The sequence below is a fragment of the Commensalibacter sp. M0355 genome, from assembly GCF_016101365.1.
Lineage (GTDB): Bacteria > Pseudomonadota > Alphaproteobacteria > Acetobacterales > Acetobacteraceae > Commensalibacter > Commensalibacter melissae.
Genome location: NZ_JACFQQ010000001.1, coordinates 57,672 through 115,342 on the forward strand (window position 1 = coordinate 57,672; position 57,671 = coordinate 115,342).

Sequence of the window (57,671 nt, forward strand, 5' to 3'; positions counted from 1 at the left end):
GGGTGTACAGTCTGTTGTTAACGCAAGACCTAAATGATGACCATCAACCTTTACCACCGCTGCATCACCTTGTCCTGGACGATAGACTGTCTGACCGCCAATCGTGCTGTCATATTGATCCCATATCCAGGAACGGGATGCCAAATCAGCACAACCCAGCAATTTTATGACGGATTTTTCAATATCGATAGTAATATTTAAAGGCGCGATAGGTTGTGGTGCAGGATAATTGGAGGATGGTCGTTTATAAAGTGGTGCCTCATCAGCCAAGGGTGCAAGGGGAATATCAGCTTCTGTCTGGTTATGATGTTTGATAACAATACGTCCCGTATCCGTCAGATGTCCAATAATAGCAAAATCCAACTCCCATTTTTCGAAAATTTGCTTGGCAATCTCCGTTCGATCTGCACGCAAGACCATCAGCATTCTTTCCTGACTTTCGGAAAGCATCATTTCATATGCTGTCATCTGGTCTTCACGTTGCGGAACGTGATCCAAATTCAGCTCAATACCGACACCACCTTTTCCGGCCATTTCCACAGCCGATGAGGTCAGACCAGCAGCGCCCATATCTTGGATGGCAACAATGGCATCCGTTGCCATTAATTCTAGACAGGCCTCAATCAGCAATTTTTCAACAAATGGATCTCCAACCTGGACGGTAGGCCGCTTTGATGCTGAATCCTCATCAAATTCCGCAGAAGCCATTGTTGCCCCATGAATGCCATCACGACCCGTTTTGGAACCAACATAAATTACAGGGTTACCTACCCCAGCTGCAGCTGATAAAAATATACGGTCTTTTCTTGCAATTCCAACCGTCATTGCATTGACAAGCGGATTGCCGTTATAACTTTCATGAAAATTGGCTTCTCCACCGACTGTAGGAACACCTACACAATTTCCATATCCTCCGATACCCCGAACCACTCCATCCACAATATGACGAGTCTGGGGATTATCGGGGCTACCAAATCGTAAAGCGTTCAGGTTGGCAATCGGTCGTGCACCCATGGTAAACACATCACGCAAGATACCGCCAACACCTGTTGCCGCACCTTGATAAGGTTCAATAAAAGAGGGATGATTATGGCTTTCCATTTTAAAAACCGCCGCCAAACCCTCGCCAATATCGACAACACCAGCATTCTCACCTGGACCGTGAATAACCCATGGAGCTTTTGTCGGAAGATTTCTTAACCATGCACGGGAAGATTTATAAGAGCAATGTTCTGACCACATGACCGAAAAAATACCCAATTCGGTCAGGCTGGGTGTACGCCCCATGATAGACAGGACTTTCTGATATTCATCAGCAGATAAACCGAACTGTTTTGCCAAAGCTTCATTTACAACCAATTTTTGTATCTTACTCATCAAGCCAAGGTCTCCATAATACCCTGGAATAAAGGTTTTCCATCTTCACTTCCCATTAAGGGATTCACCATATCTTCAGGGTGAGGCATCATTCCACAGATTCTTCCATTCAAACTTACAATACCAGCTATGGCATTAATGCTGCCATTTGGGTTTAACTGTCTATCTTCCGGATTTACAATTCCATTTGCTGAGCTATATCTGAAGGCAATCTGTCCCTCTCCTTCAAGCTGTGTTAAGGTTTCTGAATCACAAAAATAATTTCCATCTCCATGCGCAGTTGCTGTCTTGAAAACATCACCTTTATTCCACCCGCATGTAAAAGCGGTATCATTTCGTTCAATCTTTAAATGACAATCACGAGATAAAAATCTCAGGCTTGCATTCGGTAGCAAAGCACCGGGAAGTAATTTGGCCTCGGTCAAAATCTGAAAACCATTACAAATTCCAAGAATATATCCCCCTTTATTCGCAAAATCACAGATTTCTCTCATTATTGGTGAATGTGCCGCCATTGCACCACAACGCAAATAATCCCCATAACTAAATCCACCAGGCAAAACGATCATATCCAAAGAAGGTAAAGTTGTTTCACGATGCCAAACGATAACGGGAGTTACACCCGTTACCTGTTCAAAGGCAATCACAACATCTCGCTCACGATTGGTACCTGGAAAAACAACGATACCTATTTTCATTACCTTACCCCAACAGATGCGTTTTTACATGGATAAGATTCATGCAAAGCACTAAAGACAGTCGCTCCTGCTGGCTGGTTCAATTGATCTGGATGTGCCTTCATATAATCAATAACTTTTTGACGCATTTCATTGCCAGATACGGAGGGATCAATGCAAAAACCGGCCGGTGCCTTGGGATCGCCTTCATTTTTGGCATAGACTTTTGAAAATGCGACAGAATCAGCAATACCGCTAATATAAATATTACATGCCCTAACCGTCTGTGATTTTTGACATAATTGCAGAAAATCGGCAGCTTTAACTTTACTCACTCTTTGCGCCTGCACTGTTGTATTTGCGCAAGCCATTAACAAAGCGATACCGGATACAGTAAATAATATTTTCTTACCTATACTCATGATAAAACCTCGACTTCAAAATCTTCGATAACATTATTGGCCAATAAATTTTGAGCCATTTCTATTGCCTTTTTTTTGGCTTCACTTACTGACATTTCAGATAATTCAAGATCGACTACACGTCCAACGCGTACATCTTTTACTTCATTAAAAGACAGATTATGCAATGCATGGTTAATCGCCTTACCTTGTGGATCGAGCACACCCTGTTTCAACTGAATAATCAAACGTAATTTCATTCCATATGCTCCGGATTGCTACTTTCTATAACCTCAAAATTTTTTTCAGGAATAATTTTCAATCGCTTGGCGATTTCCTGATAGGCTTCTTCCACTTTACCAAGATCACGACGGAAGCGATCCTTGTCAAGTTTTTCACCACTTGCCATATCCCAAAAACGACAATTATCAGGTGAGATTTCATCTGCCAAAACGATATGAAATTCATCATCTTTCCATAAACGTCCATATTCAAGCTTGAAATCGATCAGCTTGATTCCTATACCCGCGAACAATCCTCTGAGAAAATCATTGATACGTAAAGTATAACTTACGATTTCATCCATTTCCTGCAAGGTCGCCCAATTGAATGTTGTAATATGATCTTCCAGAACCAGTGGGTCATTCAGTTCATCATTTTTCAAATAATATTCGACAATGGGACGGGGAAGTTTTTTCCCCTCATCCAATCCCAGACGTTTGACAATACTACCCGCCGCAACATTTCTGACCACAATTTCCAAGGGAATGATCTCAACAGATTTCACCAGTTGTTCCCGCATATTCAAACGACGGATAAAATGGGTAGGTATATTAATTTCAGCAAGCTGCAACATCAAATATTCGCTTATGCGATTATTCAATACACCCTTCCCCGTGATTGTACCCTTTTTTGCACCGTTACCAGCCGTTGCATCATCTTTAAAATATTGAACAATTGTTCCAGGTTCAGGTCCTTCGTAAAGAATTTTTGCCTTACCTTCATAAATTTTTCGCCGACGGGTCATTATGTCCCTTAATTTTACAATGTGATTAAAATAAATTGAAATAATAAGTACTTGAAATACAAGCAAATATTATATGAACTTAAATCTATAATATTGCGAGAATTACTGGATTTACAAGCTCTTTTATTCAATAATGTTTATTCTGGTACAGGCCCGGTTTCACCAAAAACATTCGCATAAATATAATCAAGATTTTTTGTATGCATACTGCCATCCATGGCTTTATCCAGAACCTCAGGACTGATTTTCCCCATGATTTCCGGATCATTTTCCAGATTTTCCCTGAATGTTTTTCCATCTGCTGTATTCAATTTTGTCCAGGTAGCCATGGCACACCGTTGAACGATACGATAGGCCGCCTCTCGTGATAAACCTGCCTTGGCCAATACCAGCAATACCTCACCAGAATGAACAACACCTCCAAGACTTTCAAGATTTGCCTTCATTTGGTCAGGATAAACGACCAGTTTTTCCATTACCCCTGCCAATCTATTCAAGGCAAAATCAAGAGTTACGGTTCCATCAGGACAAATCATTCTTTCCACTGAAGAATGACTGATATCTCTTTCATGCCACAATGCTACATTTTCAAGTGCTGGTATAACATGTGATCTTACAATTCTTGCCAATCCTGTTAAATTTTCTGATAAAACGGGATTGCGTTTATGAGGCATTGCGGAAGACCCTTTTTGATCAGGATGGAAATATTCTTCCGCCTCACGCACTTCAGAGCGTTGCAAATGTCTTATCTCGATTGCTAGACGTTCAATAGAACTTGCAATAATAGCCAAGGTTGAAAAAAAGGCAGCATGCCGATCACGAGGAATAACCTGTGTTGACACGAGTTCCTTTTGCAGTCCTAAATGCTCGGCGACATAAGCCTCGATCCGTGGATCAATATGCGCATAGGTACCGACGGCACCAGATATGGCGCAAATGGCAATTTCCTTACGGGCAACGGTCAAACGTTCCTTGTTCCGTTTAAATTCCGCATAATATCCAGCCAATTTCAAACCAAATGTTAGTGGTTCGGCATGTATCCCATGGCTTCGACCAATGGTCATGGTATATTTATGGTCATAAGCCTGCTTCTTTAAAGCTTCAAGAACTCGGTCAAGATCTTTTATCAAAAGATCAGCAGCTTGTGTCAACTGAACAGAGAGACATGTATCCAACACATCCGAAGATGTCATTCCCAAATGAACAAAACGACTATCCTCCCCTATTTTTCCTGCCAACCATGTTAAAAAAGCGATAACATCATGACGAACCTTGGCTTCGATTGCATCAATAGCCTGGACATCCTCTTTATTGAATGTGGCCATTGCGTGATCCCCATTCTGTCGAATTTTTTTTGCTGAATCCGCCGGGATATATCCATAATTCGACATTGCTTCACAAGCCAAAGCTTCAATTTCAAACCAAATACGATAACGATTCTCAGCATCCCATATAGAAGTCATTTCAGGACGGCTATAACGTGGAATCATTCTCTGGTTTCCTTTCTTCTTTCCGATAGCTTAAAAAAAGTTTATATCATAGATTTTATATAATTCGTCCAGCCTTATTTTGAATAAAATTAAGTTAAATCATCATGAAAGTAATTAATTCCCGATGCTTGATTATATCCTTTCCATTTTTATCGGTCTTATTCGGATAATCCTGCTTGATATAACGCTTGCCGCAGATAATGCCATTGCAATCGGTCTGGCGGTGAATGGATTGCCCGAAAGTCAGAAAAAGAAAGCAATATTCTGGGGATTGGGAGCGGCCGCAATTATCCGGATAATGTTTGCTCTTGTTGTACAGTATCTCCTAAAGATCCCGGGACTGAATTTAATCGGTGGTTTCCTTCTTTTATGGGTCTGCTGGGAGATAGTCGATGGAATAAAAAATTCCAATCATGATAAACACAATATCACCCCACCGATTCATAATACTTTAAAAAAATCCATAAGAAGTATCATTATTGCGGATATTTCAATGAGTCTCGATAATGTTTTGGGTGTTGCAGGTGCTGCAGGAAACAATTTATGGTTAATGGCGGGAGGAATTTTCCTGTCCGTTACCTTGATGGGAATGGCTGCTTCCTATATCGCAAAATTATTGAACCGTTATAAATGGCTTGCATGGATCGGTGCATTGGTTATTTTAAGTGTTGCTATCGAACTTATCTATAAAGGTGGTGTGCAGCTATACAATCTATTGGGTTAAATTTTAGACTTATAAGGATAATTTTAATGAGTTTTTTGATTAATAACAAAAGTAAAATACCTTTCATTTCAATTTTAACTTTTATATCCTTATCATCTATTGGCTGCAGCCAGAGTCATTCAGTGCAAACAAGATCCAGTCATGTCTCTCCTTCACAAAAACTGGCCGTTTCTTTATCTCACGAAACCGGCAAAAATCTCAAAATAAACGATAAGCTCAATCTATACTTACAATTACTTCAGACAAATGACTTTTCAGCAACAACCTATGCTGATTTCATAACCAACAATCCGACATGGCCCAATCAAAATGTTCTCTTAGACCTTATGCAAAAGCAACTTTTGAATGAGACAGATAAAAATGCCATTTCAAACATTTGTAAAACTCAACCCATAAAAAAGGCATCTGCTCTTAAATTTTGTGCACAACAAACTGAGGTGAAACCTGAATTAATTCAAAAAGCTCGATCAGCATGGATATTCTCCATCAATTTACCTGCTGATGAACAAGATATTTTACCTGCTTATAAACAATATTTCACCAAACAAGACAATTGGAACCGATTTGATAGGCTGGAAAACGCGGGTTTAGCACTTGCAGCGTCCCGTCAGGTTAAGTATCTTACTTCAGAACAAAGCAATTTGGCTTTGGCACGTCTTGCGTTTAGAAAAAAACAACTAGATGCGGAAAATTACCTGAGTAAACTTTCAAAATCCGATTTAAATGATACAAGTCTAATATACAATCGCCTAAGATGGTTACGGTTACAGAACCGCAAAGAAGAAGCCTTGAAATATTGGCGGTTTACAGGATTAAATGAAGAATTGAAATCAAACCAAAAACGTTTTTGGTTAGAGCGAAACAATCTTATTCGTGATTTTTTGAAAAATAATAATATTAAACAGGCGGCTTCATTAATTACGGATGCCAGTTGCAATCCATCCTCATGTCAACAAGATGAAATATTCTTGGGGGGGTGGATACAATTAAGAAAACTGAATAATGCTTTAAAATCAATAGATTATTTTAAAAAATTAATTCAATCCAATAACATATCAATTAAGTCTCGTGGATATTATTGGCTTGGACGTGCCTATCAAGCAAATAATAATAACGATGAGGCAAATCAGGCATGGAGGGCGGCTTCTAAATATCCTGTTACATTCTATGGACAGCTTTCCATTGCTCAACTACACCATTTGAATGTTCAGAATTTACTATTAAATCCAAATTCTCTACAAAAAATTCTTCAAACATATCTTACCAATATCAAGGAAGCTTCCTCTTCCAATTCTCAATATATTTTTTTTAAAAACAATGAGTTAATACAAGCGGCTCAAATTTTGGTTGAACAGGGTGATTATAATCATGCCCGTCCTTTTTTAGCAGCCTATAACAAATTACATTTTGATATTGCAAATCAGATCATTAATGCAAATTATGCCAATCAGATACATTTACCGGACAATGCTGTAACCATATCTCGTCAAGCTGCAGCAAAGGGTTATATATTTTTGAAAAATGGATGGCCAAGACCTTATGAATCACTTGCAAACGAAGGATTGCCTTCGGGTTTATCCTTGGCAATTATGCGCCAAGAAAGTAGCTTTAATCCAGTTATTGTTAGTCGTGCCCATGCATATGGTCTTATGCAGCTTCTTCCCTCAACCGCTCGTGAATTGTGTCATCAGAAAAAAATACCCCTCAATATGGGTAACCCTAGCAATCTTATTGTTGCTGACAACAATATTCGTTTGGGTACCGCCTATCTAGCAAAATTGATGGAAAGATTTGATAATAATCTCATTTTCACAATCGCGAGTTATAACGCTGGACCCAACCGTGTGAAAAACTGGTTAAATTCATCAGAAAACAATTCAGTACAAACTTATACTGATATGATAGATTGGATTGAAATGATTCCATATACCGAAACAAGAAATTATGTTCAGCATGTAATGGAAAATCTAATGATTTACCAAACCAATATAAATAAATAGAGCCTCTTAGTTTATCAATGAAGGGAATTTGTTTATGAATATGACATTATTGAAAAATAAATGTGATAAGCTTTGTCAGGATATCGCTTTGCTATCACAAAAATTTCCTTTAAAAATTGTCACAGCTGAAAGTTGTACAGCTGGCCTGATTTGTTCTAGTCTCACCAATTTAGCGGGTTCTTCGCACTATATTGAGGGTGGACTGATCACATACTCCAATGAAATGAAAAAAAATATTCTGGACGTTTCAGAAAACAGCCTTAACCAATTTGGTGCAGTCAGCGAACAAGTTGCCAGAGAAATGGTACAGGGGGCACTAAAAAAAACACCCAATGCCAATTGTGCTGTTTCAGTAACGGGTATTGCGGGACCAGATGGTGGTTCTTTTAGTAAACCTGTAGGATTGGTCTGGATAGCGTTTAAACAATCAGGTCATCTGCCTGTTGTGCAAAAAAACAATTTTTACGGTAATCGAAATGAAATTCGATTACAGGCCACCATAAACGCTTTGGTATTAATTAAAAAACATTTTACTTGGGTATAGATTTTTTATTTCTTATATCAGCAGATCATTTTAAAAAGATCTGCTGACAAACCAATTTTATATAAAATTAATTCGCAGGAGGCATATTATTTGGATTGACTGCACCCTGCGCATTCGCGGGTCCAACAGGTGCGCCCATTGCAGGAGGTGCCGAAGCGTTAATTGGTCCATTTACAGAGGGAGAGGACTGCATAGGAGGTTGTCCCACAACAGGTGTTGAGGGTTGTTGACCCGCTGGACTTTGTGGAGCAAGTACACCAGTGTTTGGATCACGATTTACTGATTGTGCAGTCTGCAAGCTACGGGCATTCAAATCACGCGTGGCTTGATTTTGGCTGTCTTTATCTTGATTATAGGCAGAATGATGATGTCTCGATTTATGAGACTTACCATGTCTTACTTTATGATTGGCAATATGAGAAGCACGATGACCATGCGTTGCCGCCATTGTAGTTGCAGGTAAAGCAAAGGCAAAAGCAGCAGCCATTAGAGATAATTTAAATGTAGAATTCATGATTCTATCCTTTAATATATATAATCAACATTTTAATTTTTATTTTTAATTAATAAAAATCAGTTCATGTTTATTTGTGTTATTAGTCACAGTTTCATTATACTTTATTATCGTTTAAATAGCTACAATCAGGAAAGTAAATAATCCCTCATAATGGGCTTAAACTGGCATCCATAATAAAAAATTATTATGCTGTTGCATAGATATCATCGGCGCGCTTGATAAAAGCGGAAACCATTTTTTGGACCGCTTCATGAAAGATCAACCCCATAGCTTTTTGCATTAGCTTTGACTTGAACTCGAAATCGACAAAAAAATCAATTGTGCATCCTTTTTCATCGGGTAGGAAAACCCAATGATTACTTAAATATTTCAAGGGACCCCGATCATAGGTCACTTCAATCTTATCAGGACGATATAACTCAACACGACTACCAAAAACCTCGGTAAAAGGTCCAAAACCGACTTTTAAATCAGCGAGTAAAAGTTCACTATCCTTATATCGAATATACGCTCCGTTACACCAAGGCAAAAATTCTGGGTATAAATCAACCGCGGCAACCAGATCAAACATTTGTTCGGGTGTATGGTTAATTAAACGTTGTTCGGTATGCGTAGGCATCAATCATCACTCCAGAATATTTTATTATAAACACAACAGCTTAATGCAATGCATACCGTTTACGTTTCAATACCGTAAAATCTGCATCGGCATGATAGGATGAACGTGTTAAAGGAGAAGCGCTTACCATTAAGAAACCTTTTGATTTAGCCAATTTTTCCAATTCTTTAAATTCATCAGGATGAACATATTCCACAACAGGCGCATGTTTGGAAGAGGGTTGTAAATATTGACCCAATGTTAAAAAATCTACCTCAGCACATCTTAAATCATCCATAACCTGAATGATTTCTTCCTTTGTTTCTCCCAGACCAAGCATTAACCCCGATTTTGTGAATATGGACGGATTCAGTATTTTTGCCTCATGCAAAATTCTCATTGATTGAAAATAACGAGCGCCTGGACGAATGGATGGATATAAACGTGGAACTGTTTCCATATTATGGTTGAAAACATCGGGTTTGGCTGCGCTGATAACAGCCATCGCCCCATCTTTTCTAAGAAAATCAGGTGTCAGCACTTCAATTGTAACAGTTGAAGAAATATTTCTTATAGCCTTGATAACATTTGCAAAATGGGAGGCCCCACCATCTTTTAAATCATCACGATCAACAGAAGTAATTACAACATGACGCAACTTTAATTTTTGAACCATATCAGCAATTTTTGATGGTTCATCATGATCAATTGGATCAGGTTTTCCCGTTGCAACATTACAGAACTTACATGCTCTTGTGCAAATGCTTCCCAAAATCATTACTGTTGCGTGACCCTCTGACCAGCATTCACCAATATTTGGACAAGCAGCCTCTGCACAAACGGTATTTAGTTTATAATTCTGAAGCAAGGTATCCGTTTCATTAAAACTGGAACTGTGTTTAATCCTTGTTTTAATCCACGCCGGTTTAGGAAGTTTCGCAATATTCTCACCAGATAAAACTGTCTGATGACGAACTACAATACGTTTTACAGTCATTTTATATCATATTCCCGATTGTAAAAAACAGATACGCAAAACAACATAAAACAATTTTATTTAATTCCTAATAGATTTCTGGCCGCTGCCCCTGCATTTTTTTGTGATAATAGGCTTTCACCCACCAATACTGCACCAGCCCCAACTTTCTGGACAGCCTGAATATCCTCAAACGTTTTTAATCCACTTTCTGAAACAATAATACGGTCAGGAGGAACCAATGGAGCAAGATGTTGAGTTATGGATATATCCGTTTTCAGGGTTTTCAAATTTCTATTATTGATGCCAATAAGAGAAACATCCAATGCCAGCGCCCTGTTCAATTCTTCCCTGTCATGTACTTCTACAAGCACATCCAGCTCCAAACATGTAGCCAATTCCAGTAAGGCGGCCGCTTCCTTATCTTTTAGTGCGGCCATGATCAATAAGATGCAATCTGCTTCAATCACGCGACTTTCGTAAACTTGATAAGGTTCAAGAATAAAATCTTTACGTAGAACAGGAAGGGAACAAGCATCTCTTGCAATTTTGAGATCCTCATTATTTCCATGAAAATATGCATTTTCTGTCAAAACAGATAAACAACAAGCTCCTGCATTTTCATATTGAACCGCGATCATCGCCGGATCATAGTCAGGACGAATAATTCCTGCAGATGGAGACGCTTTTTTACATTCAGCAATTAATCCAATCTGTTTTTTTGCCACCTGGTCTTTTATTATTTTAGCAAAACCGCGAGTAGGCGTATTTTTATTTTTTGCTTCTCGAATAATATCCTTGAAGGATTTTATTTCAGCCCTTTTTGCAACTTCGGCCCTTGTTCTTGCACAAATTCGCTCCAATACATCAGAAGGATGATTTTCAGATTGCAAAATGGCATTCAATACGGAATTGGATTTTTCTTCGTCATTCATGATATTGTCTAATTAAAAATGGTTTTCATTTTGTATGGCCCGAAGAACTGATAAAGCTTTACCGCTATCGATCGCTTCAGACGCTTGGTTTATAAGTCTCTTCAAGATACAAGGATCAATTTCACCATGTGAATTTATCAAAGAATAACCTTTTACAATATGTAGCGCAATAGCGGTATTTATCAAGACTGTGTCACGATAGGCACCTTTTTCACCATAAAGAAGATCCAGCAATGCCTTCGCATTTTCGGATGGTGTTCCACCCTGTATCTCTGTAAGAGGGGTATGTCTCAGACCGGCCGCTTCCATAGTGGATAATGTTAAATCAACCGGTACAATCCTGTTATTTTCCAGGGCCAGTATCGTTGATGGTCCTGCCAACGTAATTTCATCAACACCGTGTTCGGATTTATTGGGATCAATAAACCCATGAACAGCCCATACCCGTTTTGAACCCAGTTTTTGTAAGACCTTGATTAGAGGATACAACCATTTTTCATGATATACCCCAATCATTTGATATGAAACATTTGCCGGATTGGATAAAGGACCCAGTAAATTAAATATAGTCCGAATTCCAAGTTCTTTACGTACGATATTAATTTCTTTAAGAGCCGGATGATGAATAAAGGCTGATAAAAAAGCCAATTTATTATCACGCAAATTATTTTCAATAACTTCAAAATCATCCTCTGGCATAATACCCAGAGCAGATAGTACATCAACACCACCACTTTTGGATGACTGTGCCCGATTTCCATGTTTGGCAACCGGTATTCCAAGAGCGGCCAGAACAAAACTGACAGCAGTAGAAATATTCAAAGTGCTGCGTCCATCTCCGCCTGTTCCACATACATCAATTGTTTCATCATCAATCAGTTTTATGGACAGCATGCGTTGACGCATTGATTGAACAGCCCCTAAAAGCTCTTCAACCGTTTCACCCCGCATTCGTAATATTATTAAAAAAGCCGCTATTTGAGCGTTTGGAACATTACCAGAAAATATATGCTCGAAAATTTCATAGGACTTTTCCGTAGAAAACTTTTGTCCTTGTAAGGCTTGTTGTAAAATATGTGTAAAAGACAAAGTTAAATCCTGTTTTTCAATGACTTTTTTTCATTCCATTCATTTGATAAAAAAAGGAAGTTTTTCAATAAATCATGACCTTGTTCAGAAGCAATGCTTTCTGGATGAAATTGCACTCCATATAAAGGAAATCTTTTATGTTGCAAAGCCATTAAAATATGATCGTCGGTGAATGCCGTTAAATTAAAATCATCAGGGAGACTTTCCGTTTCAATAATTAAAGAATGATAACGAGTTACCTTTAGGGGATTGTGCAAATTCTTAAATATTCCTTTTCCATCATGTTTGATTTTAGAAATTTTTCCATGCATGGGATTTGTCTTGATAATTTTGGCTCCAAATGCCTGCCCAATAGCCTGATGTCCAAGACAAACACCCAAAGTGGGGATTCTTGATGCGGCACTTTTAATCAACTCACAACATATCCCTGCATCAGAAGGTGTACAAGGGCCAGGTGAGATAACAATTGCCTCGGGTTTTAATGATATGGCTTCACTTACAGAGATTGAATCATTTCTGTAAACCTGACAGTCACATCCCAAATCACCAAGATATTGGACAAGATTATATGTAAAACTGTCATAATTATCGATAAGTAAAATCATGATTTCTTCGAATTCCAAAAATTTGATTAAAGCATATGACTAATTTGCTTTTTTAGAAAAATTCTTGTTGGTAAACGTATAACGCCAAGCCTCTTCAGCGGCACGAAATAATGCTTTTGCCTTATGTTTTGTCTCTTGGTATTCCGCTTCCGGATCGCTGTCAGCAACCACCCCACACCCTGCTTGAACATACATGTGCTGATCCTTAATGAGAGCTGTTCGCAATCCTATACAGGTATCCATACTTCCATCCGCTCCAAAATAGCCAATACATCCGGCATAGGTTGTTCTGCGTGTTGGTTCTACCTCATCAAGAATTTCCATCGCTCTTATTTTGGGTGCTCCCGTCAATGTTCCAGCTGGAAAACCGGCAATCAAAGCATCCAGAGCGGTTAGCCCTTTACGCAATTTCCCTTCAACATTTGATGAAATATGCATTACATGGCTAAATCGTTCAATAACAAATTTTTCTGTTACTTTTACACTTCCAATTTCACTGACACGCCCAACATCATTCCGACCCAAATCAATCAGCATAAGATGTTCGGCCAATTCTTTTTTATCAGCCAACAATTCTTTTTCTAACTTGAGGTCTTCTTCATAACTTTTACCTCTTGGACGAGTACCCGCCAAGGGGCGAACCGTTACTTTTCCACCTCTCAACCTGACAAGAATCTCAGGTGACGAGCCAACCAGGGCAAAATTTTCAAGTTGAAGACAAAACAAGAAAGGTGCCGGATTGATTCGTCTTAACGCACGATATAATGATACTGGTGATAAAGCAAAAGGAACAGAAAAACGTTGACTGGGGACAACCTGAAAGACATCACCATCATAAATATATTTTTTGATATTTTGAACAATATCCCTAAACTGATCTTTGGTTAATGTTGATTGCGGTTTTGGTAATGTTAATGGATTGATATTCGAAGTTTTTTGCTCTAAAGGAAAAGGCTCAGCCAATGCTTCTTGAATTTTTTGCAAGTTTTTTTTTGCCTGAAATTCTGTTTTGTCTGACGTATCCCTTAGAGGTGCCGCCAAAATCAGTTCGTCCTTAACGGCATCAAAAATTGCAAAAACAGAAGGTCTGATCATGATTCCTTCAGGCAAATGAAGATCATTAGCCGGAGGATTGGGCAGATCTTCCATCTGTCTGACCATATCATATCCCAAATATCCAAAGATCCCACCAACCATGGGTGGAATATCCATATCAATTTCTAATTGGCTTTCAGAAATCAATGCACGCAGAGATTCCAGAGGCTTTTTATTTTCCTTAATGTAATTTTCCGCATTGTCTGATGGATTTCGATTAATATAGGCAATTCCATCTATAGATTTCCATATCAAATCGGGAAATAAACCAATAATGGAATAACGTGCTTTGTTTATTCCTCCTTGCACGCTTTCCAACAAAAAAATATTGGTCAGATTCTTTCCAACCAATTCGGATAATCTTAAAAACGCAGCAACAGGGGTCAGTAAATCAGCAGATTTAATTGAATATATTACTGTTTTTTGTTGATTAATCTGAAAATCTTCATTCAACACGAAATCTTAATCCCTTTTGAATTAATGGCTCAGCTGATCAATTAACGCATCAAGCGCTTTTTTATTGATTGTGGGTTTACTTGATTGTTCTAATGATAATGCATAACTAGCCTCAATATCGTTTTGTAAAGACTGAGCTAATTTATCTTTCAAAATTTGGTAGTTGTCCTGATCATTTTTCGATTGCGGTGTTTCAATCAAATTCAAACTTGCCACCACAAAACCATCATTTGATTCAATCATAGTGACATCACCAAGTTTCATTGAAAAAGCAGCATTCTGCAATACTGGCGATAGATTCTGGGCTGGCTTTTGTCTAGTAAATCCCTGACTTAACTGTAAGGGAAAACCTGACTTTACTTCTTCAAGTTTCTTTTTCTGAACAAAAACAGCTTTATATATGTCTGTAGCAGCAATATTTGCCTGATGATAAATATCTGCATTTTGCCAGGCTTTTATAACCTTGTTTTTTGCTTTATCATAAGGTTCCTCATGAGCAGGCAATATATCCTCAATTAAAAATGCATAATATGAATTATTTCCGCCATCTATCACAGAAGGATAGGTATTTTTGGCAGTTGAGAAAATTTTGATCAACATATTCTGTCTGAATTTTCCACTTGCTGGTATAGGTGCCTGTTCTCCATTAAGGGTCAATCCCTGTTCATTAATTGTTCCTTCCACTGCATCAGCACCTATATCAGATGTAATTTTATCAAGACTACTTCCTTCTGCCAAAATGTTCTGTAATTTGGAAACACGACTTCCCAATTCCTGTTTGGCTTGTTCATTTGCAATTTCAGCTTTCAATTGTGATTTGGCCTGTTCAAAACTAACAATTTTGGAAGGTAGTATCCGGGTTACTTTAACTACCGACCAACCTAAAGTTGTTTTGAATGGTTCTGTCACTGTTTCAGGATTTGCATTAAAAACCTCATTACCCAGTTCGGGCAGAGGAATTGCCGTTTTTTCTAGACCTGTCATTTCCAAAGCCGTTCCTTGATTATTATGCGCATACTCCTGTATTTTTTCCCAGTTGTTTTGATGACGCCAATATACAGATGCTGTCTGCGCCTGACTTTGCTGGTTAAAAGTCAAGACTTGAAAACTTCTGGCTTCAGAATGAACAAATTGCTTTTTCTTGTATTCATAGGCTTGATGTAAACTTTTATCATCAATCTCCAGACTTTTGGCTATTGTATCAGGCGATAAAATGACAATTTTTACCCTTCTATATTCAGGGATTTTAAATTCCCATAAGTGATTGTCATAATAACGCTTCAATATTTCTTCCTTTGGCGTTTCTCCTGAATGAAAATGACTATATGGCACTGAAACAAAGGATAATTTTCGCGTCTGATTCAAAAATTGATAATAGGGCTGCACAAAACTATCAGAAACTTTAACCCCCGATACAATTGGATCAATCATGTTTTGAATGGATATTTGATCCCGAACCATGGAAAGAAAATATTTTTCGGATATATTTGCCGCTTTTAACTGCAAATTGAATTTATCACGATCAAATTTTCCATCTGTTTGATATTCAGGCATATTCCAGATTGTATCTCTAATCACCGTATCAGGAACATTAAGCCCCAATGAATGAGCGTTATTAATCAAAATATTTTGCAAAATCAGCTGCTGCAACGTTTGATTAATTGTCATATTTTTAACTATGGGTGGAATTTGGGAAATATCCGAATATCCCTCTTTCATAGCCTCTTGGTATATTTGCTTTTGGGAAAGGTTATCCAATTCCATTACAGAAATTTTTCTATCACCAACCTTGGCAACAACATTAGGATCACCATTAAGGCCATTGTTCCAGACATTCATGAATATGTCACTGACGCCCCATCCAACAAATACAATAAATATGAGTGCGACGAGAATTCGCCCAAACCAGGAATCAATAAATAAATGCCTTAACCGAGATAACATGTGATATAACCCAACCGCGTTATTTTAATTGATAATGAATCATTCTATAATTGATAAGACCAAACTGATCCACAAAAACATTTGAAAATATTATTCATAAACAGCTTTAAAAAACATCCTTTCATAACATATCCACATTATATACTATAAGCTTTATATCTTATCTATCCTGATTATCAAACATTACCTTATTCAAAGGAGTATATTAAAATGAGCAGCCCGATTATTATTGGTAATTGGAAAATGAACGGATTAACCCAAGAGGCAAAACATATTGTTTCAACTTTGCTTACCTATGCAACAAATCATCAGAATTTTGCAAAGACAGTCGTGTGCCCACCGTTCACCCAGTTACAACTTGTTAAAGAAATGATCGAAAGCAGCCCTTTTGGACTTGGTGCTCAGGATTGCCATTTTGAAGATAAAGGTGCACATACGGGTGATATTTCCCCTGCCATGTTACAGGATATTGGAGTGAAATACGTTGTTTTGGGTCATTCTGAGCGGAGAAAAGATCATCAGGAGAGTGATCAACTGGTTTTAAAAAAAACAATCGCTGCACAAAACAAAGGGCTATTACCTGTTGTATGTATCGGTGAAACCAAACAAGAACGAGAAACAAACCAACAAGAAAAAATTGTAGAGGCACAGTTAAAAGGTTCCCTACCTCAAGATTTTAATGGGTTAGTCGCTTATGAACCTATTTGGGCCATTGGTACCGGATTAACAGCCAATAATGATCAGATTTCTGAAATGATTCAATTCATTCGCAAAAAACTTGTTGCTCAATATGGAGAAAATGGTAAAAAAATATCTATATTATATGGGGGTTCTGTAAAACCTGGTAATGTTAGGGATATTTATGCCACTCCTGAACTGGGCGGTGTTCTAGTTGGAGGTGTCAGCATTGTTCCTGATGATTTCATAAAATTAATTGACATAGCTCAAGAATTTATTAGGTCTTAATCATTATTATCCCTATCGATTGTGAAAGTATATATACACCATGATGACTGCTCTATTAATTTTGCATATAATCGTAACCTTTGCACTGATCGGAATTGTTTTAATTCAAAGAAGTGAAGGTGGAGGATTAGGTATTGGAACCAGTCAAGGCATGGGGGCATTTATGACCGGTCGAGGAACAACCAATCTTTTGACTCGCACTACAGCGATTCTTGCAGCAATTTTTATGATCTTATGCATTACAATGGCTGTTATGAACAAGGGGGCTTCGACCAAAACAAATGATATACTTGCACAACCAGTGCCCAATGAAAAAAACATTCCCCAAAAATAGTTTTTCCCTTAATTACTTCAACTCTTATAAAAGCTACTCCGTGTAAAGAAAGCTGCATGACACGATATATATTCATTACTGGTGGTGTTGTATCCTCATTAGGCAAAGGCATTGCCTCTGCCGCTTTGGCAAGTTTATTGCAATCTCGTGGTTATTCTGTCCGACTGAGAAAACTTGATCCCTATTTGAATGTGGATCCGGGTACCATGAGCCCTTACCAACATGGGGAAGTGTTTGTTACGGATGATGGAGCTGAAACCGACCTGGATTTGGGTCATTACGAACGTTTTACAGGAGTCAATGCAACTAAAAATGATAATGCAACAACCGGTCGTATTTATTCTGATGTAATCATGCGCGAAAGACGTGGAGACTATCTAGGCGCAACCGTTCAGGTAATTCCCCATATTACTAATGCGATCAAGTCCGTTATCCTTAACAATTCTGGAGATGTGGATTTCATGTTGGTTGAAATTGGGGGAACAGTCGGTGATATTGAAAGTCTTCCTTTTCTTGAAGCCATACGACAATTAAAAAATGAACTCGGAACAGATCATACATTATTCATTCATCTCACTCTTGTACCATGGATTGCTTCAGCGGGTGAACTTAAGACAAAACCTACCCAGCATTCTGTCAAAGAATTGCAGAATGTTGGAATACAACCCCAAATTTTATTATGTCGTTGCGATCGCCCTATTCCCAAAAATGAACGACAAAAAATTGCGAATTTTTGTAATGTAAAACCTGAAGCTGTCGTCCCCGCCTTAAACGTTGACACTATTTATGACTGTCCAATTGCCTATCATAAAGAAGGACTTGATACGGAAGTATTGAAACATTTCAATTTACCATATCAAACTGAACCTGATTTGAGCAAATGGCAGGAAATTGTCGATGCCATTCGTCATCCTCGTTCAGAGGTTAATGTTGCAATCGTGGGTAAATATACTGCCTTGCTCGATAGTTACAAATCCCTCATTGAAGCGTTAATTCACGGTGGAATTGCCAATAAGGTTAAAGTCAATTTGCAATGGATTGAAGCCCAAAAACTTGAAACAATGGATAATCTTTCCGGATTTTTTGAAAATGCAAATGCCATTCTGGTTCCTGGTGGATTTGGTGAACGTGGCAGCGAAGGCAAAATCAAGGCCATACAATATGCAAGGGAGCATAATATCCCTTTCCTTGGTATTTGCTTTGGAATGCAAATGGCGGTAATTGAATGTGCCCGTAATCTGGCAAATCTTACAAATGCTTCCTCTTCTGAATTTGGACCAACGGATGAACCTCTTATTGGTATTTTAACTGAATGGATTGATGCTGATCAGGTCAAACATCGATATTCAGGAAATAATATGGGAGGCACAATGCGTTTGGGATCTTATCAAGCTGTTTTGACCCCAAATTCAAAAGTTGCCGAAATCTATGGAGATGTCAAGATTCAAGAACGGCATCGTCATCGTTATGAAGTTAACATTCATTACAAAGATCAACTTGAAAAAACCGGCCTTAGATTTTCAGGACTTTCTCCGGATGGTGTTTTGCCAGAAATCGTAGAATATACCGACCATCCCTGGTTTATTGCGGTACAGTATCATCCCGAACTCAAATCCAAGCCATTTTCACCTCATCCTCTTTTTTCAAGCTTTATTAAAGCTGCAACAGAACAGGCCATTCCAAAATGATTCTGAATAAATCAGTCAATGTTCAATCCCTGACACTTGCAAATAATTTGCCTTTCATATTAATTGCGGGTCCTTGTCAAATTGAATCTCTAGATCATGCACTTGAAACGGCTGGTATTTTAAAAAATATTTGTCGGGAATTAAATATTGGGCTGGTTTATAAAAGTTCTTTTGATAAAGCTAATCGCACCAGTATTGAAACGAAAAGAGGGCTAGGAATGGATAAGGGTCTATCCATTCTTGAAGAGGTAAAGTCAAAGTTGAAAATTCCTGTTTTGACTGATATTCATCTACCAGAACAATGTGCGGAAGTGGCATCAGTTGTAGATATATTGCAAATACCTGCTTTTTTATGCAGACAAACGGATTTGTTGATAGCTGCGGCGAAAACTGGAAAAGTTGTCAACGTCAAAAAAGGTCAGTTTCTTGCACCATGGGACATGAAAAATGTAGCCCAAAAAATAGCATCTACAGGCAATGAAAATATTTTGCTATGCGATCGTGGCACATCTTTTGGATATAACACGCTGGTTAGCGATATGCGGGGATTGCCTATAATGGCGCAAACAGGCTATCCAGTTATATTTGACGCTACCCATTCTGTTCAGCAACCCGGTGGAATGGGAGGATCATCTGGTGGTCAGAGAGAATTTGTTCCATATTTATCCAGAGCCGCTGTTGCTGTGGGAGTTGCAGGTCTGTTTATTGAAACGCATGAGAATCCAGATCAGGCCCCGAGCGATGGACCAAACATGTTACATTTAAAAGATGTTGCCCCATTAATGAAAACCTTGATTAAAATTGATCAAATTGTTAAATCAGACGGGCAATAAAAACGCTTATCAAACAAACTTCAATCATGATTGTCAATATCCAGCGAATTGAATAATATCCACCTGGCAACTCGCTGGAAAGATAAATTTTTTTCTCATAAGAGAATAATAGCATATAACTTGATATCAAAAGAAAAATTGCGATCAGATCATATTTATAAATTGTCAGTACAATTGTTATTTCACCTATAATGCAGGGTGATATGGCCAGCAACATTCTTTTTTTATTTATTTCCTCACTCTCTGATTGCAAATAGAGAATTGGTTTTTGCATTGCAAGTATCCAGTTTATTCCCCCAGTGAAAGACAAAAGAATTACTGCATAACTGACAAAAGAAATTATCAATTTTTGAATTGAAACAGAAGCAGGATAAAATAGAATGAAAATTGTCATTAAGAACAAGGGTAAAGGCGACAGTATTCCTGTAATAAAAAATATAAAGGGAATACGATTCATAGATTTCTCCATAATGATCAATTATTTTTTTTAAAATTAGCTGAATATTGTAAATAGCTGGCAATTTGACCATTTCTTGATTATACTTGGTAATGTTTAACAAAATGTCCAATATTCTTGGCATTTTACTAAGTTATCAATCTAGTTAAATAGATTTGGAAATACAAATTTTTACTCTTATTAAAAATAAAAATGTAAGGATTAAATAATGAGTACAATTGTTGATATTCATGCTCGGGAAATCCTCGATAGTCGCGGAACCCCAACAATTGAAGTCGATGTAGAACTGGAAACAGGCGTTATTGGACGTGCCGCTGTTCCATCCGGGGCTTCTACCGGCGTTCATGAAGCCGTTGAACTTCGTGATAATGATAAAAACCGTTATAATGGCAAGGGTGTTCAAACAGCTGTTAAAAACGTCAATAGCGAAATATTCGAAGCAATCGTTGGTCTTGAATCCTTGGATCAGTTACAAATTGATCAAACCATGATTGAACTCGATGGTACTCCGAATAAAGGACGTCTTGGCGCTAATGCACTTTTGGGTGTTTCAATGGCTGCTGCCAAGGCGTCAGCAGAGGAATTGGGTCTTCCATTATATCGTTATATAGGTTCTCCATATTCACATATTCTTCCAGTTCCAATGATGAACATCCTGAATGGTGGTAAGCATGCCGACAATCCTATCGACATTCAAGAATTCATGATTGTTCCTCACGGGGCATCTTCAATTGCTGAAGCTGTGCGCATGGGTTCTGAAGTTTTCAATGCATTGAAAAAAGACCTTAAAGCAGCGGGACTAAACACGAATGTTGGTGATGAAGGGGGATTTGCCCCTAACCTCAAATCAGCACATGAAGCATTGTCCTATATCGTAAAAGCTATTGAAAAAGCTGGATACAAAGCTGGTGAGGAGATTTCCTTGGCGCTAGATCTTGCCTCTTCAGAATTTTTCAAGGACGGTAAATATAATATGACAGGTGAAGGGAAAATTTTCAATTCCAGTCAGATGGTTGATTATATTGCCGAACTTTGCAACAGTTTCCCGATTATTTCTGCAGAAGATGGATGTGCTGAAGATGATTGGGAAGGATGGACTGAATTAACACAAAAACTGGGAAATAAAATCCAATTGGTCGGCGATGATTTATTTGTAACCAATCCTGAAAGACTTGCAAAGGGAATTAAAGCCCATGTAGGTAATTCATTGTTGGTTAAAGTCAATCAAATCGGAACATTATCTGAAACTTTCAAGGCGATGGAATTGGCACATCGTCATGGTTATACAACCGTTGTAAGCCACCGTTCTGGTGAAACTGAAGATGCTACTATTGCTGATTTGGCTGTTGCAACCAATGCAGGACAAATTAAAACCGGTTCCCTTTCCCGTTCTGACCGCATGGCAAAATATAATCAATTAATCAGAATTGAGGAAGATTTGGGAAATACAGCCAAATATGCTGGTCGTAACGCCTTTAGAGCTTTAGAAACCTTGTAATTCTTTTTCAATTGATAAACACGGGGAGAAAATCAATGCATATCATACATGCAATCAAAAGATTTGTAAAAGCAACGATTCCTCCCCTTTTCTTCTTGTTACTGACAGCATATTTTGTAAAAAATACCTTTGATGGGGATCATGGCCTAAAAAGTTATCATATTCAACAGGAACAGATGATAAGAGCACAGCAAAGTCAGCAAGATGCAATTTCCGAACAAGCAGCCTGGGAAAGAAGAGTAAAAGGATTAAAAGAAAATGCCCTTGATGCAGACCTTTTAGATGAGCGAACACGGGTTATGTTAAGTTATTCAAACCAGGAAGAAATTGTTATTCCTTATAAAACAAATGAACATCTTTATTAATATAAAAGATTATTGATTTATTGAAACAAATCTGAATAAAAAAACCCTGACTAAATCAATAGTCAAAGTTTTTTTTTGATCCATAAATTAATTTAAGATTAATTACTTAATTTTTGCTTCACGGAAAACAACGTGTTTACGAACAACTGGATCGTATTTTTTCAATTCCATCTTGCCGGTATGGGCTCTTGCATTTTTTCTGGTTACATAGAAAAAACCAGTTTCCGCCGTTGAAAGCAATTTAATTTGTATTGTGTTACTTTTCGCCATTCTGTCCTCATTTTGATCAGGCTGATTTACTAAAATATAACTATATATTTAAGGGTTATATTTTACATATAAAAGCAAGTCTATTCTTTAATTCAACTTACTTACAAAATTTTAAGATTTTGTCAAATATTATTTGTTCATAATATTTTACGGATTCTAGACCATTTCTTCAGGAATGGAAATACATTCACATAACGTGGAAAGATTATCTGGATTTACATTTGATAGAAAAGGCACTTGTCCCAAAATCTTGACTTTTCCATGACTTATTATAGAATTTTTACAATCTTCGTTCAACGGGCCATTTAAAATTACCCCTGAAATTTTTATATTTCTATTTCTTAAAGCCTCGATTGTCATTAGGGTATGATTCAATGTTCCCAAAATAGTTCGGGCTACAACTATAACAGGTAAATTAATTTTTTCAATAAGATCAATGATAAACAAATGATCATTGATAGGTACAAAAATCCCACCCGCGCCTTCAACTATGTATTTGTTTTCTTGTTTTAAATCAGACACATTCACGTAATCAAGGCTTAATTCACGATTTTCCAGTCTTGCAGCATCTTCAGGAGATAAAGGTGCTTGCAATTTTATAATTGGGGATAAATATTGTGTCTCGGAAAGTTCGGCTAAATGGCAAACTGTATCTGTATCTCCAATATCACAATTTAAACCTGTTTGAATAGGTTTCCAATAAACCGCATTTAGCAATTTTGTTAAACATGCAGAAATTAGTGTTTTTCCAATATCTGTATCAGTTCCCGTAACAAAAAAACCTTTAGCGGAAAATTTACGGAAAACACCGTAGGCTATATGATAAGAACAATAATTGTAATTTTTACTAAAATCAGAAAGAACTTTCTTAAACTGAGATAACTTCAAGGGTTTTGAGGTTTCGAGAGGAACAGAAGCTCCTATAGAACGAAGTCCTTTGAAAAAATCAATTGCTGTGTCAATTTGAACAATGATCTCATCAGTTTCCCAACGACCGGTTCCTGTTTCTGGCCAAACTGATTGAATAGATTCAATTGATGGATAAGTCTGTAAATTACAGCTAAAATCATTGTCGTTATAGATAGAACGCCATTCTTTAAACGTTTCAAACGTTAGGGTAGAACAAATCAAATAGCCATTTTGTTTCAAATAATTTGTAAGAGTCCTGATTGCACTTGCAACATTATCAAACCATTGGAAAGTCAGGCTTGAACAAATCAAATCATATTTTTCATCCAATTCTGGATATTCACCATCCATAAGCTTAAATGTTAAATCGTATTTATGGTTTTTGAACTTATTTTTTGCACGATTCAGCATTTCAGGTGATATATCCGTCAATACAAAATGTGCATCAGGAAAAAAGTCGATAAGATATTGAGTTAATAATCCAGTTCCACAACCAATTTCAAGAATTGATATTTTTTCTTTACGATCGACTGAAGTTCTGAACTGTTTCCGAATACAATCAGACAATTTTTTCGCAACAATTTTTTGTATTGAGGCAAATTTTTCATATTGATCCGCCTGATCAAAAGCTTTGATTATTTTTTCTTTATAATTTCTAGACATTATTTATAAGTTCTCTGATGATTTCCGCACAGGCATTCGTTTTTGATAAAGGCAATATATGTGTATCATCGTCAAGCCACAAATAGTTGCATTCTTGAAATGATTGTATGGTCATGGTTTCATTAACAACAGGATCTTTTTTTGAAGCTATAACTGTGAGTTTATTTCTGATCTGTGGAATGATACTTCGAACATCCCCAAATTTAAGAAATTCAAGTCCTTTTTGCAATTCTTCAATATTAAAGCTGGGCAAAAAATTTACTACTTGACCACATTGCTGATAAAACTGTTTCATTATAAGATTTGAATCAGTGGATAATCCTCTGGACATACGATCCAGAACCCTTAATGCCACACCTTTCGGAAATGTAGGATCTCTGGAAAATCTGGCGAAACTGTTAATAGCCACGTAATATTTGAAACGAAAAGAAAAATTTTTTAAGAGATATAAAAAACCTAAAGAGTGTCCTACAGCAATATATTTCTCTTGTAAGTTTAAAATTGAATTAAGATTACAATTTTTATCCGTGTTTTTCCCTATAAAACCCAAATCAATTGTTTCCGAGTGGTATTCTTTTAGATTATTTTGTAATTTTTGCCAAAATGATGATGAATATCCCCATCCATGGACAAATAGCAAACGATAATTATTTTTCATGATCAATGAATTGAAATTAGATCAATTGAATGAAAAGATTTTAGTAAATATTCTATTTCATCCTCTCGATGACCGGCACTAAGGGTCAATCGTAAACGACTTCCATGAAAGGGAACGGTGGGTGGACGAATTGGGGTAATCCAGATATTTTTTTCCTTCAAAGCATTTGCTATTAGTTGAGCCTTTATTGGTGATCCGACAATAATGGGAATTATATGTGAAATAGACTGACCACATTGATATCCCATTGACTCTAATTGTTTTCTAACCTTTTCAGCCTGTTTAACCAAAAAGGCACGTTGGTTTGTTAATGAAGGCATTAATTCTAGTGCTGCCTCAATGCTACCCATTATGGCGGCGGGCAAAGCAGTCGTGTGGATAAAAGCAGAACAAAAATTCACCAGCCATTCACATAAATCTCTGGATCCAGCTATATAGGCCCCAAAACTTCCCCACGCTTTACTAAATGTTCCCATCGTTAAATCAGCAAAGGCAGGAGCCAATCCCTCGCCTTTACTTCCAAATATTCCGGTTGCATGTGCGTCATCTAGAAATAAAAAGGCATTAAATTGGTCGGCAATTGATCTTAATCTTTTCAAGTCACAGACATCGCCATCCATACTGAATATGGTTTCCGTTAAAATTATTCTTGAACCTTTTTCCCCCTCAATTTTTTTCAACCGTGTTTGTAGATGGTCAAGATCATTGTGATTGAAACGGATCTGCCTAACTTGACCAGCTTTGCATCCATAATGCAAACTGGCATGATTCAATTTATCCGTAAATACCCATACTGGTTTTGGAAAATTTTCAATGAGGGAAGCAACAACTCCGACATTTGCCTGCCAACCTGATGGAAATATTAATGCCGCTTCAGTTCCTAGAAAATTAGCTAATTTCTCCTCAATTTTACCATAATATGAAGCATTGGACGTAATTAATCTGGATGCCCCACTTCCAGTACCATATTGTCTTAAAAACTCATCACCTTTAATTTTTAAATTTGCATTGTTTGATAATCCCAGATAATCATTACTAGAAAAATTTATATAACTTTTACCCTTATTTTTTATATGTAATGAATCAATTATTTCAAATGTTGGCAATTCTCTTTTTAAATCCTCTTTAGCTCTTTTGTCTAATTCCCGAGCAAAAAAAATATCAAATCGATTCATTAAGTTATTCTTTTCAAATTTTTGTTTAGTTATGCAAACTCTACCATACAATTATAGGCAAAATCCCGTGTTTCATTCAACTTTAAAAAATATATGGTTACCCTATACACAAATGAATAATTGTAATGCCCCAATTGTTGCAAAAGCCACGCATGGAAGTACAATTATCCTAAATGATGGCGCTAAATTGATTGACGGTATTGCTTCATGGTGGACAGCCTGTCATGGGTATAATCACCCACATATTATCAAAACGGTAAAAAAACAACTTGAACTAATGCCTCATATTATGTTTGGTGGCATTATTCATCAACCTGCAATTGATTTGGCAAAACATCTGGCAAACCTGTTGCCTGGAGATTTAAACAAAGTTTTTTTTTCTGAATCAGGCTCCGTATCTGTGGAAGTGGCACTAAAAATTGCAGCCCAATTCTGGTTAAACCAAAATAACAATATCAAAAACAAAATCATTTCTTTTCATGGTGGATATCATGGTGATACCATGGCGACAATGGCGGTTTGTGATCCTGAAGAAGGAATGCATAATTTATTCAAGAATATTATTCCCCACCAATACAACATTCCTTTGCCTGATACCTCGGAGAAACAAAAAGATTTCATTCAGTTTCTAGAAAAGCATCATAAAACCATTGCTGCAATTTTAATTGAACCTTTGATACAGGGAGCTGGAGGCATGTTATTTCATTCTCCAGAAATTTTAAGATTTTTGCGAAAACAAGCTGATCATTTTGAAATTTTATTGATATTTGACGAAATTTTTACCGGGTTTGGCAGAACGGGAAGTTTTTTTGCCTGTGAACAGGCAGATGTCATTCCGGATATTATTACACTTTCGAAAGCATTAAGTGGAGGCACGATGGCATTGGCTGCAACCATTGCGAAAGAATATATATTTGACGGGTTTTTATCTGATATTGATCAACATGCCCTGATGCATGGACCAACATTTATGGCCAATCCCCTGGCCTGTTCCGCTGCCAATGCATCCTTGGAAGTTTTTGATCAATACAATTGGAAGAATGCAGTCAGTTCCATTGAAAGACAAATGAAAAAAGAATTAACACAATGTAAAAATTTAAAAAATGTCAAGGATGTTAGGATAAAAGGGGCCGTTGCCGTTGTTGAGTTATACAATATTTCAAACTTAAACCGTCTAAAGACAAAATTTATCCAACAGAATGTATGGATACGTCCCTTCAGAAATATCGTTTATCTTACACCCTCTTTCACCATAACACCTGAAGAATTATCCTTGTTAACTAATTCAATATATGATGTGATCAAACATGAATATTAATTTTCACCATCATTTTTTGATGATTTATTTTTACCTTTTTTACTTTCATTTTTAGATGTCGGCAATTGGCTATCCGGGATAATCTTTACAACACCCCTGGAATTGATAATGGTACTGGTTCCATCCCCATTCGGAACGATTACTGGAGCGTCCTTACCTTTTTCAATATATTTCGCTCCCTGATCCTTAATTGAGTCAGGCAGCCTTCCATTGATGAAATCCGTCATTCCATTTTTGATCTGATATTGTTCCCCAACATTCAGATTACCATCTTCTGGAAAATCAACAGGAACAGATTGCTTATTGATTTGATCATGCGTTACGCTGTCTACATCACCACCTGCCGCTCTACTGTAATCTGATAGGGAGAAACTTTTATCATCACTCGCAACATCACTCAACGTAGGTAATGCAGGAGGACGAGAGGGCCAAATATTTTCACTTTGAGGTAACAAAGGGGTTGTAGCTATCGCCATATTGCCTTTTACCCTTTGCATATTTTCCGCATATCCTTCTGGAGCCTCGGGATTATTTCCTGGTAAAGAAACGGTATCATCAAAAAATTTATCTATCCCGGAACACCCACTTAATATCAAAAATGTGGTAATAAGTGCAGCATAATTCCGCATGATTGTTCTCCATCCGTTTTAAAAATTTGATGATACATAATTTAAAAAAATACATATCCAACAAGATAAAATTCAAATATAAGTTTTTTAAAAATCCGTTTTATTAATAAATCTGATACCCGTATGAATATAACTCCAACCCGTAATCATAGTTAAAATTGCCGCAATCCATAATAATATCGATCCGATAACATTAACCGGAAACCAGTTAATGTTCAATAATTCTGCACTGCTATCTCCAGCAAGTAAAAAACCAATAGCCACCATTTGAAAAGTTGTTTTCCATTTTGCCAGTTTTGTGACAGGTAGGCTGATCTCGAAAGAGGAAAGATATTCTCTTAATCCGCTGACCAGTATTTCTCTTGCCAAGATAATCATTGCAGGAATCAGTCCACCGTATGGAAGACGATCGTAACCAGCCATAACAATCAATATGATACCTACCAGTAATTTATCCGCAATGGGATCAAACATTTTTCCAAAGTCGGAAAGCTGTTGCCATGCACGGGCAAGCTTACCGTCTAAATAATCCGTAATACCAGCGATAATAAATAGTATACAGGCCAATAAATCTGTTACCGGCTTATGAACCATTACAAGAACAGCCACCAAGGGTATTATAATTATACGGGACAAGGTAAGACAATTAGGTAAATTATAAAACATTTCTATTTAGGATCACGGCTGAACATTTATCAAAATAGTTATTTAACATTTTATAAAAAAAATGGAATAAAAAATATATATTTTCTTATATTTGTTACTTATATACACCAGGTCTAAAATAATCATATATTGATTCAGCCAATACTCTATTAATACCTGGAATATTTTCTAAATCCGAAACACTGGCCTCTTTAACGGCGCTGGCAGAACCAAAATGGTTTAGTAGATTACGTTTTCTCTTATTACCTATACCCGGAATTGAATCCAGTTCGGATTTTTCTATGCTTTTTAATCTTCCCACTCTATGAGTAGTAATGGCAAATCGATGCGCCTCATCTCTTAATCGTTGCAGATAATACAGAACAGGATCTCTTTCGGACAATTGAAAAGGATTTTGATCACGTGTAAAAAACCACTCTCTCCCTGCATTCCGATCCGGTCCTTTGGCAATACTGACCAAGGCGACATTTTCAATCCCGAGCTCTTTCAAAATTGCATCAACAGCCGAAAACTGTCCCGCACCACCATCTATTAACAGTAAATCAGGGAAATTCTGCCAATCAGCAATTTTACCCTTGTTAAAACGTCTGAATAAAACCTCGCGCATCATACCAAAGTCATCTCCAGGGGTAATATCAGATTTAATTGAAAATTTACGATAACCAGACTTAATAAAACCTTCAGGTCCAGCCACAACCATTGCCCCATATGCATTGGTACCCATTATGTGACTATTATCGTAAATCTCAATTCTTTTCGGAATATCAGACAGATGAAAAATATCACGAACCTGTTCTAATAATTTTGTTTGTGATGCAGTTTCAGCCAATTTTCGATCAAGCGCCATATGGGCATTATGTACCGCATGATCAACAACTGCCCTTTTCTCCCCTATTTTTGGTACATACAAGCTTACCCTTTTCGATGCCCTCATACTTAATGCCTTACTCATCAGCGCTTGGTCAGATAATTTAATATTCATGTATATTTGTGATGGTGGCGGTTTATTTTCATAGAATTGTCCCAAAAAGGCGTCCAAAATTTCTTCGGGGCTTTGATCCTCTGTTTGTATCGGGAATAAAGCACGATTGCCATTATTTCTTCCCCCTCTAATAAAAAACACCTGAATACAGGTCAGATAACCTTTTTGCGCAAATGCTATTATATCAGCGTTGTCGATTGTTGCAGGATTAATTACTCCATTTGTTTGAACATAGGTAAAGGCCCGAATACGATCACGCATCACCGCGGCACGTTCAAAATCCAATTGTTCTGACGCCTTCTCCATTTCGGTAGCCAATTGCTGCTGAATAATGTTTGTTTCTCCAGAAAGAAATGATTTTGCTTGATTTATGAGATCATCATAATCTGTTTTACTAACGCGATTATCACAAGGACCAGAACATCGTTTGATCTGATAAAGCAAACATGGTCGCTTTCTGGAATTGAAAATACTGTCTTCACAACTTCTTAGCAGAAATATTTTCTGTAAAAGTTCAAGAGTCTGATTGACTGCCCCAACCGAAGCAAACGGCCCCCAATAATAATTTTTCTTGGATATTTTTCCCCGATGTTTATCAATTCTAGGCCATTTTTCTTTTGTAATAACTAACCAGGGGTATGATTTATCATCCCTCAACAAAATATTATATCGTGGTTTAAGACTTTTAATCAGATTGGCTTCAAGTAGTAGAGCCTCAGCTTCCGTATAGGTGGTTATAATTTCCATGGAAGTCGTTTGCAAAATCATTTTACGTATACGCTCGGTCAATTGTGTCAAGCGTGTATAGGAGGATACACGTTTTTTTAAATTTTTTGCTTTACCAACATATAAAACTTCCCCTTTTTCATTAAGCATACGATAAACCCCTGCCGTTTCAGGCATTGTTTTCAAAGCATGCTTAATTGCTTTTGTTCCCTTATACGAATCCAAAGGTTTGTAATCATGAAGTTTCATTGCATTTTTTTTACCATCATCACAAATAAGTTCTGTTATCCTTTTATTTTCTAAGACTTATCTTACTTCTCCACTGATCTTGTGGATAACTCTATGGATGAATATCTAATATATGGATGTAAAAGGCAGTTTATCAAGCCCTTATATGTTTTGCCTAATTTTTAAGCAATTAATATAACTCATTGATTTTCAATCATTTTTATTGTTACATGGAATTATTCAATATTTATAACTAATTTATCACAAACCCTAAAATCACTGTCAAGTCCAATAGTGGACAAAATGAAAATTTTAATTTCAATAATGTAATTATCCACAATTTTCAATATTAAGATTTATTTATTTTTTACTGGACATTTTCTGATTAAATTCCTAAATTGACCTTCTTCTCTTAATTTGAATTTATTTTAAATTATAATCAATTTCCCTTTTCAAATTTGAAATTTCTATATGCGTATAATTAGTTGGAACATTAATTCATTAAGGTTACGCTTGCCTTTGTTAAAACAACTGGTAGAATTAGCAAATCCCGATATTTTATGCCTTCAGGAAACAAAAGTCCCTGATCCTCTTTTTCCCCGATCTGAAATAGAATTGCTCGGTTTTCACAATTGTCTTTTTAAAGGAATGAAAAGTTATAACGGCGTTTGTATTTTATCAAAACATCCATTAGGATATCATGTTTCCAATACCAGACAATGGTGCGGTAAAAGTGACTGCAGACATATTTCAGTTCAATTCAATTATAAAAATAAAAAAATAAACCTTCATAATTTCTATATTCCTGCAGGTGGGGATGAACCTGATCCAACTATAAATCCAAAATTCAAACATAAATTAGATTTCCTGACAGAAACAAAAGAATGGTTTTCTCAAAATAAGGAGACCAGTTCAATTCTTGTAGGAGATTTTAATATTGCACCCTTGGAAAATGATGTATGGAACCACAAACAATTATTGAAAATTGTCAGTCATACACCCATTGAAACTGAAAAACTCAATCAATGGTTACATACGGGTTATATTGATGCAATGCGTGAAATAATTCCTCCCCACGAAAAACTATATACCTGGTGGTCTTATAGAAACCGTAACTGGGAAAAGTCAAACCGGGGAAGAAGATTGGATCATTTATGGATTTCCCCAGATCTACGATCACACCTAAAAACAATTCAGGTTTTTAAAGAGGCTAGAAACTGGGACAAACCTTCTGATCATGTCCCAATCATGCTTGAATTAAAATAAATAACTAATCTTCATTTTTATCAGAAATTGAGCTCAGCCGATATCCACCAGCCTCAGTTATCAGAAGGGTTACATTCGAAGGATCAGGCTCGATTTTTTGGCGTAGACGATAAATATGGGTCTCAAGTGTATGGGTTGTCACCGCTGAATTATATCCCCAAACCTCATTCAACAAGACTTGTCTTGGTACTGGTCTTGATCCTGACCGATATAAAAATTTGAGTATGGCAGCCTCTTTTTCAGTTAAACGGATCCGACGATTTGAATCCTGTTCCTGCAACGACTTTGCAGACGGACGAAAAATATAATTGCCAATTGTGAAAACAGCATCCTCACTACTAGCAAAAATACGCATCTGTGCCCTTAATCTTGCCAGTAACTCGGCAATGCGAAATGGTTTTGATACATAATCATTACCGCCTGCATCAAGCCCCCTTACAACATCCTCTTCATTATCTGAACCTGTCAGCATAATAATGGGTGTTCTGCAACCTTCCTTACGTAAATAGGCACATAGATCACATCCATCGCCATCTGGAAGCATTACATCCAATATGATTGCATCATAATGCTTATCAGAATCCAGAATTTTGTTTTTAGCCTCTTTTACCGTTAAGGCACTTGAAACCTCAAATTCTTGATTTTCTTGCAATTGTTCGGTTAGTGTTTCAATTAACTTTGGATCATCATCAACCACTAAAACAGGATGAATGCCTGTCATTGAATTTACCCTTCTTTTAAAACCATATCCCTATTACAAATATAAGGATGAAGTTAGAGATTAGTATCTTTATACTCAAAATTACGTTAATTTTTAATAATTTTTAACTAAAAATTACAAAAATTTTCAATTTTATAGCTCAAAAATAATTTACTTAAACTCAAATTACCCTAAAATTAACCTAGATAATAATGGAAAATTAACATGAGTATCCTGACCCTTATTTCTTTATTGTTTCTTCTCACCGCAATTTGCGGGGCAATTAATCTGAAATATCTCAAACTTCCCATGACCATAGGGATCATGATTGCCGCATTCATATTTTCAATAATCCTGTTTATCTCGGATTATTTCCTTTCATTTGTTTCCGGATATTCATTTGCACAGAAAATTATCTCACAAATCAATTTTCCCACTTTGCTTCTTAATGGTGCTCTAGCATTTCTGCTTTTTGCAGGAAGTTTGCAAATTTCATTACATGAGTTGTGGAAAGCTCGCTATAATATTGCTTCCTTGACAATTATTGGCACTTTATTATCGATATTATTTCTCGGTCTTGTTTTTTGGGTTTTTTTTTATCTATTTTCTATTCCCATTTCTTTACTCTGGTGTCTCACCCTAGGCGCTATTATAGCCCCGACCGATCCGGTTTCAGTTATCAGTATGTTAGGTAGACTAGGCCTTTCCAAACGGTTACAAGCAATTTTTGCTGGAGAAAGTCTTTTCAATGATGGTATAGCTTTAATTGTTTTTACAACATTTTTATCCATAATCATTCATCAAAAGACCCCATCCACAACCAGTCTATTCTTGATTAGCATAAAAGAGATTGTTGGCAGTGGTCTTCTGGGTATTATAACCGCCACCATTGTTATTTTTATAATCAGACGATTGTCCCACAACGAAATTACCATATTATTTTCACTGGCTTTGGCGGCAGGTACCTTTTCTATCGCAAGTGATCTTAACATGTCAGGTCCCATTGCAGTTGTGGCAAGCGGTTTATTGATCGGTAACCATCTTCAAAAACAGCCTGCGGAAAAAAGTGATTCGGTTATTTACTGCTGGCATGTAATTGATGAAATCCTCAACACCATGCTATTTTTGATAATTGGGTTGCAGATTGTCATCATCCCTTTCAGTTATCATATTCTGGTTATCACATTCCTGGCTTTTCCATTTCTGGCAATTACACGTTTCATAGCCCTCAGTCTAAGCGGTTTTGTATTATTATATCAGGATTCAAACCCGAAGGGTTTGATTTCCATTCTAACATGGGGAGGACTAAGAGGAGGCATTTCCCTGGCAATAGCCTTATCTCTCCCCAATATATTTCCAAAAAATGAAATCCTGCTCATCTGTTATGGGTGCGTAGTGTTAACCGTTTTAATTCAAGGATTAACCATGGAATATGTTGTTAATTATTTTTACAGGAAAGAAATAAATTAATTCTTCACCATAACCGTGCAAAAGAAACCATCCGTTTGATTTTGCGCTGGTGTTAATTGAAAACTTGTTTTCTTCATGAATTCTTCGGGTAACAATTCTGGAATCGTATCAGGCTCTACGAGTGAAAAATTGTTATTTCTTTCCAGAAAATTATTGATTTGATCTTGATTTTCCTGACGTAATATTGAACAGGTTGCATATATCAACCTTCCACCTTTTTTTACCATTCTGGCTGCAGAATCAAGAATGTGGGCCTGTTTTTCAACAAGTTCCAATAAATCATTTTCCTTAAACCTTAAACGCGCATCAGGATTACGTCTCCAAGTTCCGGTACCGCTACAAGGTGCATCAACCAAAACACGATCGAAACTTTCAACACGCCTTTTTAACCATTTTGCATCTTCAGCAAAAATATGGGTTTCACAATTAAAAACACCTGCCCTTCGCAAACGACTTTGAGCGGCATTTAACCGAGCGGGAAAAATATCTGATGCAATAATATGCCCCTTATTTTCCATCATCATCGCCATAGCCAACGTTTTACCTCCGGCTCCCGCGCAATAATCCAGGACACGCATTGACGATTTAACACCGGTCATGAGTGCAATTAATTGGCTACCTTCGTCTTGAATTTCAACCAGACCATTTTTGAAAGCATTTGTGGATGTTATGGATTGTCTTCCTTGCGCTCTCAATCCCCATGGAGAAATATTCATTAATTCTGTTTGTATATTTTCAGATACTAGAATCTCCCTGGCCTTATATCGATCTTCCACTTTTAGAAAATTGACGCGCAAATCAAGAGTAGCTGCTTCCAACAACGTTGAAAGTTCTTTTTCTGTCTGATCCCCGTATTGGCCATTTATGATAGGATATACCCAATCTGGAACTTCATAAATTACCGCTTTGGACATTTCATCGGAAACAAACGGTTTGTTTACCAAAGATTGCAAATATAAAATTTCGTTACTATTCAACAATAATGGCGCATATTTTTCACCCGAATAAAAATTATGCACTTTAGGTATAGAATTTCCTGACAAAACCAAATAAGCTGCGACCATCATACGAGGATTGATCGGACTACCTATTCTTTTCAGCCACCATTCCAACTTTCGGTAACAACGTAAAATTTCCCAAACTTTGCCTGAAACAAAACGACGATCCCCTCCTCCAATATAACGGCGCCGCCTGAAAAACCGATTGGCTGTTGAATCTGCCGGGATATATTTTTCTTTCTGAATAGCTAAAAGCAGTTCAATCACTGCCGAAATTTGTGCTGAAGGGGTCATACGTCTTTACTTAAATATCTGATAGACAAATTTATTATTTAATTATGATGATAGTTAGGCGCTTCACGCGTAATTACAACATCATGAACATGGCTTTCCCTCAATCCCGCTCCCGTAATTTTACGGAACTGAACATTTTTTTTCATTTCTTCAATCGTCGCATTGCCAGTATATCCCATACCTGCTTTCAAGCCGCCAACCATCTGATGTATAACTCCTTCTGCCGCCCCTTTGTATGGTACCTGCCCTTCAATGCCTTCAGGAACAAGCTTATGGCTTTCCTTGATATCCTGTTGAAAATAACGGTCAGCAGATCCACGAGCCATGGCACCAAGACTTCCCATTCCGCGGTATGATTTATAGGAACGTCCCTGATATAGAAATACTTCACCAGGGGCTTCATCAGTACCTGCCAGTAAAGATCCAATCATGACAACATCTGCACCCGCACCGATAGCTTTAACAATATCGCCAGACGTGCGAATTCCACCATCTGCTATTAAAGGAATATCGGCAGCATGACAAATTTCAGACACTTCCATTACTGCCGAAAATTGGGGAACTCCTACCCCTGCAACAACACGGGTTGTACAGATTGAACCTGGACCAATTCCAACTTTTACTGCATCAGCGCCAACATCGATCAATGCTTGAGCACCTTCTGGTGTCGCAATATTTCCCGCAATAATTTGAACGTCAGCATAATTTTTCTTGAGGCGCCCTATCGAGTCCAAAACACCCTGGGAATGTCCATGTGCCGTATCTACGACCAAAACGTCAACACCAGCCTCTATAAGCGTGACAGCCCGTTTATATCCGTCCTCACCAACACCTGTGGCAGCAGCACAACGTAAACGACCATATTGATCCTTGTTGGCCAAAGGATAAACGACTGATTTTTCCATATCCTTGACAGTCATTATTCCGACACAACAATCATTTTTATCAACGACAAGCAATTTTTCGATACGATTTTGATGAAGCAGTTTTTTAGCTTCATCGGGACTCACACCCTCTTTGACTGTAACCAGGTTATCTTTTGTCATTAACTCCGCAACAGGTTGTTTTGCATTTGTTGCAAACCGGACATCACGATGCGTGACAATACCAACAAGCCGATTCGTATTTTTTTCAATAACAGGTAGACCACTTATGTTATGGCGTTTCATTGTTGCAATGACTTCTTCTAAAGTCTGTTCAGGATGAACAGTTACCGGATCAACCACCATTCCCGATTCAAAGCGTTTTACCTGCTTGACCTGATTGGCCTGTTCCTGAATGGATAGATTTTTATGAATAACCCCTATTCCTCCATTTTGTGCCATAGCAATGGCCATTGCACATTCGGTCACTGTATCCATGGCTGATGAAATCAAGGGTATATTCAAACGGATAGATCGGGTCAAATTGGACCGAACATCAGCCTGATTAGGCAATACATTAGATTTTGCTGGAATAATCAAAACATCATCAAAAGCAAGGGCTTCTCGAATATGTTTTTGGGAAATAGATGAATGTGCCATTATGGTACCCTTTATTAAAAATTAGAAAATTAAAGATAAAAAGGGATAACCGAAAAAAATCGGGTTCCAATTATTGGCAATTCTTCATACCTAAAAAATTGTGATTAGACAAGTCAAAAATCAATTTTGTGTCAAATAGTGACAAAATCAAATTATCCTTGAAATTTTATCAACACATTCACGATTTATCTTCGGAATTATTCCCTTTAAACCCTGTAGCAATCACATATAACTCTCTGGATTCCTTACGACTTGCTGGAGGTTTTGCATGTTTTACAATTTTAAAGGATCGCTTGAGGTTATTTAACATCAATTTTTCACTTCCCCCCTGGAAAACTTTGGCAATGAAAACTCCATTCAAATTTAAAATTTTTATTGCAAAGTCCAAAGCCTGTTCTGTCAAATTAACTATTCTTATATGATCCGTTGCTGCATGTCCTGTCGTATTAGGGGCCATATCAGACATGACCAGATCCGCCTTACTCTCTAATTTATCCAGTAAAACTTCAAGATTATGGGGCTCTGTAAAATCTCCCTGAAAAATATCAGCTCCCATAACTGGTTCAACTTGCAACAAATCAATACCCACAACTTTGGATGCCTTGTGATATACCGCAACCTGAGACCATCCTCCTGGCGCTGCACCCAGATCAACAACCTTTATTCCCTTTTTTAAAAAATGAAATTTATCATTTAACTCTATCAGCTTATAAGCGGCACGGGACCGCCAGCCATGCTGTTGCGCAGCTTTTACATAAGGATCATTCAACTGACGCGTCAACCATCTTTGTTGAGATGTTGAACGTCCTTTTGTTTTTTTTAAGGTAACCGTCAATCCAGTATCAAAACGCGATTTCTTTTTTTTGCGCGAATTCGAATTCGCATTATCTTTATTCATAGTTTTTACTTTAATTATACTGATTAATTAAATTTATTACTGGTTTAACAAATAATGATGATTTTTATAATAGTTTCTTAACTTGTTTGTCGTCATTTTGGCAATTATTCCATCCCGAATACCCCGATCGGCAACGACAATGTCATTGGCGGGCCACAAGGTATGTATGGCATCAAATATTGCGCATCCAGGTAAAAGATAATGAATTCTTTTTTTATATCGGTCGGAAAGAATTTCAGTCTCTTTGAATTTCTGATCTAGCAAAGTCCTGATTATTTCCTTAAGTTGGGCTGTTTGCAAAGACAAACCATCAATCGCCGCACGATTATACTTGTTTTGATTTAACAAAATGCTTGCAAGGGTGGTTATAGTTCCACTTACCCCTATGAATTGAACCTGATTTCTTACAATCTCTGCCTGAATACGGTGAATGGCCTCGAATTCCATGACCTTGGATAAAACAAAATCAAACATTTGATAGTAATTCTGCAAGGTAACAATATTGAATTGCTCCCTTAACGTAAGAATGCCAACAGGTATACTGAAACATCCAATCAAAATATATTTTCGTCGCGCAAAATCAATTTTAACCCATGCAATTTCAGTGGAACCACCTCCAATATCAAATAATAGTGCCTTGGTTTTATTACGTTTCAACACATTGTCATATAAAAATGAATTGCAGCCGGCCAAAGCCAGCTCAACCTCTTCCCGTGGTGAAATAACCTTAATTTTCAGTCCTGTTTCATATAAAACCTGACTAAGAAAATGATCAGCATTTGAGGCGCGTCGACAAGCTTCGGTAGCGACAGCATAAAAGGCGGAAAATCTTTTACCTTCAATTTTGGATGCACAATGTCGGAGCGCGACCATTGTACGTTCCATGGCAGCTTGACTCAACTGACCTGTTTCATACAATCCCTCACCCAATCGAACTACTCGATTATAATGGTCAACAATTCTCAACCTGCCACGATCAGATGACACGATCAGCAGACGACAATTATTTGTGCCTAAATCCAATGCCGCAAACATATTTACGCCCTAATTACTTTATCCAGTCAAAGTTAATTCCTTATTTTTTGTATAGCTCCTTAATATTAACACAATTTATTATTAATTTGGATTTTTTTATTAAAATAACTAAAAATTTTTGTAATTAATTTATTTTACCATACCCTTGTTTTATAATTTTTTACATGATATAAGCATCCACATTAAATATATTGGGAGATAGTTTAGCGGTAGAACTACCGGCTCTGACCCGGTCAGCCCTGGTTCGAATCCAGGTCTCCCAGCCAAAAATGTTTCCGTTATGACATTCAAAGATAATAAAATGGAATGGAAAACATTTGCTTTATACCCAGAATGTTCCGTAAAACTGATAGATTATAAAACTGAATTATCTATAAATCTTGAAAAACGGATTGAAAATTTATGGGTTGCCAAAAAAAGATTATACCCAAAATTGTTTAATGGACGTGTATTTACCGCTACTTTGATATTACCCCATCAAATAGCGGGATATTGGACAGAATATAGATATGTTTCGGCCCAAATGGAAAATAAGGAATTCAATGAATTTCTTTGTCTTAAACCTTTGGCTGTAACAGGTTTGATTTTTTGCGATGATGGTTTTATTCTTGGAAAAAGAAACAGTAACAGCGTTTATCTACCCAATTACTGGCAATGTGCCCCTGCGGGTAGCGTGGAATCACGTCATGAAGAAAAGACTGTAAATTTGCATGAACAATTATTTGTGGAGGCAAGAGAAGAACTTGGATTAAAAAAAGATTTTTTTTCAAATAGCCGCATTCTTATTGCAACTCAACATCCCGAAAAAGGAATAATCGATATCGGAATAATGCTGAAAACACACTTGAATTTTCAACAAATATATAATTATTGGCAAAAAAAAGGCAACTCAGAATATGATGAACTTATATGCATATCCGATTTAACCCTTTTACCTAAACCAATAATTCCATCCACCAGATATTTAATCAAGGCCAGCTATAAAGATAATAATAGGATATGACTAGCTGTTTTTAACAATGCCGATCTGTTTGATATCATGAAATTTTAAGTCTTTTTGCATTTCAACAGTCCGTTGCATCATGAATTCAGAAGTGGCCAGAAATACTGGATCTCCGTCTATGTCATCAGCAATGGCACTTCTGTTGGAATTAATAAATTTCTCAATTTTGTTTTTTTCACCCTCAAACCAACGGACCTGTGTAAAAGATACAGTATCAAATCCTATTTCAACGCAGTACTCATGTTTCAAACGCGTCTGTAAGACATCAAGTTGCAATATTCCAACCACACCAACAATAGGCGAAGACCCGTCCTGTGGTTTAAAAAGCTGGACAACTCCCTCTTCTGCAAGCTCAATTAACGCCTGTTTTAATTTCTTGGCTTTCATCGCATCAGCAAGGCGAACCCGTCGCAATATTTCAGGGGCAAAATAGGGTACTCCTGTAAATTGAAGCTCCTCACCTTCCGTCAAGGTATCTCCAATACGTAATGTGCCATGATTGGGAATTCCAACAACATCTCCCGCAAAAGCCTCCTCTGCCAATTGTCTGTCTCGTGCAAAGAAAAACTGAGGCGTATGTAACGCAAAAATTTTTCCTGTACGGGTATGTTTCAATTTCATACCTCGTTCTAAACGTCCAGAACAAATACGGGCAAAGGCGATACGATCCCGATGATTTGGATCCATATTTGCCTGAATTTTAAATACAAGGGCAGTCATTGATGGTTCATTTGCCGCCACCAGACGTTGATCACTTTCCTGATTTCGTGGACTTGGGCCAAATTCAACCAATGCATCCAAAAGATCATGAACCCCCAATTCCTTAATCGCACTTCCAAAAAAAACCGGAGTTAAAAAACCTGCATTAAAATCATCAATATTAAATTCCGGCAGAGCAGCCTTAACCAATTCCACTTCTTCTTTTAATGCTATAACACGATCATCTGTTTCTGGAATTCCCTCTTTTAAGCGCATAGTTTGTTTCCGAACATCATAAGCACCCAAAAATTTGGCAGCCCGTCCCACAGGCCATGTTAAAGGTGTTGTTTCAAGAGCCAGTGTAGAGGCCACTTCATCAAGCAATTCAAAAGGATCCTGAGATTCCCTGTCCATCTTGTTGATAAAGGTTACAATCGGTATATCGCGCAAACGACAAATTTCAAAAAGTTTCCGTGTTCTTGCCTCAATCCCTTTTGCCGCATCAATAACCATAACTGCGGCATCAACAGCCGTCAAAGTCCTGTATGTATCTTCAGAAAAATCTTCGTGGCCAGGCGTATCCAACAAGTTAAAAATGCAACCACCATATTCAAACGTCATAACAGAAGTTACAACTGAAATACCGCGATCCTTTTCAATATTCATCCAGTCCGAACGAGTTCGACGCTGTTCCCTTTTAGCACGGACATTTCCCGCCATCTGTATAGCCCCACCAGCATGCAATATACGTTCAGTCAAAGTCGTCTTACCCGCATCAGGATGGGAAATAATAGCAAAAGTGCGACGACGGGAAATTTCTTTATCCAGACTCTGAACTATATCTAACATCAAGCAGACCTAAATTTATATTGAAAACAATAAACGCACAAAAGCCGAGCAAAAAAATTGCTCGGCATTTTTGTATAAAAATAAAATGTGATTAACGAGAATAAAACTCGACAACCAAATTGGGTTCCATAGTTACAGGATATGGAACATCATTTAATTTTGGCGTACGAACAAATGAACCCTTCATTTGACGATGATCAACCTCTAAATATTCAGGAATATCCCGTTCTTTACTTTGAACTGCATCCAGTACAATGGCAAGTTGTTTTGATCTTTCCCTAACTTCAACAACATCATTATCTTTTAAAGAATATGATGGGATATTAACACGCTTGCCATTTACTAAAATATGTCCATGGTTAATGAACTGACGTGCAGCAAATGGAGTGGATGCAAATTTTAACCGATAAACTACAGCATCCAAACGACGTTCCAACAAATTGATCAAGTTTTCAGAAGTATCACCTTTACGACGAGATGCTTCAGCGTAATAACGACGGAATTGCTTTTCACTGATATTTCCGTAATATCCCTTGAGTTTTTGTTTAGCCATTAACTGAACGCTAAAATCGGAAGGCTTTGCACGGCGGCGTTGACCGTGTTGACCAGGACCATATTCACGCTTGTTAACCGGTGATTTAGCACGTCCCCACAAATTAACCCCTAAACGACGGTTAATTTTATATTTGCTTTGTAAACGCTTACTCATACGTCTAAATATCTTTCTTTATATATGTTAAAATATCGCATTGAGGTAAAGCAATATTAGATTTTATTGTACCAGTAGTTCTTTAACTCGCATCAAAGACGGGTTTATATTTGATACAAAGTAACCTCATCACTTCTTTGGATAAAAATAAACCACTTTTCTGGCAGTAGAAGCCTATATATTCAAACTTTAATGAATTGTCAAATAATTAACAGTTTGAATAATATTAAAAAAAATTTAAAATTATTTCGTATTCAACAACCTATATTTGTCGCAGCCTTTTTGAGATCTATTTAAACATGATTGTTTAAAATACTCTTTTGCCGTGGCCTCATCTTGAGGAACCAACTTCCCTTCATGATATATTTCCCCAAGTCGCAATTGGGCATCCGTATTTTCTTGATCTGCAGCTTTATGATAATAGAAAAGAGCCGTCTGAAAATCCTGTAATACACCGTGACCCGCTTCATACATTTTTCCCAACTTGTATAAAGCGCCTTCATATCCCTGATCAGCTGACTTCTGATACAATTCTTTCGCCTTGAAATAATCTAAATCTGTGCCCTTACCTGTATCATATAATGATCCCAGGATATACTGGGCAAAACTATTTCCTTGTTCTGCAGATTTACGGGTCCATTGAAAGGCTTTGGAAAAATCTTGTTTACATCCCTTACCTTCTAAATACATAATTCCAAGAGCGGATTGAGCCATTAGATTCCCTTGCAAAGCAGCCTTATGAAAATAATCAAACGCCTTGTCATAATTCTGCTCAATCCCTTCACCATTCTGATACAAATTACCTAAATAAAACTGCGCTTCAGCATTCCCCTGTCCTGCGGAATAGTTAAACCATTCAATCGCTTTATTATAATCTTGCGGCACAATAACACCCAAGGCATAAAACCGACCTAAAACAAACTGTGCTGGCGCAAATCCTCCGCTGGCAGATTGTGTAAAAAATATAAGGGCTAATCTATCGTTTTTCTGAACCCCTTTACCTGTTAAATAATTTACACCCAACCTGTAACAATATTCAGCAGAGGGTAGATAGAGAATTTTTTCAAATTGACCGAACCAGTATGATAAATGGCTTTCATATGCATGGGAACGAACAGGATATGTACATATAAAAAAAGTAGCGGCAAGAATAACAATAATGTTTTTCATTATGAACCTTAATGATTTATAAAATGAAATAAAAAAATATCGTTAACTATCTGTTCATACCAAATTATGACTGATTTTATTAATAAATAAATAGATTAATTTCATAAAAAAAATTAAACTAACTACAATTAACCGCTTTACAAAATTATAAAATATTTTTTCGGAGATCATAATGGATCAATTAATAGCCCAAAAATGGAAATGGTTCGTAGGATTGGGAATATTGTGTTTGATTACCGGCATTCTGTGCCTAATTGACACGGTTTTTGTAACAATTGCAATGGTTATAATTATTGGAATTTTATTAATTATTACAGGTTTGGCCCAACTCATTCACGCCTGTTATCTTAAAGATTGGAGCAGTTTTCTCTGGTCAGCCCTATGCGGTATCATTTATTTTATTGGCGGTATATTATTGATTCGTGAACCTGTTAATGGTTCGGTTATAATTACCATTTTTCTTGGTATTTGTTTTTGTTTTGGTGGAATCATGCGTCTTATGATTGCCTTTAACAATAAAAATACCAAAGGATGGGGGTTGTTGGTATTCAGTGGTATTCTTGGCTTGATTTTAGGGTTTATTCTTTTTGTCAATCCAATAAACGGCCTGTGGTTTATCGGATTCATGGTTGGTTTTGACCTTATCTTCAATGGAACTGCATGGTTGCAACTTGGCTTTACGCTCAAATCCCAAATCAAATAATTTAATTATTTCATGGGGCCCTTAACCAATTCCGCCACAACACCATGAAGGGTTCGTAATTCCTGTTCTGTCACTTCTCCCCTTTGAAAAAGATGATACAGATTACGAATCATTCCTGGCCGTTTTTCCTGATTGCGTAGAAATCCACAATGATCAAGCTCTCTGATCAAATGATTCATAAAATTATTCAGCTCTCCTTTAGTAGCGATATGCGTTTTGTTGGTCTGCAACTGGCGCTCCGGTGTTTCTTCAGTGGACATCCACCACTCATAAGCCATAATCATAACCGCTTGTGATAAATTCAATGACATGAATCTTGGATCCAAGGGATAACGGATCCAATAATCAGTCTGAACAAAATCCTCATTTTCCAACCCGGTTCGCTCTGGCCCAAACAAAACACCGATTTTCAATCCACGATTGGTCATTTCCCGCATTTCACATGCGCCACCACGCGCCGTTAATAAAGGTTTGATAATTTGACGAGGTCTGGGACAGGTTGCAAAAACATGCTGTAAATCCGCAACAGCGGCTTCTACCGTATCGAAAACTTTTGTATGATCCAATAAACGGTCTGCACCAGATGCTGCTCTCCAGGCTTTTGGCTGTGGCCATCCATCTCGCGGGGCCACCAACCGCAAATGGAACAATCCCCCGTTCGCCATCGCTCGAGCTACACTGCCAATATTATCAGCAAGCTGTGGGCGAACCAAAATAACGACAGGTGTATTTCCAACTGGAATCAAATCAGCACCACCATCACGACCTGTCATATTTTTCTCCATGTCGTACCTTGTGGACTGTCTTCCAATAAGATCCCCTGAGCTTTGAGCTGGTCACGTATTTTATCCGCCTTGATAAAATCTTTCGATTTTTTTGCATTATTTCTTTCTTGAATTAAGATCTTAATCTCATCTTCATTATCAATATCTTGAAACCATTGAGTTGGTAGACTATTAAACAAGCCAAGCTGTTGACCCGCCTGTTTCAATTTTAAGGCAGAATGTTCATCACCTTGTAAAGCTTTATCTGCAAATTGATGCATAAACACCAAAGCTTGGGGTGTATTTAAATCATTTGCCAAAGCATCCATGACTAATTCTGGTAAATCCATTTCTGAATTAAAATTCTGTTCATAAGGCAATAAGGCGCGATAGAAACGATCCATAACCTTTTTAGCATCTTTTAAGGCTTCATCAGTGAAATTCAAAACAGAACGGTAATGAGATTGCAATAATAATAACCGTAATGCTTCTGGATTATGCTTTGTCAATATTTCCCGTATTGTAAAAAAATTGCCTAGAGACTTGGACATTTTTTCACCATTTACCAACAGCATGGCATTATGTAGCCAATAATTGGCAAACTGACTGCCTGGAAAACAACATAGACTTTGTGCACATTCATTTTCGTGGTGGGGAAAAATCAGATCCTGACCACCGCCATGAATATCAAAATTTTCACCGAGGTAACGATGGGACATTGCAGAACATTCAATATGCCAGCCTGGCCTACCCTTTCCCCAGGGACTATCCCATCCTGGTTCATCCTCATTTGAAGGTTTCCATAAAACAAAATCACCGGGATTTTTTTTGTAAGTCGCGATCTCAACTCTTGCCCCAGCCAGCAATTCATCTGGATTGCGGCCTGATAAACTCCCATATTTCTTGTATTGATGGACAGAGAAAAGAACATGACCATCAGCTTCATAGGCATATCCCTGACTGACAAGACTGATAATCATCTCTTGTATGTCTTCGATATGTTCTGTAGCTTTTGGTTCAATATCAGGGGGCAAGATAAACATTGAAGCCATATCTTGATGAAATTCTTCAATCGTTCGACAGGTCAATGCTTGAATAGATTCATGATTGGCTCTGGCACGGGCATTTATCTTATCATCAACATCCGTAATATTCCTTACATAAGTCACATTAGGATAAATTTTCCGCAACAATCTTACCAAAATATCGGCTGTTAACATTGCACGCAAATTGCCAATATGTAAAAAATCGTATACTGTAGGGCCACAAAAATATAAACGGATATTTAAAGAATCTAATGGTTTAAAAGGTAAAATCTTATGATGACGACTGTCATATAGGGAAATTTCTGGCTTATTCATTGTTTTACCTTGTTCATATCCTGTATTCGATTGTGTCCAAACAACACTCAATAAATTAAATCTTTATTCTTTATTAGTCATAAATAAATATAATGCAACTTTCTCAACCAGCTTTTCTGAAAAAAGAACTTTCTGCGATCTTTTTTATTGCCATACCAATCGCATTTGCCCAACTATGTCAAATGGCTATGGGTGTAACCGATACGATTTTATTGGGAAAAGTCGATAAAGAAACCTTAGCAATCGGTGGATTTACAACACAGTTATTTTTTACTGTTTGTGTTGTTTTGCAATCGGCGTTGAGTTCAGCTGCAATTTTAATTGCTGAATATATAGGATCAAAAAGAATTTCACAGATATCCAAAATTTATTGGACAACCTATATATTTGGATTAATTCTCTGTATTCCCTGCTATTTTCTTTTGAAATCGACAAACTTTATATTGATGTGGACAGGTGAAAATCCTGATATGATTGCAAAATCCAGTCATTTTATGGATATTCTCTTATGGGGTATGCCCCCTGTTCTTGTTGGAACAGGTCTAATAAGAGTTGTTTTACCAGCTTTTAATGCCTCGAAAATTCTTTTGCAAATAACACCTTTAACAACAATTATCAATGCCTTGTTAAATGCAGCCTTTATTTATGGTTTATGGGGCGCCCCTAAAATGGGCTTGTATGGTTCAGCAATTGGCAGCACAATTACTTTGTGGGTTTCAACAATTTTATTTATTGGAGTAACACATTGCAAAAAGAATTTAAAACAATATCTTTATCCTTTTAAAATTGATTTGTCCTTGCTTTTACCCTTGATGCGTCTGGGGTTGCCCATCTGTGTCAGTTCAGCAGCTGAAATGCTTCTTTTCCTTGCAACTTCTTTCCGGGCAGGACTACTAGGAACCGATGCACTTGCCGCCCATCAAATTGCCAACAGCTTTGCCACTTTTACGTTCATGATACCCCTTGCCATTTCTCAGGCCGCCAATGTTCGGGTAAGTTATTGGGTTGGCGCTCAAAAACCTTTGTATGCTAAAAATTCAGGTTTTTTATCTATCGGTCTTGGTTCTGTTTTTATGGGGCTGATTGGTATAATCATTTTCATTTTCCCGAAAACCATTGTCAGCCTTTTTATTGATATTCATTCAGTCAGTAATCAATCAACAATTGAAATTGCGATCGTTATATTGAAAATTGTTGCTCTTTTCCAGATTGTTGACGGTATGCAAGGCGTTGCGATGGGTGCATTACGCGGATTGAAAGATACCACAATCCCGATGATCTTTGCTTTGATAAGCTATTGGGTAATTGGATATACACTGAGTGGTTGGTTTGCATTTTCATTGAACTATAAAGCACCAGGATTGTGGACAGGCATGGCTATTGGCCTTGCTGTTATTGCTGTATTGGCAACAGCACGTTTTTATTATCTTACCTATCGCCCAAGCAGAATAATGGAACGTGCCTTACGTTAGAGAAAAATCAAAATTTAAAGGATACGGAAACAGATCCATAATTAAATAATCCACTTTTTTGTCCTCTGAATTCTTGGGTCTGCCAAGTTTGAGTATAAGCGATTTTATATCCTTTGATAATTAATGCGGCCCCTGCAAGAATTTCGCCAACATCTGATCTTTTTGAAACATGTTGCGCATGTGATTTAGAGGGATCCCCTTGCAAAGTGGCATTATAGGCTACAGCCTGACCATCTACACCACCAAATAAATACCAGTTAACAAAACGGGTTCCAACATAGGCATCAGTACCGTCATTTCCCGAACCAATTCTTGTAGGTCCGAAATCACTTTCAAGACCCTGTCCAAAACGGAATAGGGAACCGATTTGTCCATAAATTCTATAAATCCCCATTGCACCATTAGCTGAAGGTAAGATATCAAAATCAACCGATCCAGCGTGCCCTGCGAGAAATCTCCATGTTCTACCCATTTGAACCTGAAAAACGGGCACACTTTTTAACTGGTTGTGCCAGCCACGGTTTTTGTGATCCCCAGTAATGGCATGAAAACCATTTTGAACCTGACGTCCCATAGCTCCGGGGCCTAAAACACCGGCTTGAATACCAAACACACTCCTCGTATCATCCGTGTCACTTATAAGATTAACGGTTGTTAATAAAACCCCAGCATAAGGTCGATCATGTGGCAATCTTTGGCTCGATTGAGTATCACGTGGTGTAAATATCGACTGCTGCAATCCCCAATGAATTCGTTGCATTCCCTTTCCCAAAAGAAACGTATTCATATCCGCAACAGGTTGAGGCAACGTGTCAGTAGGAGATGTCCACCCTATTCTAAGTCCGTTTGTATAATATTGATCAGACGTTCCTTTCAAGGTTGAGGCTGCATCATTTTCCCATTGTATTGTTAGGGTATTATATGGATCTTGTTTCGGTGTTGAAAAAGAAGGATAAGAATAGAATAAACCCATTGAACAGATGGAAAAACATGATAATAAATTTGTTAGTGACAAATGATCCCGTTTGCCCATTTTCAACCTTTTGACTCTAAATATTCTATTTAATCTAAACTTATAAAATCAAACAAAATTTGAATATAGTATATCAAAATAAAAGATTATTTTCTCAATATGCAACCTATTCACAAATTAAATTATTTGAATAATCAATTTTTATCCATAAAATGATTCCATAAGGCATTTGGTATTTTCTCATTCAAAAATTCCTTGTGAATCTTCAATTCTTTTTCAGTGGCTTTCATGAAAACGGGTTGATGAATATGATTTTTTTTATAGGTTTTTCTTATTTTTTCCTTTGTTTGATTATTAAAGCTCAATCCTCTCTGACGGCCTCCCGTAAGCTGAATATACACCTCTGACAATAATTTACAGTCCAACAACGCGTTATGTGTTGTGCGTTCTGACAAATCTATCGAAAACCGTCGACATAATGCATCCAGGCTATTTGGCGAGGATGGATATTGAGCACGGGCAATTTGTAAAGTATCAACCATTCTGTCCAGAGATAATGTTGGACGATTGATATATTTCAGTTCTGAATTTACAAATTTAAAATCAAACGGTGCATTATGCGCGATCAGGGGATCATTTTGAATAAAATTCAGAAACTCATCAGCAATATCCTTGAATTTTGGCTTACCTTGCAGATCTTCAATTGTAAATCCATGAATTCGTGTTGCCTCAACAGGAATATCTCGCTCTGGATCAATCAAAACATGATAAAAATTATCTGTTGGCAAATCATTGATTAACTCTATTGCGGCAATTTCTATAATTCGATCGCCATTATCTGGATTGACACCTGTTGTTTCCGTATCAAAAAGGACAGACCTTTTTTTCATAATTGATCTTTCTTCATTAATATAGCCAAGCGCTTTACCTGAATGTAAGTATATGCCCTATTCAATCCTGTTTGAATAACCCTATCCGCCCATTGACATTTCAAACTATTGGGAAGCTGATGAGAAATTAATATTTCAGCTTGTTGCCAAGACATGCCACCTCGATTGATAATGCGTATTTTTTGAATTTGCTTTGGTGCATTAACCAAAAGAGTTTTGGTGCATACTTGATCTATCTTTTTTTCGAACAACAAGGGAATATCCAATACACACCATAATTTTCTTTTTCCCTGCCAAAATTGGATGAATTTTTTTCGTTCCATATCAACCAATGGAAGGATAATGTTTTCAATTTTTTTTAGATTATTCCGATCCTGTGAAATTAATTTCCTCAAATAGGATCGATCAAGTATATTGTCATGCACTGACCCGGGAAAAGCTTTGGCAAGAAATGGTAAAGCTTTACCATCAGATCCCTGTAATTGATGCACAACATGGTCTGCATCAAAAACTGGGAAACCCTCTTTACGCAACTGGGAACATACAGTGGTTTTACCCATACCCATTCCACCTGTTACGCCCAATATCTTCATAATGAAATATTATTCTCTAATTGTTTTGGCAACATATTCGATTGTCTCGGAATCAACCTTGGGATCCACACCAAACCATTCACGAAAACCGAAACGGGCCTGGTGAAGCAGCATCCCCAATCCTTCAATGGTCTTCAAATTGAATTCTTCTGCCATTTTTAACAGAGGGGTTAAGCGAGGAACATAGACAATATCCGTAACAACCAAATCTGATTTTGCTTTGGATAGATCAAAATCAAAACTTTCTTTCCCTTCCATTCCCAAAGATGTTGTATTTACCAGTAAGTCATATTGACCCAATAAAGATGTCCAGGTATCCCATGCGATGACATTACCTGTCCCAAGATCTTGAGCAAGCTGCAATGCCCTGGAATTTGTGCGATTTGCTATTGTAATCTTCGCTTTCTCATGGGCAAGCGATGAAATAACCGAACGTGCAGCCCCACCCGCTCCAAGTATTAGTACATTACAATTTTTAATTCTGATGTTATGATCCCTAAGGGATTCTATAAAACCAGCACCATCTGTAGAAGTGCCAAATATCTTACCGTCATTTTTAAAAGTCAAGGTATTGACAGAACCTATTTTCCTTGCGATTTCATCAACCTCATCACAACAAGAAAAGGCAATTTCTTTATTGGGGATGGTTATATTGCATCCTTTAAACCCCGAAGCTGACAGGCCAATTATGACTTTTTTGAAATTTTCAGGCTTAACGGCCAGAGGAATGTAAACCCCGTCAATTCCATACCGTTTCAACCAAAAATTATGAAGCAGGGGAGATCGGGAATGTTCAACTGGCCACCCAAGAACCGCAGCAACTTTAGCTTTTCCTGTAATAATATTCATCGTTTTCCGTATTCCTGTAAAGTCAGTGGCAATAAGTAAGACAGACGATCCGCCCATTCCCTTTGCTGAATTTCCGATCTTATTAAATCCTGTCGAATCTCCAGTTCCAAATATGGCAATTTTCTTCCAAACGCATGACAAGGTACAGAATAATCGTTCTTCTCATTTAATCGATAGGGTTCATTATCTCCAATTGGAAATTCATAATATCGCTCAAGATATTTTTTGAATATTAATCCGAATTCCGGATAACGATCATGCAAAATACCCGCATGCCAGGGTCTTTCAATATTATCCATTTGAGGTGTAAAACTGTGCAGCGCTATTAAACAGGTTAAAATCTGCGCATTTTGTCGACGTTCAATATCCTGTTCAATACAAGCATGATAGGAATTGTAAATTGATGAAACACGTGATTTTTTTTCCTCGTCAGACAAATCAAGATTACCTTTTATAACTGTTTTATCGCTAATTTCAATAATCAGGTTTTCATGATTGGGATTTCTGTTGCAATCAATGACAAGTCTTGAATAGTTTTGAAGAATTAACGTGGCATTTAATTTTTTTGCAAGTTTTTTCCCTACCCCTTTTATTCCAATATCAAAAGCAATATGTCGCTCAAGATCATTTGACTCTAATCCAAGGTTATTTAGTTTTTCAGGAATAAATTTCCCTGCATGATCACAAATAATCAAAAAGGGTGAAATCGAATGCCGGTTTATCATATTCACAGGATCAGGATCATTGACTGATAAAATACTGGATGATTTTGAATTGTAAAACATAAACGCAGTCAGTTTGTTGGGTTCTGGATTATTTTAATATACTAACATAATGATGATTAACACAAAATAAATGTTCACTGAGATTCAAATCAAAAAAACCAACCTTTGATTGCAACATTTTGGAGAATTGTTCAATCTTATATTTCATATCAGGAGTTATTTCTTCATTAACATAATGTACCAATACAATTTGAGTCGCATCATTTTCAATTGCTTTCTTTAGTATAGTCGCAACAGAATTTTTTGATGGATACACCATAAAATATTCTTTAATGAAATTATATTGACTGTTTAAATAAATTATCCTCAAGGATTTAAGATTGATTTTATCCTGTTTTGGAAAGTTTTTTTCCAAAAAAACAACCATTTCATTCAAGCGTTTAAAACTTGTTGGCACAATTAAATCAGACATGCATAGACGCAAAGCCACCAATTGAATGAATTGAATCAATTCAGTAAATCTCTCACTGTATATGATCTGATCAATACGATCTGTATTTGCTTTAATAACATGCCCCAAAGAACCATGCTTATTAATCAATTGTTTTGCCAAAGGTTTTGTATCCTTTCTGGGAATGAATGAATATAACAGCATTTCAAGGATCTCGTAATCTTCGAGAACATCTGTTCCCCTGGATAAAATTTTTGAACGCATACGGTTGCGATGCCCCCTACCGTCCAAATTTTTAAAAGGTTTGCTTCCTTTATAATTCGAGGGTAAAGAAGAATTATGATCCATTAATATGTTCAACCTGTTATCATTTGATTTCATCAATCACCTTATCAACAATATTGAAAATTAATTCAATCCTGTAAAGCGTAATGACCCAATATCTAAGCCAACTTAACGAAACGCAAAAAAAAGCTGTTGAAACAACAGAAGGTCCTATTCTAGTGCTGGCTGGTGCCGGAACCGGTAAAACTCGTGTTTTAACATCACGTTTTGCCCATATTCTCCTTTCAGGAAAAGCGTATCCCAATCAGATTTTAGCGGTGACTTTTACCAATAAAGCTTCAAGAGAAATGAGCGAAAGAATTGCCAGCCTCATAAATAAACCAGTCGAGGGATTATGGTTGGGAAGTTTTCATAAAATATGTGCAAGGATGTTAAGGCAAAATGCTACACTTGTCGGATTAACCTCTAATTTCACCATTCTGGACACAGATGATCAATTACGCCTAATCAAGCAAATTACACCCGCTTATTCAATCGACACAAAAAGAGTATCCCCACAGTTAATTCTTGGTACAATCCAGTTCTGGAAAGACAAGGGTTACTCACCGGATAATTTGCCTAATGATGAAATAAATAAATCCGGAAATTCCCTAATCAAGACAATTTATACCCATTATCAAAAACGCCTGCGGGAAATTAACGCATGTGATTTTGGCGATCTTATGCTGCATATGTTTAATATTTTTAGCCAGCATCAACATATATTGGAAAAATATCAGCGTTATTTTAGGTATATTATGGTTGATGAATATCAAGACACCAATATGATACAATATTTGTGGTTAAAATTATTAGCCCAAAAAAATGGACAAGAAGCCAATATTTGCTGTGTGGGAGATGACGATCAATCCATATATTCCTGGCGTGGGGCAGATATAACCAATATTTTGAGATTTGAAAGGGATTTTCCAGGGGCTAAAATTATCCGTTTGGAAAATAATTATCGTTCAACCTCCTCTATCCTTGGTGCTGCGTCAGGCTTGATATCATTTAACTCGCAGCGATTGGGAAAAACTCTTCACGCTGCCAATGCTACCGTTGAAGGGGAAAAAATCAAAATTCTCTCAACCTATGATTCCGATGAAGAGGCAAGAATCATTTGTAAAAATATTATTGATTTTCACAAAAAGGAACAACAATTTGGCGATATGGCAATCCTGATGCGTACCAGTTCCCAAACCCGTCCTTTTGAGGAATGCATGATTAAATTGGGAATACCCTATAAAATCATTAGCGGGGTAAGGTTTTACGAACGTGCTGAAATACGCGATGTCATCGCTTATATGCGCACTGTCGCCCAGCCGTCAGATGATTTGGCATTTGAAAGAATCATTAATGTTCCGAAACGCGGAATTGGCAAAGCCGCCCTTCAGAAATTGCATCTACTTTCCCGAGAGTCCAATATTTCCCTAACGATGGCAGCACAGCAAGCATTAAATCAGGGAATAATCAGGGGTAAGGTAGCGAGTGAACTGAATCAACTGATGCTTCAACTTGAAATGGCAAGATCCACGAGTGAAAAAGATGGTCATTTCAAAGCGATTGATGACCTGATTCATCATTGCGGCTATATTGAGATGTGGCAGCAAAACAACTCTGTTGAATCAGAAGGTAGACTTGAAAACATCAGGGAACTTTTCCGGGCGATGTCCGAATTTCAATCTTTGAATGAATTCTTGGAGCATATCTCTCTTATAATGGATAATGATGAACTGAGTGGAGATGACAAGGTCAATTTAATGACACTTCACGCCGCCAAGGGTCTTGAATTTGATACTGTTTTTTTGCCGGGATGGGAGGAAGGCCTTTTTCCCTCACAACGCACACTTGATGAAAATGGATTGAATGGCTTGGAAGAGGAAAGACGTTTGGCTTATGTTGGCATTACCCGTGCCAGGCGAAATCTGGTGATATCCTATGCCGCAAACCGCCAGATTTATGGAAACTGGCAATCAGCAATTCCCAGCCGTTTCATTGAAGAATTACCCAACCAGTTTATTGTAAATCCGTCAATCAGAATCAATAGAAACCATAGTAATCCAAATTATTTTGATAATTTGAATTTTGGAAAAAAACAGAAAGGAACTCGAGACACCATTTCTTTTGGAAATATTTTTACACCGAATAAACAACGTCAAAATTTGCCAAAATCTAAAAATATTCCTGTAGGTGCCCGTGTGTTTCATCAAAAATTCGGTTATGGAACTGTATTAAAGACTGAACAGAATAAACTTGAAATCAATTTCGATAAAACCGGAATTAAAAACGTTATAGACAGCTTTGTGACGGAAACATCATGACATTAAAAACTAAACGGCATGCCAATGCGCTTGAAACCATTTCACTAATTGTTCCAGAAAAACATATTGCAATATTCGAACAGGCCCTGAACACGGTTTGCCCGACCGTAGGAATATTTGAGGAAAATGAAGACAAGAATCTTTGGCGATTGGAAGGAATCAAGGATACAGGCTATGGAGATAAAGAGCTTAACAGTGCAATTACGTTAGCAGGCGGCCTTACCCAGTTCTTTCCAGAAATCCAAAAACATTCCACTGAAACAGAAGGGTGGCTTGCAAAAACATATGAATCTTTTCCTGCTCAAAAAGTGGGTAATATGTTCATTATTCGTGGCACGCATTTGAACGATCCAATCACTTCTTCACGTGTTGTTTTAACCCTTGATGCAGGTGTGGCTTTTGGATCTGGTGAACATGGTTCAACTCGTGGATGCCTAATTGCCCTTGAAAAGATCGCTTATAAAAAACCTCGTAAAATTCTTGATCTTGGATGTGGTTCAGGAATTTTGGCAATGGCTGCAGCTGCCTTATTCCATCAAAAGGTTCTGGCTGTTGATATTGAACCATGGTCCGTTCGAGCTGCCCGAGAAAATGTTAAAAGAAACAAACTGGGGAATTTCGTCCATTGTGAGGTTGGTAATGGTTGGCTGACACCTTCAATTCGAAAGCAAGCCCCATATGATCTTGTTTTTGCCAATATTCTTGCACGTCCCTTATGTAAAATGGCCAGAAATCTAGCCAGAAATTTACAACCTGAAGGTATAGCAATATTATCGGGTCTACTTGTATCCCAAACAGCAATGGTATTGTCCGCACATCAAAAACAGGGTCTGAAGCTTGAAGACAAAGTTACACAGGGACATTGGGCGACATTAATTCTTAAAAAACCGAGAGAAAAATGATTCAAATCCGCCATGCATTAATTACGGATCTTAACAGTATCCTCCAGATCGTTAATCGAGAGATTATTTATGGAACGGCTTTCTGGATGACAAAAGTCCGCACCTATGATGAACAGCTAGTATGGTTCGAAAACCATGAAAAAGAGGGATTCCCGATTTTTGTTGCCGTCAATGAACAGCAAAAAATCCTCGGTTTTGCCACATATGGACATTTCAGGGCCTATGACGGATATAAACATACTGTTGAGCATTCGGTTTATCTGATTCCGGAAGCCCAGGGTCAAGGACTTGGCAAAAAACTGATGAAGCATCTTGTGAATTATGCCTCCCAAAATAATGTGCATGTCATGGTAGCTGCCATAACCGCCAATAACCAGGCCTCGATACGATTACATGAATGGTTCGGATTCAAACATGCAGGTATCTTACCGCAAACAGGAATAAAATTTGAAAAATGGCTGGATCTATTGTTCATGTACAAAATAATAAATTCAGATCATTAATAACCTTGAATAAAATCATCTTATGCAACATACAGAAAAACTATCTTCGCTTCGTTTCATACTAAAAAAAAATCATCTTGACGGATTTATAATCAATCGCGGGGATGAATTTCTCAATGAATATGTCGCTCCTTATGCCGAACGCCTTGCGTGGTTGACTGGATTTACGGGAAGTGCAGGCATGGCTATTGTATTGACGGATAATGCTGCTGTATTTTCAGATGGACGCTATATTCTTCAAATGCAACAGCAGCTTGACCAAGAATTATGGGAATATCACCATATTTCCCATAAATCACCTCTTGCATGGATCTTAGATCACAATCATCTGCAAAAATTAAAATTAGGATATGACCCAAGATTAATGAGTCAAAAAAACTTGGAATCACTACAAAATAATAAAATAATACTTGTTCCAATCACTGATAATCCAATAGACACAATTTGGCTGGATCAACCAGGCTATCCTAATCAACCTATTGAACCTCATCCTCTGGAATTTTCTGGTTTATCACATCATAATAAAATCGAAAAATTGCAAAAAGAACTACTTTTCAACAATGAAGATGCATTTATATTTTGTGATCCAGCCTCTATATGCTGGCTTCTTAATATTCGTGGTTCCGATGTTCCATATAGCCCTATCCCACTTGTTTATGCAATTTTATATAGAGATCACGTATGTTTATATGCAGATCAGGAACAATATTCCGAAACACTGTCAGATTTTCTCGGTCACACTGTAAAATTATGTTCACGAAATGATATATATTCAGATTTAAGAAAAATCACATCTTTTGTTATAGGATTGGATAAAAATCAGACATCGATAGGATTTATTCAACTTCTAGAAAAACAAGAAATATCAATTCATTATCGTACAAATCCCATTCTGTTGCCCAAGTCATGCAAAAATCAAGTTGAACAAAAAGGTGCCATAAATGCCCATATCAGGGACGGTATTGCAATGTGCCGTTTTTTATTCTGGCTTGAGAAACATGGTATTGATAAATCTGAAACTGTAGTGGCAGAAAAACTCAACCAGTTCAGAATAGAAACCGGGGGAAAATTTTACAAAGAGGAAAGTTTTCCCGCAATCTCTGCTACCGGTTCCAACGGCGCGATTATCCATTACCAAGCAACAAAAACAAACCACTCGATTATAAGGGAAAATCAGCTTTACCTTATTGACAGTGGCGGACAGTACAAAGACGGAACCACAGATATCACCCGCACCATTTGGATGGGGAAAAATTTTGCCCCCTCCTCAATTCGTGAACAGGCAACAATGGTTCTAAAAGGTCATATCGCACTTTCATCAGCCATTTTTCCAATTGGAACAACAGGAAGTCAACTTGACGTATTGGCACGTTACGCTTTATGGCAGAACGGTTTGAATTATGATC

57 protein-coding genes and 1 tRNA gene (2 of these 58 cut by a window edge) are annotated in these 57,671 nt (G+C 37.3%); 20 read left to right on the top strand and 38 right to left on the bottom strand.

All coding sequences use genetic code 11. From position 1 onward, the window contains the following. The 6 genes from purL to purB form a co-directional block, all read right to left on the bottom strand. Positions 1 to 1,377, bottom strand: partial view of a phosphoribosylformylglycinamidine synthase subunit PurL gene (gene purL, locus H3T44_RS00265; protein ID WP_198195478.1) — the 5' portion only. It extends 834 nt beyond the left edge of the window; the window shows 1,377 of its 2,211 coding nt (coding positions 1-1,377); it begins with the start codon at positions 1,375 to 1,377; its stop codon lies off the left edge, out of view. Next, the gene (gene purQ, locus H3T44_RS00270; protein WP_198195480.1) at positions 1,377 to 2,075 is read right to left on the bottom strand and encodes a phosphoribosylformylglycinamidine synthase subunit PurQ; all 699 of its coding nucleotides are present in this window, start codon (positions 2,073 to 2,075) and stop codon (positions 1,377 to 1,379) included. Before purQ ends, purL begins: the two co-directional genes overlap by 1 nt. Further along, a complete protein-coding gene (locus H3T44_RS00275) occupies positions 2,075 to 2,476 on the bottom strand; it encodes a Rap1a/Tai family immunity protein (protein ID WP_110438010.1) in 402 nt (133 codons plus the stop codon). Before H3T44_RS00275 ends, purQ begins: the two co-directional genes overlap by 1 nt. Then, a complete protein-coding gene (gene purS / locus H3T44_RS00280; protein ID WP_110438011.1) occupies positions 2,473 to 2,715 on the bottom strand; it encodes a phosphoribosylformylglycinamidine synthase subunit PurS in 243 nt (80 codons plus the stop codon). The genes H3T44_RS00275 and purS overlap by 4 nt, the downstream gene beginning before the upstream one ends. Further along, positions 2,712 to 3,482 carry a phosphoribosylaminoimidazolesuccinocarboxamide synthase gene (purC, locus tag H3T44_RS00285; RefSeq protein WP_110438012.1) on the bottom strand — a complete coding sequence of 257 codons (771 nt, stop codon included), beginning with the start codon at positions 3,480 to 3,482 and terminating at the stop codon, positions 2,712 to 2,714. The genes purS and purC overlap by 4 nt, the downstream gene beginning before the upstream one ends. Before the next feature lie 137 nt (positions 3,483 to 3,619). Continuing rightward, positions 3,620 to 4,972 (bottom strand): adenylosuccinate lyase, encoded by a 1,353-nt coding sequence (gene purB, locus H3T44_RS00290; protein WP_198195482.1) that lies wholly within the window; start codon positions 4,970 to 4,972, stop codon positions 3,620 to 3,622. 124 nt (positions 4,973 to 5,096) lie between these two features. Between purB and H3T44_RS00295 the strand changes: the two genes are divergently transcribed. From H3T44_RS00295 to H3T44_RS00305, 3 genes are read left to right on the top strand one after another with little or no spacing between them, the layout of a single operon-like run. Then, positions 5,097 to 5,696, top strand: coding sequence for a YjbE family putative metal transport protein (locus H3T44_RS00295; RefSeq protein WP_198195484.1), 600 nt, complete (start codon positions 5,097 to 5,099; stop codon positions 5,694 to 5,696). Between the two features lie 26 nt (positions 5,697 to 5,722). Then, a complete protein-coding gene (locus H3T44_RS00300) occupies positions 5,723 to 7,696 on the top strand; it encodes a lytic transglycosylase domain-containing protein (protein ID WP_198195486.1) in 1,974 nt (657 codons plus the stop codon). Positions 7,697 to 7,730: 34 nt separating this feature from the next. Next, positions 7,731 to 8,240, top strand: a complete 510-nt coding sequence (locus H3T44_RS00305) for a CinA family protein (RefSeq protein WP_198195488.1) — start codon at positions 7,731 to 7,733, stop codon at positions 8,238 to 8,240. A gap of 67 nt (positions 8,241 to 8,307) precedes the next feature. On the opposite strand, the gene H3T44_RS00310 is transcribed toward H3T44_RS00305, so the two are convergent. From H3T44_RS00310 to H3T44_RS00345, 8 genes are all read right to left on the bottom strand, one after another. After that, positions 8,308 to 8,754, bottom strand: coding sequence for a hypothetical protein (locus H3T44_RS00310; protein WP_198195489.1), 447 nt, complete (start codon positions 8,752 to 8,754; stop codon positions 8,308 to 8,310). Between the two features lie 187 nt (positions 8,755 to 8,941). Continuing rightward, positions 8,942 to 9,376 carry a type II toxin-antitoxin system RatA family toxin gene (locus H3T44_RS00315; protein WP_110438018.1) on the bottom strand — a complete coding sequence of 145 codons (435 nt, stop codon included), beginning with the start codon at positions 9,374 to 9,376 and terminating at the stop codon, positions 8,942 to 8,944. A 40-nt stretch (positions 9,377 to 9,416) separates the two neighbouring features. Continuing rightward, positions 9,417 to 10,352, bottom strand: a complete 936-nt coding sequence (lipA, locus tag H3T44_RS00320) for a lipoyl synthase (RefSeq protein WP_198195491.1) — start codon at positions 10,350 to 10,352, stop codon at positions 9,417 to 9,419. Positions 10,353 to 10,408: 56 nt separating this feature from the next. Beyond that, positions 10,409 to 11,266, bottom strand: a complete 858-nt coding sequence (gene trpC, locus H3T44_RS00325; RefSeq protein ID WP_122123602.1) for an indole-3-glycerol phosphate synthase TrpC — start codon at positions 11,264 to 11,266, stop codon at positions 10,409 to 10,411. 12 nt (positions 11,267 to 11,278) lie between these two features. Further along, positions 11,279 to 12,355 carry an anthranilate phosphoribosyltransferase gene (gene trpD, locus H3T44_RS00330; protein ID WP_155565479.1) on the bottom strand — a complete coding sequence of 359 codons (1,077 nt, stop codon included), beginning with the start codon at positions 12,353 to 12,355 and terminating at the stop codon, positions 11,279 to 11,281. Between the two features lie 2 nt (positions 12,356 to 12,357). Next, on the bottom strand, positions 12,358 to 12,960 hold the full coding sequence (locus H3T44_RS00335; RefSeq protein ID WP_198195493.1) for an aminodeoxychorismate/anthranilate synthase component II: 603 nt from the start codon (positions 12,958 to 12,960) through the stop codon (positions 12,358 to 12,360). Positions 12,961 to 12,999: 39 nt separating this feature from the next. Continuing rightward, a complete protein-coding gene (gene trpE, locus H3T44_RS00340) occupies positions 13,000 to 14,511 on the bottom strand; it encodes an anthranilate synthase component I (RefSeq protein WP_198185315.1) in 1,512 nt (503 codons plus the stop codon). A 21-nt stretch (positions 14,512 to 14,532) separates the two neighbouring features. Beyond that, positions 14,533 to 16,455, bottom strand: coding sequence for a peptidylprolyl isomerase (locus H3T44_RS00345; RefSeq protein ID WP_198195495.1), 1,923 nt, complete (start codon positions 16,453 to 16,455; stop codon positions 14,533 to 14,535). A gap of 210 nt (positions 16,456 to 16,665) precedes the next feature. Here H3T44_RS00345 and tpiA point away from each other — a divergent pair, with 210 nt between their 5' ends. Genes tpiA through kdsA form a run of 4 tightly spaced genes read left to right on the top strand, consistent with a single transcriptional unit; the run spans position 16,666 to position 20,276 of the window. Continuing rightward, positions 16,666 to 17,421 carry a triose-phosphate isomerase gene (gene tpiA, locus H3T44_RS00350; RefSeq protein ID WP_198195496.1) on the top strand — a complete coding sequence of 252 codons (756 nt, stop codon included), beginning with the start codon at positions 16,666 to 16,668 and terminating at the stop codon, positions 17,419 to 17,421. A 40-nt stretch (positions 17,422 to 17,461) separates the two neighbouring features. After that, positions 17,462 to 17,755, top strand: a complete 294-nt coding sequence (secG, locus tag H3T44_RS00355) for a preprotein translocase subunit SecG (RefSeq protein ID WP_155580432.1) — start codon at positions 17,462 to 17,464, stop codon at positions 17,753 to 17,755. Between the two features lie 56 nt (positions 17,756 to 17,811). After that, positions 17,812 to 19,443 carry a CTP synthase gene (locus tag H3T44_RS00360; RefSeq protein ID WP_198193154.1) on the top strand — a complete coding sequence of 544 codons (1,632 nt, stop codon included), beginning with the start codon at positions 17,812 to 17,814 and terminating at the stop codon, positions 19,441 to 19,443. Continuing rightward, a complete protein-coding gene (gene kdsA / locus H3T44_RS00365) occupies positions 19,440 to 20,276 on the top strand; it encodes a 3-deoxy-8-phosphooctulonate synthase (RefSeq protein ID WP_198195497.1) in 837 nt (278 codons plus the stop codon). The genes H3T44_RS00360 and kdsA overlap by 4 nt, the downstream gene beginning before the upstream one ends. Here the strand turns inward: kdsA and H3T44_RS00370 are convergent. After that, positions 20,257 to 20,733 (bottom strand): DUF3429 domain-containing protein, encoded by a 477-nt coding sequence (locus tag H3T44_RS00370; protein WP_196424853.1) that lies wholly within the window; start codon positions 20,731 to 20,733, stop codon positions 20,257 to 20,259. The genes kdsA and H3T44_RS00370 overlap by 20 nt on opposite strands. Positions 20,734 to 20,941: 208 nt before the next feature. On the opposite strand from H3T44_RS00370, the gene eno reads away from it, so the two are divergent. Both eno and H3T44_RS00380 read left to right on the top strand, forming a co-directional pair. Beyond that, the gene (gene eno / locus H3T44_RS00375) at positions 20,942 to 22,231 is read left to right on the top strand and encodes a phosphopyruvate hydratase (RefSeq protein ID WP_155565487.1); all 1,290 of its coding nucleotides are present in this window, start codon (positions 20,942 to 20,944) and stop codon (positions 22,229 to 22,231) included. Between the two features lie 35 nt (positions 22,232 to 22,266). Beyond that, the gene (locus tag H3T44_RS00380) at positions 22,267 to 22,596 is read left to right on the top strand and encodes a septum formation initiator family protein (RefSeq protein ID WP_122123610.1); all 330 of its coding nucleotides are present in this window, start codon (positions 22,267 to 22,269) and stop codon (positions 22,594 to 22,596) included. Between the two features lie 102 nt (positions 22,597 to 22,698). On the opposite strand, the gene rpmG is transcribed toward H3T44_RS00380, so the two are convergent. From rpmG to H3T44_RS00400, 4 genes are all read right to left on the bottom strand, one after another. Then, a complete protein-coding gene (gene rpmG, locus H3T44_RS00385; RefSeq protein WP_008853818.1) occupies positions 22,699 to 22,866 on the bottom strand; it encodes a 50S ribosomal protein L33 in 168 nt (55 codons plus the stop codon). A gap of 156 nt (positions 22,867 to 23,022) precedes the next feature. Then, entirely contained in the window at positions 23,023 to 24,438 is a 1,416-nt protein-coding gene (gene bioD / locus H3T44_RS00390; protein WP_198195498.1) for a dethiobiotin synthase, read from the bottom strand. Continuing rightward, positions 24,431 to 25,096, bottom strand: a complete 666-nt coding sequence (locus tag H3T44_RS00395; protein WP_198195499.1) for an alpha/beta fold hydrolase — start codon at positions 25,094 to 25,096, stop codon at positions 24,431 to 24,433. Before H3T44_RS00395 ends, bioD begins: the two co-directional genes overlap by 8 nt. A gap of 2 nt (positions 25,097 to 25,098) precedes the next feature. Next, positions 25,099 to 26,271: a pyridoxal phosphate-dependent aminotransferase family protein gene (locus tag H3T44_RS00400; protein WP_198195500.1), complete on the bottom strand. Its 1,173-nt coding sequence runs from the start codon at positions 26,269 to 26,271 to the stop codon at positions 25,099 to 25,101. Positions 26,272 to 26,338: 67 nt separating this feature from the next. Here H3T44_RS00400 and H3T44_RS00405 point away from each other — a divergent pair, with 67 nt between their 5' ends. Then, positions 26,339 to 27,589 carry an adenosylmethionine--8-amino-7-oxononanoate transaminase gene (locus H3T44_RS00405; RefSeq protein WP_370552710.1) on the top strand — a complete coding sequence of 417 codons (1,251 nt, stop codon included), beginning with the start codon at positions 26,339 to 26,341 and terminating at the stop codon, positions 27,587 to 27,589. On the opposite strand, the gene H3T44_RS00410 is transcribed toward H3T44_RS00405, so the two are convergent. The 3 genes from H3T44_RS00410 to uvrC form a co-directional block, all read right to left on the bottom strand. Next, positions 27,586 to 28,218, bottom strand: a complete 633-nt coding sequence (locus H3T44_RS00410; protein ID WP_155565493.1) for a hypothetical protein — start codon at positions 28,216 to 28,218, stop codon at positions 27,586 to 27,588. The two genes, H3T44_RS00405 and H3T44_RS00410, sit on opposite strands and share 4 nt — an antisense overlap. A gap of 87 nt (positions 28,219 to 28,305) precedes the next feature. Then, positions 28,306 to 28,884, bottom strand: a complete 579-nt coding sequence (gene pgsA / locus H3T44_RS00415) for a CDP-diacylglycerol--glycerol-3-phosphate 3-phosphatidyltransferase (protein WP_198195502.1) — start codon at positions 28,882 to 28,884, stop codon at positions 28,306 to 28,308. Positions 28,885 to 28,978: 94 nt separating this feature from the next. After that, a complete protein-coding gene (gene uvrC / locus H3T44_RS00420) occupies positions 28,979 to 30,841 on the bottom strand; it encodes an excinuclease ABC subunit UvrC (protein WP_198185307.1) in 1,863 nt (620 codons plus the stop codon). 450 nt (positions 30,842 to 31,291) lie between these two features. On the opposite strand from uvrC, the gene xth reads away from it, so the two are divergent. Next, a complete protein-coding gene (xth, locus tag H3T44_RS00425) occupies positions 31,292 to 32,086 on the top strand; it encodes an exodeoxyribonuclease III (protein WP_198195503.1) in 795 nt (264 codons plus the stop codon). A gap of 4 nt (positions 32,087 to 32,090) precedes the next feature. Here xth and H3T44_RS00430 read toward each other — a convergent pair whose 3' ends face one another. Next, positions 32,091 to 32,807 (bottom strand): response regulator transcription factor, encoded by a 717-nt coding sequence (locus tag H3T44_RS00430; RefSeq protein WP_198195505.1) that lies wholly within the window; start codon positions 32,805 to 32,807, stop codon positions 32,091 to 32,093. A gap of 204 nt (positions 32,808 to 33,011) precedes the next feature. Here H3T44_RS00430 and H3T44_RS00435 point away from each other — a divergent pair, with 204 nt between their 5' ends. Beyond that, positions 33,012 to 34,256, top strand: a complete 1,245-nt coding sequence (locus H3T44_RS00435) for a sodium:proton antiporter (RefSeq protein ID WP_198195507.1) — start codon at positions 33,012 to 33,014, stop codon at positions 34,254 to 34,256. Here H3T44_RS00435 and H3T44_RS00440 read toward each other — a convergent pair. From H3T44_RS00440 to H3T44_RS00455, 4 genes are all read right to left on the bottom strand, one after another. After that, a complete protein-coding gene (locus tag H3T44_RS00440) occupies positions 34,253 to 35,548 on the bottom strand; it encodes an RsmB/NOP family class I SAM-dependent RNA methyltransferase (RefSeq protein WP_198195509.1) in 1,296 nt (431 codons plus the stop codon). The genes H3T44_RS00435 and H3T44_RS00440 overlap by 4 nt on opposite strands. A 38-nt stretch (positions 35,549 to 35,586) precedes the next feature. After that, entirely contained in the window at positions 35,587 to 37,071 is a 1,485-nt protein-coding gene (guaB, locus tag H3T44_RS00445) for an IMP dehydrogenase (protein ID WP_110438043.1), read from the bottom strand. Between the two features lie 178 nt (positions 37,072 to 37,249). Then, entirely contained in the window at positions 37,250 to 37,969 is a 720-nt protein-coding gene (locus tag H3T44_RS00450) for an RlmE family RNA methyltransferase (protein ID WP_198195511.1), read from the bottom strand. A 36-nt stretch (positions 37,970 to 38,005) separates the two neighbouring features. Then, positions 38,006 to 39,004, bottom strand: coding sequence for a Ppx/GppA phosphatase family protein (locus H3T44_RS00455; RefSeq protein ID WP_198195513.1), 999 nt, complete (start codon positions 39,002 to 39,004; stop codon positions 38,006 to 38,008). Between the two features lie 192 nt (positions 39,005 to 39,196). Between H3T44_RS00455 and H3T44_RS00460 the strand changes: the two genes are divergently transcribed. Together H3T44_RS00460 and H3T44_RS00465 are read left to right on the top strand one after the other, a co-directional pair. Continuing rightward, positions 39,197 to 39,270: transfer RNA gene (locus tag H3T44_RS00460), tRNA-Gln, on the top strand. Between the two features lie 35 nt (positions 39,271 to 39,305). Further along, entirely contained in the window at positions 39,306 to 40,007 is a 702-nt protein-coding gene (locus H3T44_RS00465) for an NUDIX hydrolase (protein ID WP_196424249.1), read from the top strand. Here the strand turns inward: H3T44_RS00465 and H3T44_RS00470 are convergent, their stop codons facing one another. The 3 genes from H3T44_RS00470 to H3T44_RS00480 all read right to left on the bottom strand — a co-directional run bounded on the left by H3T44_RS00470 (position 40,008) and on the right by H3T44_RS00480 (position 43,434). Beyond that, positions 40,008 to 41,555 carry a peptide chain release factor 3 gene (locus H3T44_RS00470; protein ID WP_198195515.1) on the bottom strand — a complete coding sequence of 516 codons (1,548 nt, stop codon included), beginning with the start codon at positions 41,553 to 41,555 and terminating at the stop codon, positions 40,008 to 40,010. 91 nt (positions 41,556 to 41,646) lie between these two features. Further along, positions 41,647 to 42,264 (bottom strand): 30S ribosomal protein S4, encoded by a 618-nt coding sequence (rpsD, locus tag H3T44_RS00475; RefSeq protein ID WP_110438048.1) that lies wholly within the window; start codon positions 42,262 to 42,264, stop codon positions 41,647 to 41,649. A gap of 243 nt (positions 42,265 to 42,507) precedes the next feature. Continuing rightward, on the bottom strand, positions 42,508 to 43,434 hold the full coding sequence (locus H3T44_RS00480; protein WP_198195517.1) for an SEL1-like repeat protein: 927 nt from the start codon (positions 43,432 to 43,434) through the stop codon (positions 42,508 to 42,510). A gap of 172 nt (positions 43,435 to 43,606) precedes the next feature. Between H3T44_RS00480 and H3T44_RS00485 the strand changes: the two genes are divergently transcribed. Then, a complete protein-coding gene (locus H3T44_RS00485) occupies positions 43,607 to 44,137 on the top strand; it encodes an HdeD family acid-resistance protein (protein ID WP_198195519.1) in 531 nt (176 codons plus the stop codon). Positions 44,138 to 44,142: 5 nt separating this feature from the next. Here H3T44_RS00485 and H3T44_RS00490 read toward each other — a convergent pair whose 3' ends face one another. Continuing rightward, complete coding sequence (locus H3T44_RS00490; RefSeq protein WP_198195521.1) at positions 44,143 to 44,910, bottom strand: RNA methyltransferase; 768 nt, start codon at positions 44,908 to 44,910, stop codon at positions 44,143 to 44,145. Further along, the gene (gene cysS / locus H3T44_RS00495) at positions 44,907 to 46,262 is read right to left on the bottom strand and encodes a cysteine--tRNA ligase (RefSeq protein ID WP_198196085.1); all 1,356 of its coding nucleotides are present in this window, start codon (positions 46,260 to 46,262) and stop codon (positions 44,907 to 44,909) included. Before cysS ends, H3T44_RS00490 begins: the two co-directional genes overlap by 4 nt. Before the next feature lie 92 nt (positions 46,263 to 46,354). Here cysS and H3T44_RS00500 point away from each other — a divergent pair, with 92 nt between their 5' ends. Continuing rightward, complete coding sequence (locus H3T44_RS00500; protein WP_122123629.1) at positions 46,355 to 47,734, top strand: MATE family efflux transporter; 1,380 nt, start codon at positions 46,355 to 46,357, stop codon at positions 47,732 to 47,734. A 7-nt stretch (positions 47,735 to 47,741) separates the two neighbouring features. Here H3T44_RS00500 and H3T44_RS00505 read toward each other — a convergent pair whose 3' ends face one another. From H3T44_RS00505 to H3T44_RS00530, 6 genes are all read right to left on the bottom strand, one after another. Beyond that, complete coding sequence (locus tag H3T44_RS00505) at positions 47,742 to 48,767, bottom strand: lipid A deacylase LpxR family protein (RefSeq protein WP_198195523.1); 1,026 nt, start codon at positions 48,765 to 48,767, stop codon at positions 47,742 to 47,744. 134 nt (positions 48,768 to 48,901) lie between these two features. Further along, on the bottom strand, positions 48,902 to 49,597 hold the full coding sequence (dnaQ, locus tag H3T44_RS00510) for a DNA polymerase III subunit epsilon (protein ID WP_198195525.1): 696 nt from the start codon (positions 49,595 to 49,597) through the stop codon (positions 48,902 to 48,904). Continuing rightward, entirely contained in the window at positions 49,594 to 50,190 is a 597-nt protein-coding gene (gene coaE / locus H3T44_RS00515; RefSeq protein WP_198195527.1) for a dephospho-CoA kinase, read from the bottom strand. Before coaE ends, dnaQ begins: the two co-directional genes overlap by 4 nt. Positions 50,191 to 50,199: 9 nt before the next feature. Beyond that, the gene (locus H3T44_RS00520; protein ID WP_370552711.1) at positions 50,200 to 51,096 is read right to left on the bottom strand and encodes a shikimate dehydrogenase; all 897 of its coding nucleotides are present in this window, start codon (positions 51,094 to 51,096) and stop codon (positions 50,200 to 50,202) included. After that, positions 51,036 to 51,824: an N-formylglutamate amidohydrolase gene (locus H3T44_RS00525; protein WP_198195529.1), complete on the bottom strand. Its 789-nt coding sequence runs from the start codon at positions 51,822 to 51,824 to the stop codon at positions 51,036 to 51,038. Before H3T44_RS00525 ends, H3T44_RS00520 begins: the two co-directional genes overlap by 61 nt. A 28-nt stretch (positions 51,825 to 51,852) precedes the next feature. Then, positions 51,853 to 52,563, bottom strand: a complete 711-nt coding sequence (locus tag H3T44_RS00530) for a JAB domain-containing protein (protein ID WP_198195531.1) — start codon at positions 52,561 to 52,563, stop codon at positions 51,853 to 51,855. An 83-nt stretch (positions 52,564 to 52,646) separates the two neighbouring features. Between H3T44_RS00530 and H3T44_RS00535 the strand changes: the two genes are divergently transcribed. The 4 genes in view from H3T44_RS00535 to H3T44_RS00550 are tightly spaced (at most 22 nt apart) and all read left to right on the top strand, a layout consistent with a single transcriptional unit that may run on beyond the window. Further along, positions 52,647 to 54,860: an ATP-dependent helicase gene (locus tag H3T44_RS00535; RefSeq protein WP_198195533.1), complete on the top strand. Its 2,214-nt coding sequence runs from the start codon at positions 52,647 to 52,649 to the stop codon at positions 54,858 to 54,860. Beyond that, positions 54,857 to 55,762 (top strand): 50S ribosomal protein L11 methyltransferase, encoded by a 906-nt coding sequence (locus tag H3T44_RS00540; protein WP_198195535.1) that lies wholly within the window; start codon positions 54,857 to 54,859, stop codon positions 55,760 to 55,762. Before H3T44_RS00535 ends, H3T44_RS00540 begins: the two co-directional genes overlap by 4 nt. Beyond that, complete coding sequence (locus H3T44_RS00545) at positions 55,759 to 56,265, top strand: GNAT family N-acetyltransferase (protein WP_198195537.1); 507 nt, start codon at positions 55,759 to 55,761, stop codon at positions 56,263 to 56,265. The genes H3T44_RS00540 and H3T44_RS00545 overlap by 4 nt, the downstream gene beginning before the upstream one ends. 22 nt (positions 56,266 to 56,287) lie before the next feature. Continuing rightward, positions 56,288 to 57,671 carry the 5' portion of an aminopeptidase P family protein gene (locus H3T44_RS00550; RefSeq protein WP_198195539.1) on the top strand. 374 nt of this gene lie beyond the right edge of the window, so 1,384 of the gene's 1,758 nt are visible here — the first part of the coding sequence; it begins with the start codon at positions 56,288 to 56,290; its stop codon lies off the right edge, out of view.

Excerpts from the sequence above, each read along its gene's own strand:
- purQ (WP_198195480.1), bottom strand. The coding sequence starts at position 2,075 with ATGAAAATAGGTATCGTTGTTTTTCCAGGTACCAATCGTGAGCGAGAT.
- H3T44_RS00275 (WP_110438010.1), bottom strand. The coding sequence starts at position 2,476 with ATGAGTATAGGTAAGAAAATATTATTTACTGTATCCGGTATCGCTTTG.
- purS (WP_110438011.1), bottom strand. The coding sequence starts at position 2,715 with ATGAAATTACGTTTGATTATTCAGTTGAAACAGGGTGTGCTCGATCCA.
- purC (WP_110438012.1), bottom strand. The coding sequence starts at position 3,482 with ATGACCCGTCGGCGAAAAATTTATGAAGGTAAGGCAAAAATTCTTTAC.
- purB (WP_198195482.1), bottom strand. The coding sequence starts at position 4,972 with ATGATTCCACGTTATAGCCGTCCTGAAATGACTTCTATATGGGATGCT.
- H3T44_RS00295 (WP_198195484.1), top strand. The coding sequence starts at position 5,097 with ATGCTTGATTATATCCTTTCCATTTTTATCGGTCTTATTCGGATAATC.
- H3T44_RS00300 (WP_198195486.1), top strand. The coding sequence starts at position 5,723 with ATGAGTTTTTTGATTAATAACAAAAGTAAAATACCTTTCATTTCAATT.
- H3T44_RS00305 (WP_198195488.1), top strand. The coding sequence starts at position 7,731 with ATGAATATGACATTATTGAAAAATAAATGTGATAAGCTTTGTCAGGAT.
- H3T44_RS00310 (WP_198195489.1), bottom strand. The coding sequence starts at position 8,754 with ATGAATTCTACATTTAAATTATCTCTAATGGCTGCTGCTTTTGCCTTT.
- H3T44_RS00315 (WP_110438018.1), bottom strand. The coding sequence starts at position 9,376 with ATGCCTACGCATACCGAACAACGTTTAATTAACCATACACCCGAACAA.
- lipA (WP_198195491.1), bottom strand. The coding sequence starts at position 10,352 with ATGACTGTAAAACGTATTGTAGTTCGTCATCAGACAGTTTTATCTGGT.
- trpC (WP_122123602.1), bottom strand. The coding sequence starts at position 11,266 with ATGAATGACGAAGAAAAATCCAATTCCGTATTGAATGCCATTTTGCAA.
- H3T44_RS00335 (WP_198195493.1), bottom strand. The coding sequence starts at position 12,960 with ATGATTTTACTTATCGATAATTATGACAGTTTTACATATAATCTTGTC.
- H3T44_RS00345 (WP_198195495.1), bottom strand. The coding sequence starts at position 16,455 with ATGTTATCTCGGTTAAGGCATTTATTTATTGATTCCTGGTTTGGGCGA.
- tpiA (WP_198195496.1), top strand. The coding sequence starts at position 16,666 with ATGAGCAGCCCGATTATTATTGGTAATTGGAAAATGAACGGATTAACC.
- secG (WP_155580432.1), top strand. The coding sequence starts at position 17,462 with ATGATGACTGCTCTATTAATTTTGCATATAATCGTAACCTTTGCACTG.
- H3T44_RS00360 (WP_198193154.1), top strand. The coding sequence starts at position 17,812 with ATGACACGATATATATTCATTACTGGTGGTGTTGTATCCTCATTAGGC.
- kdsA (WP_198195497.1), top strand. The coding sequence starts at position 19,440 with ATGATTCTGAATAAATCAGTCAATGTTCAATCCCTGACACTTGCAAAT.
- H3T44_RS00370 (WP_196424853.1), bottom strand. The coding sequence starts at position 20,733 with ATGAATCGTATTCCCTTTATATTTTTTATTACAGGAATACTGTCGCCT.
- eno (WP_155565487.1), top strand. The coding sequence starts at position 20,942 with ATGAGTACAATTGTTGATATTCATGCTCGGGAAATCCTCGATAGTCGC.
- H3T44_RS00380 (WP_122123610.1), top strand. The coding sequence starts at position 22,267 with ATGCATATCATACATGCAATCAAAAGATTTGTAAAAGCAACGATTCCT.
- rpmG (WP_008853818.1), bottom strand. The coding sequence starts at position 22,866 with ATGGCGAAAAGTAACACAATACAAATTAAATTGCTTTCAACGGCGGAA.
- bioD (WP_198195498.1), bottom strand. The coding sequence starts at position 24,438 with ATGTCTAGAAATTATAAAGAAAAAATAATCAAAGCTTTTGATCAGGCG.
- H3T44_RS00395 (WP_198195499.1), bottom strand. The coding sequence starts at position 25,096 with ATGAAAAATAATTATCGTTTGCTATTTGTCCATGGATGGGGATATTCA.
- H3T44_RS00400 (WP_198195500.1), bottom strand. The coding sequence starts at position 26,271 with ATGAATCGATTTGATATTTTTTTTGCTCGGGAATTAGACAAAAGAGCT.
- H3T44_RS00410 (WP_155565493.1), bottom strand. The coding sequence starts at position 28,218 with ATGCGGAATTATGCTGCACTTATTACCACATTTTTGATATTAAGTGGG.
- pgsA (WP_198195502.1), bottom strand. The coding sequence starts at position 28,884 with ATGTTTTATAATTTACCTAATTGTCTTACCTTGTCCCGTATAATTATA.
- uvrC (WP_198185307.1), bottom strand. The coding sequence starts at position 30,841 with ATGAAACTTCATGATTACAAACCTTTGGATTCGTATAAGGGAACAAAA.
- xth (WP_198195503.1), top strand. The coding sequence starts at position 31,292 with ATGCGTATAATTAGTTGGAACATTAATTCATTAAGGTTACGCTTGCCT.
- H3T44_RS00430 (WP_198195505.1), bottom strand. The coding sequence starts at position 32,807 with ATGACAGGCATTCATCCTGTTTTAGTGGTTGATGATGATCCAAAGTTA.
- H3T44_RS00435 (WP_198195507.1), top strand. The coding sequence starts at position 33,012 with ATGAGTATCCTGACCCTTATTTCTTTATTGTTTCTTCTCACCGCAATT.
- H3T44_RS00440 (WP_198195509.1), bottom strand. The coding sequence starts at position 35,548 with ATGACCCCTTCAGCACAAATTTCGGCAGTGATTGAACTGCTTTTAGCT.
- guaB (WP_110438043.1), bottom strand. The coding sequence starts at position 37,071 with ATGGCACATTCATCTATTTCCCAAAAACATATTCGAGAAGCCCTTGCT.
- H3T44_RS00450 (WP_198195511.1), bottom strand. The coding sequence starts at position 37,969 with ATGAATAAAGATAATGCGAATTCGAATTCGCGCAAAAAAAAGAAATCG.
- H3T44_RS00455 (WP_198195513.1), bottom strand. The coding sequence starts at position 39,004 with ATGTTTGCGGCATTGGATTTAGGCACAAATAATTGTCGTCTGCTGATC.
- H3T44_RS00465 (WP_196424249.1), top strand. The coding sequence starts at position 39,306 with ATGGAATGGAAAACATTTGCTTTATACCCAGAATGTTCCGTAAAACTG.
- H3T44_RS00470 (WP_198195515.1), bottom strand. The coding sequence starts at position 41,555 with ATGTTAGATATAGTTCAGAGTCTGGATAAAGAAATTTCCCGTCGTCGC.
- rpsD (WP_110438048.1), bottom strand. The coding sequence starts at position 42,264 with ATGAGTAAGCGTTTACAAAGCAAATATAAAATTAACCGTCGTTTAGGG.
- H3T44_RS00480 (WP_198195517.1), bottom strand. The coding sequence starts at position 43,434 with ATGAAAAACATTATTGTTATTCTTGCCGCTACTTTTTTTATATGTACA.
- H3T44_RS00485 (WP_198195519.1), top strand. The coding sequence starts at position 43,607 with ATGGATCAATTAATAGCCCAAAAATGGAAATGGTTCGTAGGATTGGGA.
- H3T44_RS00490 (WP_198195521.1), bottom strand. The coding sequence starts at position 44,910 with ATGACAGGTCGTGATGGTGGTGCTGATTTGATTCCAGTTGGAAATACA.
- cysS (WP_198196085.1), bottom strand. The coding sequence starts at position 46,262 with ATGAATAAGCCAGAAATTTCCCTATATGACAGTCGTCATCATAAGATT.
- H3T44_RS00500 (WP_122123629.1), top strand. The coding sequence starts at position 46,355 with ATGCAACTTTCTCAACCAGCTTTTCTGAAAAAAGAACTTTCTGCGATC.
- H3T44_RS00505 (WP_198195523.1), bottom strand. The coding sequence starts at position 48,767 with ATGGGCAAACGGGATCATTTGTCACTAACAAATTTATTATCATGTTTT.
- dnaQ (WP_198195525.1), bottom strand. The coding sequence starts at position 49,597 with ATGAAAAAAAGGTCTGTCCTTTTTGATACGGAAACAACAGGTGTCAAT.
- coaE (WP_198195527.1), bottom strand. The coding sequence starts at position 50,190 with ATGAAGATATTGGGCGTAACAGGTGGAATGGGTATGGGTAAAACCACT.
- H3T44_RS00520 (WP_370552711.1), bottom strand. The coding sequence starts at position 51,096 with ATGGGCGGATCGTCTGTCTTACTTATTGCCACTGACTTTACAGGAATA.
- H3T44_RS00525 (WP_198195529.1), bottom strand. The coding sequence starts at position 51,824 with ATGTTTTACAATTCAAAATCATCCAGTATTTTATCAGTCAATGATCCT.
- H3T44_RS00530 (WP_198195531.1), bottom strand. The coding sequence starts at position 52,563 with ATGGATCATAATTCTTCTTTACCCTCGAATTATAAAGGAAGCAAACCT.
- H3T44_RS00535 (WP_198195533.1), top strand. The coding sequence starts at position 52,647 with ATGACCCAATATCTAAGCCAACTTAACGAAACGCAAAAAAAAGCTGTT.
- H3T44_RS00540 (WP_198195535.1), top strand. The coding sequence starts at position 54,857 with ATGACATTAAAAACTAAACGGCATGCCAATGCGCTTGAAACCATTTCA.
- H3T44_RS00545 (WP_198195537.1), top strand. The coding sequence starts at position 55,759 with ATGATTCAAATCCGCCATGCATTAATTACGGATCTTAACAGTATCCTC.